At 71.0% G+C, this 44,852-nt stretch carries 35 protein-coding genes, 1 tRNA gene and 1 pseudogene; 15 read left to right on the top strand and 22 right to left on the bottom strand.

Annotated elements, in window-relative coordinates:
* Positions 1 to 120: 120 nt before the first annotated feature.
* Positions 121 to 3,033, bottom strand: coding sequence for a glycoside hydrolase family 48 protein (locus ACZ4W9_RS03700; RefSeq protein WP_467932919.1), 2,913 nt, complete (start codon positions 3,031 to 3,033; stop codon positions 121 to 123).
* 625 nt (positions 3,034 to 3,658) lie between these two features.
* On the opposite strand from ACZ4W9_RS03700, the gene ACZ4W9_RS03695 reads away from it, so the two are divergent.
* The 3 genes and pseudogenes from ACZ4W9_RS03695 to ACZ4W9_RS03685 form a co-directional block, all read left to right on the top strand.
* Positions 3,659 to 5,404, top strand: coding sequence for a glycoside hydrolase family 6 protein (locus ACZ4W9_RS03695; RefSeq protein WP_467932917.1), 1,746 nt, complete (start codon positions 3,659 to 3,661; stop codon positions 5,402 to 5,404).
* 144 nt (positions 5,405 to 5,548) lie between these two features.
* On the top strand, positions 5,549 to 6,460 hold the full coding sequence (locus tag ACZ4W9_RS03690) for a class I SAM-dependent methyltransferase (protein WP_467932916.1): 912 nt from the start codon (positions 5,549 to 5,551) through the stop codon (positions 6,458 to 6,460).
* A gap of 76 nt (positions 6,461 to 6,536) precedes the next feature.
* Positions 6,537 to 6,753: pseudogene (locus ACZ4W9_RS03685) on the top strand (short-chain dehydrogenase); the annotation flags it as partial.
* A 12-nt stretch (positions 6,754 to 6,765) separates the two neighbouring features.
* On the opposite strand, the gene ACZ4W9_RS03680 reads toward ACZ4W9_RS03685, so the two are convergent.
* Positions 6,766 to 7,461 (bottom strand): glycoside hydrolase family 75 protein, encoded by a 696-nt coding sequence (locus ACZ4W9_RS03680; RefSeq protein WP_467932915.1) that lies wholly within the window; start codon positions 7,459 to 7,461, stop codon positions 6,766 to 6,768.
* 202 nt (positions 7,462 to 7,663) lie between these two features.
* Here ACZ4W9_RS03680 and ACZ4W9_RS03675 point away from each other — a divergent pair, with 202 nt between their 5' ends.
* The gene (locus tag ACZ4W9_RS03675) at positions 7,664 to 8,275 is read left to right on the top strand and encodes a hypothetical protein (protein WP_467932913.1); all 612 of its coding nucleotides are present in this window, start codon (positions 7,664 to 7,666) and stop codon (positions 8,273 to 8,275) included.
* A gap of 26 nt (positions 8,276 to 8,301) precedes the next feature.
* On the opposite strand, the gene ACZ4W9_RS03670 is transcribed toward ACZ4W9_RS03675, so the two are convergent.
* The 3 genes from ACZ4W9_RS03670 to ACZ4W9_RS03660 form a co-directional block, all read right to left on the bottom strand.
* A complete protein-coding gene (locus ACZ4W9_RS03670; RefSeq protein ID WP_467932912.1) occupies positions 8,302 to 9,138 on the bottom strand; it encodes an aldo/keto reductase in 837 nt (278 codons plus the stop codon).
* Between the two features lie 127 nt (positions 9,139 to 9,265).
* A complete protein-coding gene (locus ACZ4W9_RS03665; protein WP_467932911.1) occupies positions 9,266 to 11,092 on the bottom strand; it encodes an AMP-dependent synthetase/ligase in 1,827 nt (608 codons plus the stop codon).
* Positions 11,093 to 11,761: 669 nt separating this feature from the next.
* Positions 11,762 to 12,631, bottom strand: coding sequence for a LysR substrate-binding domain-containing protein (locus tag ACZ4W9_RS03660; RefSeq protein WP_467932909.1), 870 nt, complete (start codon positions 12,629 to 12,631; stop codon positions 11,762 to 11,764).
* Between the two features lie 191 nt (positions 12,632 to 12,822).
* Between ACZ4W9_RS03660 and ACZ4W9_RS03655 the strand changes: the two genes are divergently transcribed.
* Entirely contained in the window at positions 12,823 to 13,887 is a 1,065-nt protein-coding gene (locus ACZ4W9_RS03655) for a bile acid:sodium symporter family protein (protein WP_467932908.1), read from the top strand.
* On the opposite strand, the gene ACZ4W9_RS03650 is transcribed toward ACZ4W9_RS03655, so the two are convergent.
* Both ACZ4W9_RS03650 and ACZ4W9_RS03645 read right to left on the bottom strand, forming a co-directional pair.
* Positions 13,837 to 15,714 (bottom strand): exo-alpha-sialidase, encoded by a 1,878-nt coding sequence (locus ACZ4W9_RS03650; protein WP_467933118.1) that lies wholly within the window; start codon positions 15,712 to 15,714, stop codon positions 13,837 to 13,839. The two genes, ACZ4W9_RS03655 and ACZ4W9_RS03650, sit on opposite strands and share 51 nt — an antisense overlap.
* A gap of 112 nt (positions 15,715 to 15,826) precedes the next feature.
* Positions 15,827 to 16,744, bottom strand: a complete 918-nt coding sequence (locus ACZ4W9_RS03645) for a quinone oxidoreductase family protein (protein ID WP_467932907.1) — start codon at positions 16,742 to 16,744, stop codon at positions 15,827 to 15,829.
* 137 nt (positions 16,745 to 16,881) lie between these two features.
* Between ACZ4W9_RS03645 and ACZ4W9_RS03640 the strand changes: the two genes are divergently transcribed.
* The gene (locus ACZ4W9_RS03640) at positions 16,882 to 17,319 is read left to right on the top strand and encodes a MarR family winged helix-turn-helix transcriptional regulator (RefSeq protein ID WP_467932905.1); all 438 of its coding nucleotides are present in this window, start codon (positions 16,882 to 16,884) and stop codon (positions 17,317 to 17,319) included.
* Positions 17,320 to 17,340: 21 nt separating this feature from the next.
* Here ACZ4W9_RS03640 and fdhD read toward each other — a convergent pair whose 3' ends face one another.
* Complete coding sequence (gene fdhD / locus ACZ4W9_RS03635) at positions 17,341 to 18,189, bottom strand: formate dehydrogenase accessory sulfurtransferase FdhD (protein ID WP_467932904.1); 849 nt, start codon at positions 18,187 to 18,189, stop codon at positions 17,341 to 17,343.
* A gap of 204 nt (positions 18,190 to 18,393) precedes the next feature.
* On the opposite strand from fdhD, the gene ACZ4W9_RS03630 reads away from it, so the two are divergent.
* The gene (locus ACZ4W9_RS03630) at positions 18,394 to 19,341 is read left to right on the top strand and encodes a beta-ketoacyl-ACP synthase III (RefSeq protein ID WP_467932903.1); all 948 of its coding nucleotides are present in this window, start codon (positions 18,394 to 18,396) and stop codon (positions 19,339 to 19,341) included.
* A 130-nt stretch (positions 19,342 to 19,471) separates the two neighbouring features.
* The gene (locus ACZ4W9_RS03625; protein WP_467932901.1) at positions 19,472 to 20,149 is read left to right on the top strand and encodes a GntR family transcriptional regulator; all 678 of its coding nucleotides are present in this window, start codon (positions 19,472 to 19,474) and stop codon (positions 20,147 to 20,149) included.
* 73 nt (positions 20,150 to 20,222) lie between these two features.
* On the opposite strand, the gene ACZ4W9_RS03620 is transcribed toward ACZ4W9_RS03625, so the two are convergent.
* The 4 genes from ACZ4W9_RS03620 to ACZ4W9_RS03605 all read right to left on the bottom strand — a co-directional run bounded on the left by ACZ4W9_RS03620 (position 20,223) and on the right by ACZ4W9_RS03605 (position 26,853).
* Positions 20,223 to 21,632: an OFA family MFS transporter gene (locus tag ACZ4W9_RS03620; RefSeq protein ID WP_467932900.1), complete on the bottom strand. Its 1,410-nt coding sequence runs from the start codon at positions 21,630 to 21,632 to the stop codon at positions 20,223 to 20,225.
* Positions 21,633 to 21,783: 151 nt separating this feature from the next.
* Positions 21,784 to 23,931, bottom strand: coding sequence for an acetate--CoA ligase family protein (locus ACZ4W9_RS03615; RefSeq protein WP_467932899.1), 2,148 nt, complete (start codon positions 23,929 to 23,931; stop codon positions 21,784 to 21,786).
* Position 23,932: 1 nt separating this feature from the next.
* Positions 23,933 to 25,165 (bottom strand): formyl-CoA transferase, encoded by a 1,233-nt coding sequence (gene frc, locus ACZ4W9_RS03610; protein WP_467932897.1) that lies wholly within the window; start codon positions 25,163 to 25,165, stop codon positions 23,933 to 23,935.
* A gap of 11 nt (positions 25,166 to 25,176) precedes the next feature.
* Positions 25,177 to 26,853 carry a thiamine pyrophosphate-binding protein gene (locus tag ACZ4W9_RS03605; RefSeq protein ID WP_467933117.1) on the bottom strand — a complete coding sequence of 559 codons (1,677 nt, stop codon included), beginning with the start codon at positions 26,851 to 26,853 and terminating at the stop codon, positions 25,177 to 25,179.
* Between the two features lie 326 nt (positions 26,854 to 27,179).
* Here ACZ4W9_RS03605 and ACZ4W9_RS03600 point away from each other — a divergent pair.
* Positions 27,180 to 27,267: transfer RNA gene (locus ACZ4W9_RS03600), tRNA-Leu, on the top strand.
* A 664-nt stretch (positions 27,268 to 27,931) separates the two neighbouring features.
* On the opposite strand, the gene ACZ4W9_RS03595 is transcribed toward ACZ4W9_RS03600, so the two are convergent.
* From ACZ4W9_RS03595 to ACZ4W9_RS03560, 8 genes are all read right to left on the bottom strand, one after another.
* Positions 27,932 to 28,510: a hypothetical protein gene (locus ACZ4W9_RS03595; RefSeq protein ID WP_467932896.1), complete on the bottom strand. Its 579-nt coding sequence runs from the start codon at positions 28,508 to 28,510 to the stop codon at positions 27,932 to 27,934.
* Between the two features lie 1,091 nt (positions 28,511 to 29,601).
* Complete coding sequence (locus ACZ4W9_RS03590; protein WP_467932895.1) at positions 29,602 to 30,456, bottom strand: hypothetical protein; 855 nt, start codon at positions 30,454 to 30,456, stop codon at positions 29,602 to 29,604.
* The gene (locus tag ACZ4W9_RS03585) at positions 30,437 to 31,342 is read right to left on the bottom strand and encodes an aldo/keto reductase (RefSeq protein ID WP_467932894.1); all 906 of its coding nucleotides are present in this window, start codon (positions 31,340 to 31,342) and stop codon (positions 30,437 to 30,439) included. The genes ACZ4W9_RS03590 and ACZ4W9_RS03585 overlap by 20 nt, the downstream gene beginning before the upstream one ends.
* Positions 31,339 to 32,526 (bottom strand): JmjC domain-containing protein, encoded by a 1,188-nt coding sequence (locus tag ACZ4W9_RS03580; protein WP_467932892.1) that lies wholly within the window; start codon positions 32,524 to 32,526, stop codon positions 31,339 to 31,341. The genes ACZ4W9_RS03585 and ACZ4W9_RS03580 overlap by 4 nt, the downstream gene beginning before the upstream one ends.
* A gap of 14 nt (positions 32,527 to 32,540) precedes the next feature.
* Positions 32,541 to 32,678, bottom strand: a complete 138-nt coding sequence (locus ACZ4W9_RS03575; protein WP_249457127.1) for a hypothetical protein — start codon at positions 32,676 to 32,678, stop codon at positions 32,541 to 32,543.
* 412 nt (positions 32,679 to 33,090) lie between these two features.
* Positions 33,091 to 33,924, bottom strand: coding sequence for a helix-turn-helix domain-containing protein (locus tag ACZ4W9_RS03570; protein ID WP_467932891.1), 834 nt, complete (start codon positions 33,922 to 33,924; stop codon positions 33,091 to 33,093).
* Positions 33,921 to 34,433: a DUF6879 family protein gene (locus tag ACZ4W9_RS03565; RefSeq protein ID WP_467932890.1), complete on the bottom strand. Its 513-nt coding sequence runs from the start codon at positions 34,431 to 34,433 to the stop codon at positions 33,921 to 33,923. Before ACZ4W9_RS03565 ends, ACZ4W9_RS03570 begins: the two co-directional genes overlap by 4 nt.
* On the bottom strand, positions 34,417 to 34,626 hold the full coding sequence (locus ACZ4W9_RS03560) for a hypothetical protein (RefSeq protein ID WP_189418471.1): 210 nt from the start codon (positions 34,624 to 34,626) through the stop codon (positions 34,417 to 34,419). The genes ACZ4W9_RS03565 and ACZ4W9_RS03560 overlap by 17 nt, the downstream gene beginning before the upstream one ends.
* A 541-nt stretch (positions 34,627 to 35,167) precedes the next feature.
* Here ACZ4W9_RS03560 and ACZ4W9_RS03555 point away from each other — a divergent pair.
* Positions 35,168 to 35,908 (top strand): class I SAM-dependent methyltransferase, encoded by a 741-nt coding sequence (locus ACZ4W9_RS03555; protein ID WP_467932888.1) that lies wholly within the window; start codon positions 35,168 to 35,170, stop codon positions 35,906 to 35,908.
* 31 nt (positions 35,909 to 35,939) lie between these two features.
* Here the strand turns inward: ACZ4W9_RS03555 and ACZ4W9_RS03550 are convergent, their stop codons facing one another.
* A complete protein-coding gene (locus ACZ4W9_RS03550; protein WP_467932887.1) occupies positions 35,940 to 37,115 on the bottom strand; it encodes an MFS transporter in 1,176 nt (391 codons plus the stop codon).
* Between the two features lie 179 nt (positions 37,116 to 37,294).
* Complete coding sequence (locus tag ACZ4W9_RS03545) at positions 37,295 to 37,891, bottom strand: TetR/AcrR family transcriptional regulator (protein ID WP_467932886.1); 597 nt, start codon at positions 37,889 to 37,891, stop codon at positions 37,295 to 37,297.
* Between the two features lie 199 nt (positions 37,892 to 38,090).
* Between ACZ4W9_RS03545 and ACZ4W9_RS03540 the strand changes: the two genes are divergently transcribed.
* From ACZ4W9_RS03540 to ACZ4W9_RS03520, 5 genes are all read left to right on the top strand, one after another.
* The gene (locus ACZ4W9_RS03540; RefSeq protein ID WP_467932885.1) at positions 38,091 to 39,407 is read left to right on the top strand and encodes an ABC transporter substrate-binding protein; all 1,317 of its coding nucleotides are present in this window, start codon (positions 38,091 to 38,093) and stop codon (positions 39,405 to 39,407) included.
* Between the two features lie 8 nt (positions 39,408 to 39,415).
* Complete coding sequence (locus ACZ4W9_RS03535; protein WP_467933116.1) at positions 39,416 to 40,402, top strand: carbohydrate ABC transporter permease; 987 nt, start codon at positions 39,416 to 39,418, stop codon at positions 40,400 to 40,402.
* A 55-nt stretch (positions 40,403 to 40,457) separates the two neighbouring features.
* Positions 40,458 to 41,297 carry a carbohydrate ABC transporter permease gene (locus ACZ4W9_RS03530; RefSeq protein WP_467933114.1) on the top strand — a complete coding sequence of 280 codons (840 nt, stop codon included), beginning with the start codon at positions 40,458 to 40,460 and terminating at the stop codon, positions 41,295 to 41,297.
* 29 nt (positions 41,298 to 41,326) lie between these two features.
* The gene (locus ACZ4W9_RS03525) at positions 41,327 to 42,691 is read left to right on the top strand and encodes a GH1 family beta-glucosidase (RefSeq protein WP_467932883.1); all 1,365 of its coding nucleotides are present in this window, start codon (positions 41,327 to 41,329) and stop codon (positions 42,689 to 42,691) included.
* Between the two features lie 126 nt (positions 42,692 to 42,817).
* Positions 42,818 to 44,683 (top strand): discoidin domain-containing protein, encoded by a 1,866-nt coding sequence (locus ACZ4W9_RS03520; protein ID WP_467932882.1) that lies wholly within the window; start codon positions 42,818 to 42,820, stop codon positions 44,681 to 44,683.
* The last annotated feature ends 169 nt before the right edge of the window (positions 44,684 to 44,852 follow it).

The raw sequence follows: 44,852 nt of genomic DNA, 5'->3' as shown, positions 1-44,852 counted from the left end.
GAGGGGGGGGGGGTGGGTGGGGGCGGGTGTGCCTTCCTTCGGGTTTGTTTCCCCCCCCCCCCGGCCCGGGTGGCCCCGCCGTCCTGTGGCGGGGCCGGGTACGCGGAGCGCCGGCGGGGACTATTCGAGCAGCTCCGCGTACGAGCCCATGGCCAGGGCGATGTCCGCCTGGGCCCAGAACCGGTGGTACGTGAACACGGGCGCCGCGCCGCCCTTGAGGTAGGCCTCGATCTTCGACCAGTTCGGGTCGCTCTTGTAGAAGGACCGGAGCGAGGAGAACGTGGACGAGGAGTTGATCGCGTCGCCGTTGGGCATCGTGCCGGTCCAGCCGCTCGGCACGTACACGCTGTCGTTGAACCGGCTGTAGTCGGTCCGGGTCTCCGGCACGGCGATGCCGAGGCTGTCCTGGTAGTTGCTCCACATGCCGTCCAGCAGCGCCTTCGCCGTGGACTTGGCCGTCGCGTCACCGGACTTGGCGGCGTAGTACGTCAGCGTCTTGGCGTAGGCGGCGGCCACCCCGACGTCGTCGGTGTAGTCGGCGACCGTGACGTGCAGCCCGTTGTTGGAGCCGGGGCTGGAGGCGTTCCAGGTGTCGGGCTGGCCCGACCACTGGAGGGTGGAGGGGATGCGGTAGGTGCCGTCCGGGTTGATCGTGGTCTTGGACAGCGCCCACTTCACCCACTTGTCGAGGACCGCCTTGGCCTGGGCGTTCCCGGTCTGCTGGTAGTACTCGGCGACCCGCTCCATCGACCACGCCTGGAAGCCGAACCACTGGTTGGACGGCGGGTCGTGGTAGACGGGCGCCGGGTCGTAGTACATGCCGTAGAAGCTGGAGGTGCCGGCGGGCGGGCTGCTGTAGCGGCCGGCCCAGCTGTTGGTGGCACCGCCCGCGATGCCGCCCTCGGACGACTGGAGCCACTGGTAGAACTCCAGCTGCCGCTGGAGCGACTTGCTCCAGTCGGTGACGCCGGTGGCCGACTTGGGCTTCAGGTCGGCGACGGAGCTGAGCGCGTAGGCGGCCAGGGGGTTCTGGTAGCCGCCGTGCACATGGCTGGAGCCGATCCGCCAGGCCCAGCCGGCGGAGGTGTCCGTGGCGCCGCCCCAGGCGTAGTACCAGGACAGCAGGTAGTGCGAGGCGTCCTTGCCGGTGCCGGCCGGGCAGGACGGGCTCGTGCAGTTGCCGATCTTCTTGAAGTACTTGTCGTACATCGCGTACCGCAGGTAGTCGCCCATCTTGGCGGCCTTGGCGACCGTCGCGGACACGTCACCGCTCTTGCCCTGCTGCTTGGCCCACAGGTCCGCCCAGTAGGCGGCCTGCACCGCGCGGGAGTCCGCGTCCGGGGCGTTGGTGTACTTCCACTGCTTGGCGTAGGAGCTGTCGCCGGTGAACAGGTCCAGGTAGCCGTTCTTGCCGCCGTACTTGAAGGCGTCGCAGGTCGGCTGCGGGACCGTCTCCCAGACGGACTCCTGCGAGCCGCGCTGGAAGGTGTTGATGTAGGACGGTCCGGTGGCGGTCGGGCCGGCCTCGCACTTGCCGGGCTCGTTGCCGTAGCCGTAGACGTTGTCCACGTCCTGGATCCAGTGCATGCCGTAGACGTCGTCCGTGCCGTACGCGCTCTTCAGCTCACCGGCGATCGGGTCCGGGCCCACCGACACCGAGGTGTCCAGCTTGGCCGGGTACTCGTTCGGGGTGTCCAGCTCGGGCGCGTAGGTGGCCGGCTTGGAGGCGTTGTAGAACGAGTTCGTCGGCTGGTCGGCGTGCGTGGGGATCATGTACTTCTCCATGATCTCCCAGGCGCCGTTGAACTTCGACCAGTCGCCGGTGACCTTGCCGTACATCGCCTGGAGCCACAGCAGGTAGCTGTACGCCTCGGAGGTGGTCTCGTGACCGTGGTCCGGGGCCTCGACGATCAGCGTCTCCACCGAGTGGTACGGGATGCCCTCGGGGGAGAAGTAGCCGTTCGCCGGGTTGGTGATCTTCCCGTACAGGTCCAGGAAGCGGGCGTCGTACGCCTTCGCCGCGGGCAGCTCGGTGACCGTGACCGTCGCCTTGGCGTGGCCGGTGGCCGACGCGGTGAAGGTCGCGCTGCCGGTGCCGGAGGAGTCGGCCGTGATGGTCACGGTCTGCGCGGTGTTCCAGTTCGCCGGGGTGAAGGTCAGCGAGGAACCGCCGGTCACGGACAGACCGGTGTTGCCGTCCGTGCGGGCCGTGCTCACCGTCACGTTCGCGCTCGGCTGCGTGGACAGCTTCACCGAAAACGTGCCCGACTTGCCCTGCTGCACGCCCAGTTGGGTCGGCGAGGCGACCACGGCGGGACCGGAGGCCACCGTGATGCCCACCGGGGTGGAGGTGCCGGACGCGCCTAGGCTGTCGTACGCCTTCGCCACCAGGGAATGACTGCCCACGGTCAAACTTGAGGCCGAGAGCGAGTAGGGCGCGCTGGTGTCCGTGCCCAGCAGCGTGGTGTCGTCGTAGAACTCCACCTTGCTGATGGTCGCGTTGTCGGCCGCCGCCGCGGTCGCCGCGAGGGGCACGGCGTCCCCCTGGCTGTAGACCGCGCCCGGCTTCGGGCTGGTCAGCACGGTCACCGGCGGCTGGTGGGCGCCGGCGCAGGTGGTGCCGTTGACGGCGAAGGACGTGGGAGCGGTGTTGGCGCCGCTGTAGGTGAACTGCGCGCCGGTGGAGACGGCGGCGCCCGCGGCGATGGCACCGTTGTACGAGGCGTTCTTCACGGTGACCGACTGGCCGGACTGGGACCAGGTCCCGTTCCAGCCGCTGGTCAGCTTCTGGTTGCCCGCGTAGGCGTACGTCAGCGTCCATCCGTTGATGGCGTCCGTACCGCGGTTGGTGATCGTGAGGTCGGCGGTGAAACCCGAGCCCCAGTCGTTGGTCTTGTAGTCGACGCTGCACTGGACGGAGGCCGCGTGGGCGGTCTCCGTTCCCGTGGCGAGCATCGACAGCGGCAGGGCCGACGCGGCGACCACCGCCGTCCACAACCGACGCACGGTTCTGCGTCTGCGTCCAGGATCCATGTGCTGGTTCCTCCTTGCGGCTGCGGCTCGGGGAGAAGTCAAGGCTTGAACCAGTGGGAGCGCTCCCATAGTGAAGACGAGGTAACGGACGGTCAAGACCTAGACGATGCGAAAAGATTCGACCGGCCCGATCGCGAAAAAGTAAAGCGACCCCCCTGGGCTTTCCGGCCAGTTGGCGCTACCTTCCTTCGCAACCAGTGGGAGCGCTTCCATTCAGTCGACGCGTCCGTCAGGGCGCGCCACACTGCGAGGACTCGCTCATGCGTCACCCCCCGCGTTCAGTACTTTTAGCCGTCGCCGGCCAGTGGGCGAAGGACTTCCAGGGTCCGTCGAGGACCCGGTCCGACCGCGCCCCGGGCCGGCCGGGCCCCGGCCCGTCGGCGCCGGCCGCCCGCCCGGCACGAACCGCTCCGACGGGGCGGCGTACCGCGACGACCTCCGCCAGTGGAACACCCGCGAACTCACCGACCCGGCGGGCGGACTTTCCGCCGCCTGTCCCACCCCCGCCTGTGACGGCACACCCGCCGCGCATGGCGCCGGGCCGCGCGACCACCTCCGCGCCGTCCCACCGCAGTTCCCGACACGGCACCACACACCCACAGCACACCGAAGGACACCCGCACTCATGAGTCGTACCAGGACATCACTGCTCGCAGCCCTGGCGCTGGTCGCCGGGGCCTCGGGGACGGCGATCGGCATGCAATCGGCCTCCGCCGCTGCCTCCGCCGTCCCCTGCACCGTGGACTACAAGGTGCAGAACCAGTGGAGCACCGGCTTCACCGCCGCGGTGACCATCACCAACAACGCGGCCGCGAAGTCGAGTTGGTCGCTGAAGTGGTCGTACGCCGGCGACCAGAAGGTCACCAGCGGCTGGAACGCCAAGCTCAGCCAGAGCGGTACCGCGGTCACCGCCGCCAACGAGGGCTACAACGGCGCGCTGGCCACCGGCGGCACGGTCAGCTTCGGCTTCCAGGGCAGCTACAGCGGCACCAACGCCGTGCCCGCCACGTTCACCCTCGACGGCGTCACCTGCAACGTCGACAACGGCGGCGGGGGCGACAACGGCGGGGGCGGGGACAACGGCGGCGGGGGCGACAACGGCGGCGGAGGCACCTCCGGCCGCGTCGACAACCCGTACACCGGCGCCAAGGTGTACGTGGACCCGGAGTGGTCCAAGCTGGCCGCCGCCGAGCCGGGCGGCAGCCGCGTCTCCAGTCAGCCGACCTTCGTCTGGCTGGACCGCATCGCGGCGATCAACGGCGTCAACGGCGGCATGGGCCTGCGCGCCCACCTGGACGAGGCCCTGAAGCAGAAGGGCTCCGGCGAACTGGTCGTCCAGCTGGTCATCTACGACCTCCCCGGCCGTGACTGCGCCGCCCTCGCCTCCAACGGCGAACTCGGCCCGACGGACATCGACAAGTACAAGAAGCAGTACATCGACGCCATCGCCTCGATCCTGGCCGACTCCAAGTACGCGGGCCTGCGCATCTCCGCGCTCATCGAGCCGGACTCGCTGCCCAACCTGGTCACCAACGCCGGCGGCACCAACACCACCACCGACGCCTGCGTGACCATGAAGTCCAACGGCAACTACGAGAAGGGCGTGAGCTACGCCCTGGACAAGCTGGGCAACCTCTCGAACGTCTACAACTACATCGACGCCGGCCACCACGGCTGGCTCGGCTGGGACACCAACCTCGGCCCGGTCGCCCAGGAGTTCTACAAGGTCGCCACGACCAACGGCGCCAGCCCGAGCGACGTGGCCGGCTTCATCGTCAACACGGCCAACTACAGCCCGACCAAGGAGCCTTACTTCAAGGTCTCCGACACGGTGAACGGCCAGACCGTCCGCCAGTCGAAGTGGGTCGACTGGAACCAGTACGTGGACGAGCAGTCGTACGCGCAGGGCCTGCGGGACAAGCTGATCTCGACCGGGTTCAACTCCGGTATCGGCATGCTGATCGACACCTCCCGCAACGGCTGGGGCGGGACCGCCCGGCCCACTGGCCCCGGCCCGCTGACCTCGGTCGACAACTACGTCAACGGCGGCCGCATCGACCGGCGTGTCCACGTCGGCAACTGGTGCAACCAGAGCGGTGCCGGACTCGGTGAACGGCCGACCGCCGCTCCCGCCGCCGGGATAGACGCCTACGTGTGGGCCAAGCCGCCGGGGCAGTCCGACGGTGCCAGCGCCCCCATCGACAACGACGAGGGCAAGGGCTTCGACCAGATGTGCGACCCCACCTACGGTGGCAACGCGCGCAACGGCAACAACCCCTCGGGCGCGCTGCCGAACTCGCCGCTGGCCGGGCACTGGTTCTCCGCCCAGTTCCAGCAGCTGATGCAGAACGCCTACCCGCCGCTGTCCTGACGCGGTGACTCCGCCGGGGCCCGCCCGACCCCCGGGCCCCGGCGGCCCGAACCGGCATGCGCGTTTGCCGGAGCGGCAACGGAAGTGGCCCCCGGCCGGTGCGCCGTCGCACGCTGACGGCAACCGGACGAGAGGCTGACCACCATGGCACACGCGCACCACGAGCAGCGCCACCAGCACCACACCGGGCACGGTCACGGACACGGGCACGGCACGGACATCGACTGGAACGAACTGGCCCTCCTGCTGGAAGCGCAGGCGGAACTGTTCGCCCCCGTCTACCGGCGGGCCCTGGCCTGGCTCGGGCAGGAGGTGGCCGAGCCGGGCCTCGTCGTGGACGCGGGCAGCGGCCCCGGCGTCGTCTCCTGCCTGTTCGCACAGGCGTTCCCTGGCGCCCGGGTCGTCGCCGTCGACGGCACCGCGCCGCTGCTGGAGCGTGCCCGCGACCGGGCCGCCCGGCACGGTGTGGCCGACCGCTTCGACACCGTCGCCGGCGAGCTGCCCGAGGTGCTCGGCCGGCTGGACCGCCCGGCCGACCTGCTGTGGGCCAGCCGCAGCCTGCACCACCTCGGCGACCAGCGGGCCGCGCTCGCCGCGTTCGCCGGGCACCTGGCCCCCGGCGGCACCCTGGCCCTGCTGGAGGGCGGACTGCCCTGGCGCTTCCTGCCCCGGGACTTCGGCATCGGCCGCCCCGGCCTCCAGGCCCGGCTCGACGCCCTGGAGGAGGAGTGGTTCGCCCGGATGCGGGCCGGGCTGCCGGGCTCCGTCGCCGAGACCGAGGACTGGCCCGCCCTGCTCGCCGCGGCCGGCCTGGAGCACACCGGCACCCGCACCTTCCTGCTCGACCTGCCCGCCCCGGCCGACGACCGGGCCCGCGCCTATGTCGCCGCACACCTGTCCCGGGTGCGCGAGGGCGTCGGCGAGGCGCTGGACGCCGACGACCGCGCCACCCTCGACCGGCTCCTGGACCCGTCCGACCCGGCGAGCGTGCACGTGCGGCCGGACGTGTTCGTGCTCGGCGCGCACACCGTGCACACCGCCGTCCGCCAGGGCTGATGCCGCGCTTGACCTGAAGTGCTCTCCAAGTGATGGACTCCGGGCGTTCATCCGGCGCACAGGGGCCACACATGACAAGGAGACCCGGGGCCAGGTCACGGAGTTCGGCGTCGGGGTCACGCTGGTGGCCCTCGGCCGGGTGGAGACGCCCTTCTGGGACGGCTACGGCAGCCTGCCCCCGGGCCCCGCTGACCGCCGGCCAGGTCGCCGACTCGGTTGTCCGGGCGATCCGGCAGCCGGCCGGGGTCGATCTCCACACGGTGATCGTCCGTCAGGTGGGCCGGCCCACCTGACGGCGGCGGGCCTCAGTTGGCGGCCAGGAACTGCTTGGCCAGCTGGTCTCCGAGCGAGACGGCGGCGCTGTGGCTCTCTATGGGGGAGACCTTGGAGTTCTTGAACAGGATGTAGGTCACCCCCGAGTCCGCGCCGCCGGTCTCCGGGTCCGGGTCGATACCGAGCGCCTTGGCGGTGGCGTACGACGCCTCGCCGATGATCTTCGAGGGACCGGTGTCGCCGACGACGGCGTACTCGACCTTGTTGTTGTAGACGACGGCGACCACACCGCCGCCCTTGATGCCGGCGCCCGCGTAGTCCCAGAGGGAGCTGGTGCTGGGCACCACGACGTACGGCAGGGTCTCCGCCTTCAGCGGCTTGCCGTCGGACTGGTGGAAGGCGGTGTCGGCCTGGAACCACGGATCGCGGTCCTCGTTGCAGTTGGTGGTGCGCTGGCCGTCGCAGTCGATGTCCATGTCGGCCTTCCAGAACACCGCGCCGTTCTTGCCGCACACCGGGACCGTGGCCGAGGTCTCCTCGTCGGTCCGGTACTTGCCGGAGGAGATCTGCGAACAGGAGGTCACCTTGGCGAGCAGGTCGGCGGCGGTGACCGTGCCCTCCTGGGCGGACTTCGGGGAGGCGGCGGCGGAGGCGTGGGCGGGCAGCAGACCGGCGGCGAGCAGGGCGGTGCCGGAGGCGGCGGCGAGGGTGAGGGTTCGGAGGCGCACGGTGGGACCCTTCTGTTAGGAAAGTTTCCTTACCAGATGCGTCCACCGTGCCCCGACGGCATGCCCTCGTCAACCCCCGTGTCGCGAACGGCTGAAACGCCCGCGCATTGCGGTGCTCCGGGGAGCTGGAGAGACTGGTGGGGACCGATACGTCTCAGATGTTCGACTCGATCCGCGGTCGCCGTTTCCGGAGGCGAGTCCCATGTTCGTACGCGCGGTGTACGCGACCGGTGATCCGGCACTGCTGGACGCGGCCGTCCGGTCGCTCAACAGCGAGGGGCGGGACCTGCTGGAGGAACGCCCGGGGTACCGGGGCGCGGGCGTCTTCGTGGACCGTGACGCCGGCAAACTCCTCACGGTGAGCTGGTGGGAGAGCGAGGGGGCGCGGCACCACAGCGACGAGGTGATGCGCGAGCGGCGCGAGGCGCTGCTGGAGCCCTTCGCCGGCACGGTGTCGGTCGCCAACTACGAGGCCGCGGTGTCCCATCAGGTCGAACACCCCCGGCAGGGCGGCCGGCTGCGCGCCGTCCGGCTGGAGTTCGACCCGCGCGACGCGGACCTGGTCGTCGACACCTTCCGGGCCGCGGTGGTGCCGCGGGCCGAAGCGCTGCCGGGGCTGTGCCGGACCTCCCTGCTGCTCGACCGCGAACGCGGCCGGGCCGTGGCCGGCACCCTGTTCCGCGACCGCGCCGCGCTCGCCGCCTCCCGCGCGGCCATGGCGGGCGTGCGCCACGAGGCGGTGGCCAAGGCGCACGTCGACGTGGTCGGCCTGGAGGAGTTCGAGGTCGTGTACGCCGACGTGCGCCCCGACTGAGCCGCGCGGTCGCGCCGGGCCGGTGATCAGGCCATGTCGAAGGTGGCGGGGTCGGGGCCGATGCGCCGGTCCTCGTTGAGCGCGCTGATCGCCGCGAGGTCCTCGTCGTCCAGGCTGAAGTCGAACACCGCGATGTTCTCCTTGATCCGGGACGGCGTCACGGACTTCGGGATCACGATGTTGCCGAGCTGGAGGTGCCAGCGCAGCACGACCTGGGCCGGGGTGCGGTCGTGCTTGCGCGCGATGGCCACGATCGCGGGCACCTCCAGCAGGCCCTTGCCCTGGCCGAGCGGCGACCAGGCCTCGGTGGCGATGCCCAGCTCCGTGTGGACGGCGCGCGACTCGCGCTGCTGGAGGTGCGGGTGCAGCTCGATCTGGTTGACCGCCGGGACGACCGAGGTCTCCTCGGTCAGCCGCCGCAGGTGTTCGGGCAGGAAGTTGGAGACGCCGATGGCGCGCACCCGGCCGTCGGAGTGCAGCTTCTCGAACGCCTTGTAGGTGTCGACGTAGGCGTCCCGGGACGGCAGCGGCCAGTGGATCAGGTACAGGTCGACGTAGTCGAGCCCCAGCTTCGCCAGCGAGGTGTCGAAGGCGCGCAGCGTGGCGTCGTAGCCCTGGTCGCTGTTCCAGAGCTTGGTGGTGACGAAGATCTCGTCGCGCGGCAGGCCGGAGGCGGTGATGGCCTTGCCGGTGCCCTCTTCGTTGCCGTAGATCGCGGCGGTGTCGATGCTGCGGTAACCGGCCTCCAGCGCCGTGGCGACGGCTCGCTCGGCCTCGTCGTCCGGCACCTGCCAGACGCCGTATCCCAGCTGGGGCATCTCGACGCCGTTGTTGAGGATGATCGGGGGGACGTTGCTGCTCACGAGCCTCGTGGTCCTTCGCTTGTCGGCATGTGTTACTCCCATGGTCAACGATCACGGGCCGTTCCGCATTCCTGACCGCGCGACGCACCCCCCGCCGAGGGCCCGCCGAGGTGCCCGAGGCGGGGCCTCAGGCGCGGTAGAGAGCCTCCACCTCGTTCTCGTACGCCTTCTCGATCGCCTTGCGCTTCAGCTTCAACGACGGGGTCAGCAGCCCGTGTTCCTCGGTGAACGGCTGGGCCAGGATGCGGAAGGTGCGGATCGACTCCGCCTGCGAGACGAGCGTGTTGGCGGCCACCACCGCGCGCCGCACCTCGGCCTCCAGATCCGGGTCGCGCACCAGCTCGGCCGAGGTCATCCCCGGCTTGCAGCGCATCTGGAGCCAGTGCTCGACCGCCTCCCGGTCCAGGGTGACCAGGGCGGCGACGTAGGGGCGGTCGTTGCCGACCACGACGCACTGGTGGACCAGCGGATGCTCGCGGACCCGCTCCTCCAGCACGGCCGGGGAGACGCTCTTGCCGCCGGAGGTCACCAGGATCTCCTTCTTGCGGCCGGTGATCGTCAGATAGCCGTCCCCGTCCAGCGCGCCCAGGTCGCCGGTGGCCAGCCAGCCGTCGTGCAGCGTCTCGTCGGTGGCCTTCCGGTTGTTGAGATAGCCCTGGAAGACGGTGCCGCCGCGCAGCCAGACCTCCCCGTCGTCGGCGATGTGCACGGTCACGCCCGGGATCGGCGGGCCCACGGTGCCGTAGCGGGTGCGCCCGGGCGGGTTGGCGGTCGCGGCGGCCGTGGACTCGGTCAGGCCGTAGCCCTCGTAGATCTGCACGCCCGCACCCGCGAAGAACAGGCCCAGCCGGCGGTCCATCGCCGAGCCGCCGGACATCGCGTTGCGGATCCGGCCGCCCATCGCGGCGCGGACCTTGGCGTACACCAGCTTGTCGAACAACTGGTGCCGCATCCGCAGCGCCGCCGACGGGCCCGGCCCGGTGCCCCACGCCTTGGCCTCCACCGCCTCGGCGTACCTCACGGCGATGTCGACGGCCTTCTCGAACGGCCCCGACCTGTCCTCGCGCTCGGCCTTGCGGCGGGCCGCGTCGAACACCTTCTCGAAGATGTACGGCACCGCGAGGACGAACGTCGGCCTGAACGCGGCCAGGTCGGGCAGCAGGGCCGCGGCGTGCAGGTGCGGCTGGTGCCCGAAGCGGACCCGGCCGCGGATCGCGGCGACCTGGACCATCCGCCCGAAGACGTGCGCCAGCGGCAGGAACAGCAGCGTGGACGCCTCGTCGCCCTTCCTGGAGTGGAACACCGGCTCCCACCGCCGCAGCACGGTGTCCGCCTCGCACATGAAGTTGCCGTGGGACAGCAGGCAGCCCTTGGGCCGGCCGGTGGTGCCGGAGGTGTAGACGACGGTGGCGACCGAGTCCGGGGTGACCGCCTGCCGGTGCCGGTGCACCACCTCGTCGTCCAGGTGCGCCCCGGCGTCGTACAGCTCCTGCACACAGCCGGCGTCCAGCTGCCACAGCCGGCGCAGCCGCGGCAGCCGGTCGATGACGGTGGCGACGGTCATCGCGTGGTCCTCGTGCTCCACGACCGCCGCGGACACCTCGGCGTCGTGCAGCATCCAGAGGCACTGCTCGGCCGAGGAGGTGGGGTAGACGGGCACCACCTGGGCGCCGATGGCCCACAGGGCGAAGTCGAAGAGGGTCCACTCGTAGCGGGTGCGGCACATGATCGCGACGCGGTCGCCGAAGTGGACGCCGTCGGCCAGCAGGCCCTTGGCGAGGGCCATGACCTCGTCGCGGAACTCGGCGGCCGTCACGTCCCGCCAGTGCCCGGCGGCGTCCTTGCGGCCGAGCGCCGTGCGCAGCGGATCGGTCACGGCGTGCTCGAAGACGATGTCGGCCAGGCCGCCCGCGGGCGGCGGCGACACCAGCGCAGGGTTGGTGAACTCGCGCAACCTCGCTCCCCGTCTCTCGCGCCCCGGTGTCTACGGTCCCCGCACCGCGGCAGCGCGGTGAAAGCTACCTCACACGCTCGGTGCGCGGGAGGGATACGGAAGCCGGGCAAACCGCGCGTTCCACCCGGACGACCACGGGGAAATGCCCGCACAAGGGGAAGGGCCGGACACCTTACCGACGGGCCCGTAGGTTTCGGTACCGTAATCTCCACCGAATCTGTACGCCCCGATTACGGGGACCCGCCCGCACCGGGCGGTCCCGGAGCCCCGTCCCCGCCCGCGCGGGCGCCCGCCGCCCCGCCGCACCGGCACCTGGGCGCCCGTCGGCAGCCCCGACCGGCTCGTACCCCGGGACGAGCGCCGTCCGGTCCGGGAGCGAGCCCGGCACCGCCCGGCCCGGCGGGCCCGCGCCGGTCGGCAGCGGCCCGCCGCCGACCGCTACCCCGAGGCGGCCGTCCTGTGGCTCACCACCGCCCCGGGCGCCCCGGACTTTGTCGGCCGGACCCTGGTCACCGTCGCCGTCCGCGACACCGCCGCCCGGTTCACCCGTCTCAGCGGACTCCCGGGCCGCCTGGGGTGCGGCACGGGGAGGCGACGCCCGTCCCGGGCCGGGTCGAGAAGCCGGCCTACCACCCGGCACGGTGACGTCCCGCCGCCCGGCCGCGCCGGTCAGCCGGTGCTGCGGCGCAGGTGTTCGCCGCCCGCCAGCACCGCCGCCGCCAGCGCGTTCGCGGCGTCCTCGGCCGGGCCCCGGCGGCGGCCGTGCACCAGGACGAAGTCGACCTTGACCAGCTCGGGCAGGCCCGCCCGGTCCGGCAGCCGGAACAGGCCCGGCGGAATCAGCCGCCGGGAGTGCGCCATCACCCCGAGTCCGGCCCGGGCCGCCGCGATCAGCCCGTTGAGGCTGCCGCTCGTGCACACGATCCGCCAGGGACGGCCCTGCCGCTCCAGCACCTGAAGGGCCCGGGCCCGGGTGATGCCCGGCGGCGGGTAGACGATCAGCGGGACGGGCCGGTCCGCCTCCAGCCGCAGCCGCTCGGCGCCGATCCACACCAGGTCGTCGCGCCACACCAGCTCACCGCGCGGGTCCTCCGGGCGCCGCTTGGCCAGCACCAGGTCGAGCTTCCCGGCCGCCAGCCGTTCGTACAGGGTGCCGGACAGCTCCACGGTCAGCTCCAGGTCGACCTCCGGGTGGTCGTAGCGGAAGCCCTCCAGGATCTCCGGCAGCCGGGTCAGCACGAAGTCCTCCGAGGCGCCGAAGCGCAGCCGGCCCCGCACCCGCGTGCCGGAGAAGAACGCCGTCGCCTGCTCGTGCACCTCCAGGATCCGGCGGGCGAAGCCGAGCATCGCCTCGCCGTCCTCGGTCAGCTCCACCGAGTGGGTGTCCCGGGAGAACAGCTGCCGCCCGGCCGCCTCCTCCAGCCGCCGCACATGCTGGCTGACCGTGGACTGGCGCAGCCCCAGCCGCCGGGCGGCCTGGGTGAAGCTCAGCGTCTGGGCGACCGCCAGGAAGGTGCGCAGGTGCGTCGGCTCGTACACCCCCCGAGCCTAGCGCGGCCATCACGGAACGCGATGACAGTCAGAGCGGTATACCGGATTCCCGATCGGCGGCGGCAGGAGGACGATGGAGAGGGGCCCTGCGGGCCCGGGACCGTGCGACACAGAGCGACCGGGCCCAGAACAGCGACCGGACACAGAACAGCAACCGGACACAGAACAGACGGAGCGCCGTGACACGCCTGCGCCGGCCCAGTTGGCTGCCGATCGACCCGTACATCGTGCTGTTGCTCGGGACGGTGGGGCTCGCCGCCCTCCTCCCGGCCCGGGGCACCGCCGCCGACGTCACCTCGGGTGCCTCCACGGCCGCCATCGCCTTCCTCTTCCTCCTCTACGGCGCGCGGCTTTCCACCCGCGAGGCGCTGGACGGGCTGCGCCACTGGCGGCTGCACCTGACCGTGCTGATCTGCACCTTCGTCGTCTTCCCGGTGTTCGGGCTGGCCGCCCGGGGCCTGGTGCCGGTCCTGCTGACCCAGCCGCTGTACCAGGGCCTGCTGTTCCTGACGCTGGTGCCGTCCACCATCCAGTCGTCCATCGCGTTCACCTCCATCGCCCGCGGCAACGTGCCCGCGGCGATCTGCGCCGGGTCCTTCTCCTCCCTCGCCGGCATCGTCCTGACCCCGCTGCTCGCGGCGGGGCTGCTCGGCGGTGACGCGGTCGGGTTCTCCACGGACTCGCTGCTGCGGATCGTGCTCCAGCTGCTGGTGCCGTTCGTCGCCGGGCAACTGCTGCGGCGCTGGATCGGTGAGTTCGTCACCCGGCACAAGAAGGTCCTCGGCCTGGTCGACCGCGGCTCCATCCTGCTGGTCGTCTACACCGCGTTCAGCGAGGGCATGAACCAGGGCATCTGGCACCAGGTCAGCCCGCTGCGGCTGGCCGGGCTGCTCGGCGTCGAAGCCGTCCTGCTGGCGGTGATGCTGGCCCTGACCTGGTACGGCGCCAAGGCGCTCGGCTTCGGCCGGGCGGACCGGATCGCCGTGCAGTTCGCCGGGTCGAAGAAGTCCCTCGCCTCCGGGCTGCCCATGGCGAGCGTCCTGTTCGGCAGCCACGCCTCCCTGGCCGTGCTGCCGCTGATGCTCTTCCACCAGATGCAGCTGATGGTGTGCGCCGTCATCGCCAAGCGCCGGTCCCACGACCCGGAGGCGGCCGAGGACGCGTCCCCCGGGCCGGGGGACGCGCCCGAGGGGTCAGCCGCGGACCCGGTCCAGGGGCAGCCAGAGAACCGTGTCCTGCGCTGACCGCAGCACGTCCGGGTCCGTCAGCTCCCCGTCGGTCAGCGCCCGGTCCCAGACCCGCACCTCGTCCAGCGCGCCGGTGAGGAAGGCGCGGCCGTCCACGCGCTGGCCGAGGTGCACGCCGAAGGGCGAGTTACGGCTGACCGAGCCCGGCCTGTCCGCCGTGGTGACGGCCGTGCCGTCGACCGACAGCGACAGCAGCCCGCCGCCCCGGCGGAGCACGGCGTGGTGCCACCGGCCGTCGTTGTAGGCGGCCGAGGTGCGCACGGACGCGGACTGCGGCGCGGCGGCCCCGTTCCGTACCGTGATCAGCGCCTGCACCCGGTCGCTCGCCGGTTCCCCGCGCAGCCACACCTGCGGCTGGCTCGTGCCGATCCCGCCCATCCACAGCAGCGGCTGCTCCCCGGCGGTCGCCATGTACCGGAACCACAGCGACACCGTGAAGTCCGACGCGCCGAGGGGGAGGGCGGCGCGGTACGACAGCCGGACCGCGTCGTCGGTCCCGTCGAACCGCAGCGCGTCCCCGGACACCCCGTCGGTGTCCTCCGGGTCGCCGAGCACCGCCGCCGGCCGGGCGTGCCGGGCGAGGTCGGGGGTGACCGGGTCGGGTCCGCGCCGCGGGCCGAGCCGGTCCTCGGTGAAGCGGGCGAAGCGGATCTCGTCGCGGGCGTCCACCGCCCCGCCCTCGTACAGCAGGCCGATCCCGGCGGAGCCGACGCGGACCAGGTCCGAGTAGCCGGACCAGTCCGTGGTGACGACCGTGCCCCGGTCCACGCCGTCCCAGGTCCGCCCGCCGTCCCAGGAGGAGCGGATCATCATGGTGCGGCGCCGGTCGGGGTCGCCGGGGCAGGCGAGCAGCAGCCGGTCGCCGACGCGCAGCAGCGAGCCCTGCACCTGCGGGGTGTACAGGTCCGGCAGGGCGCGGAAGGGCCCGGTGAAGGCGGTGCCGCCGTCGCGGCCGACCGCCTGGGTGCGGTGGCCGAGGTCGGTGCCGTCCTGCTCGCGCCCGCTGACCAGGACCGAGCCGTCGCCGCGCTCGGCGAGGGTCAGTTCGGAGGGCTTCTGCCGGAAGGTGCCGTCGGCGGCGACGGGCCAGGTGTCGGTGGCGCCGATCCGCCAGTGCCGGCCGTGGTCGTCGCTGACGATCAACGCCGCGTGGTTGGCGGTGACCCTGGTCCCGTCCCAGGTCTCGGTGTTGACGCCGAAGACCAGACGGCCCGCGTACCGGCCGCGGGTCAGCTGGATGCCGTGCACGGGCCCGGTGGCGTACCAGGAGTTCCAGTCGGCGGGCAGGATCTCGGGGCTCAGATCGCGCGGCGCGGACCAGGTCTCGCCGTCGTCGTCGCTGTACTGCAGGTGCGGGGAGCGGTCGCAGGGGACCGGGCAGTTGGCGCTGTCCGTACGGCCCGTGTTGTACGTCTCCGCGAGCCAGATCCGCCCGGTGTCGCGGTCCACGACCGGTGCCGGGTTGCCGTGGGTGTCGCCCGCCCCCTCGGTGACGACCCGCAGCGGGCCCCACGTGCGCCCGCCGTCGGTGGAGCGCTTGAGCACGATGTCGATGTCGGCGGCGTCCCCGCAGTTGAGGACGCGGCCCTCGGCGAAGGCCAGCAGCGTGCCGTCGGTCGTCCGGACGATCGCCGGGATGCGGAAGCAGGCGTAACCGGGGTCCTGCGCGGCCTTGAACAGCACCTGCTGCTCGAAGTCCGGTGCCGCGGCGGCCGGCTGGGCGCGGGCCTGGGGAGCGGGCAGGAACGGCAGGAGCAGCCCGGCGGCGGTGAGGGCGGCGGTGGCGAGTACGGATCCGAGACGGGCGCGGAGAGGTGACGGCACGGGTGCGACCTGCCCTTCGTCGGCCGGACGTGTGGACATCCGGACATCCCACGTCCAACGTGGGTCCCACCGAAGGTAGTTGGGGGGTGCTCGGCTCACAAGAAGCGTGCACTCACGGGCGCAGCACGACTTTGCCGAGGTTGGCCCGGGTGGTGATCGCCCGGTGCGCGGCCGCCGCCTCCTCCAGGGCGAACTCCCCGTGCACGGCGGGCTTGAGGGCGCCCTCGGCGTGCAGCCGCCACAGCTCCCGCCGCCACCGCTCGTACACCTCCGGCTGCTCGCGCGCGATCAGCGCCAGCTGGAAGCCGGTCACCGACTTCGCGCCCACCAGCAGGTCGTACGCCCGGATCGTGCCGCCGCCCGAGCTGTAGGCGACCAGGCGGCCGTGGGGGGCGAGCGCGGCCAGCGCCGGGGTGAGCAGCTCGCCGCCGACGGCGTCCAGGACGTGGTCGACGGGTTCGCCCCAGCCGTCGTCGTCGTACCGGACGCAGTCGTCCGCGCCGAGGGAGCGGACGAAGTCCGCCTTCGCGGCGCCGGAGACGGCCCCCACCACCCGGCCCGCGCCCCGCGCCCGGGCGAGCTGCACCGCGAGGTGCCCGACGCCGCTGGCCGCCGCGGTGACGAGGACCGACTCGCCCGGCGCGAACCGTGCCGCCTCCAGCGCGCCGTACGCCACCAGGCCGCTGCGCACCAGCGCGACCGCGGTGACGAAGCCGGCGTCGTCCGGCACCGGCGAGGCCATGGCCTCGTGGATCACGGCGAAGTCGGCGTACCCGTGACCGAAGCACAGCCCGGTCACCCGGTCGCCCGTGCGGAAGCGGGTCGTGCCGGGGCCGGCCGCCACCACCTCGCCCGCGACCTCCCCGCCCAGCGGCACCGGCTCGGCGGCCTCGGTCACCTTGCGGACCACCGGCAGGGTGACGCCGACGGCGGCGCAGCGCACCAGCAGCTCGCCGGGACCGGGTTCGGGGACGGGCGCCTCCTGGAGGACCAGGGGGCCGCCGGCGGACTCGTACCGGACGCGACGCATCGCGCACCTCCTCGGACCGGGCGCACCGGCCCACTCGGCCGTGGGGCCGTTCGCAGGGACCCATGAAATCGTTGGGGGTCCCCACGGTAGAGAAGGTTCGTTGGGAAGTCCAATGACTCTTCGGTTAGGCTGCGGTCATGGCCGAAGCACCCCTGCCCGCGATCCGATCGCTGCCGAGCTGGCTCCTGGGGCGGGCCGCCGCCCGGGGCCGCGCCCTGGTCGCCGACGCCCTGGCGGCCGAGGGACTGAAGATGTGGCACCACGTCGTGCTCTCCGCCGTCCGCGACCTCGCCCCGGTCGCCCAGGCCGACCTGGGCCGCAGCGTGCGCCTGGACCCCAAGGACGTGGTCGGCATCCTGAACGACCTCCAGTCCCGGGGCCTGGTCGAGCGCGCACCCGACCCCCGCGACCGGCGCAAGAACGCCGTCTCCCTCACCGGCGACGGCGCCCGGCTCCTCGTGCGCTGCGAGAAGGCCGCGCGCGAGGCCAACGACGAACTGCTCGCCCCCCTGTCGGCCGCCGAACGGGAGCGGTTCATGGGGCTGCTGGCCCGTATCTCCGGCACGGAGGGCTGACGCGCCGCCCCGGCGTCCCGGTCAGCTGCGGGCGGCCGGCTCCCGCAGGGCGATCCGGTGCTCGCCCGCGTACACGTTCATCGAGGTGCCGCGCAGGAAGCCCACCAGGGTCAGGCCGGTCTCCGCGGCCAGGTCCACCGCCAGCGAGGACGGCGCCGAGACGGCCGCGAGCACCGGGATGCCCGCCATGACCGCCTTCTGCGCCAGCTCGAAGGAGGCCCGGCCGGAGACCATGAGGAGCGTCCGGGACAACGGCAGCGCGTCGTTCCGCAGCGCCCGCCCCACGAGCTTGTCGACCGCGTTGTGCCGGCCCACGTCCTCGCGGGTGTCCAGCAGCTCCCCGTCCTCGTCGAACAGGGCCGCCGCGTGCAGGCCCCCGGTCCGGTCGAACACCCGCTGGGCCGCCCGCAGCCGGCCGGGCAGGTCCGCCAGCAGCTCGGGGGTGACCCGCAGCGGGGGAGTGTCGGCGATGGGCCAGCGCGCGGTCGTCCGCACGGCGTCCAGGCTGGCCTTGCCGCACAGGCCGCAGGAGGAGGTGGTGTAGACGTTCCGCTCCAGGGTGAAGTCCGGGAGGACGACACCGGGGGCGGTGCGCACGTCGACCACGTTGTAGGTGTTCGAGCCGTCCGCCGTGGCGCCCGCGCAGTAGACGATGTTCCGCAGGTCCGCCGCCGAGGCCAGGACGCCCTCGCTGACCAGGAAGCCGGCGGCCAGCGCGAAGTCGTCGCCCGGGGTCCGCATGGTGATCGCGAGCGGCTTGCCGTTCAGCCGGATCTCCAGGGGTTCCTCCGCGACGAGCGTGTCCGGCCGGGTGGAGACCGCCCCGTCCCGGATCCGCAGGACCTTGCGTCGTTCCGTGACTCGTCCCATGTGCCTCATTGTCCTGCACCCGGGGGGCGGGGGACCGGGCGGGGTGCGGGCCGTGTGGTGGGCCCGTTTCATAGGGACGTCCGACGTTCTGACCGGAGCCGACAATCCCGACGCCGGTTTCCTGTGGCCTCACCTGCCGTCGTACCCGCCGGTCACTGACCACACTGGTGGATCCCGCCACACGGCCACGAGGGGATTCCCGCCATGAACGGCTCGCGCATCGTCGCCATCGGCCACTACCAGCCCGCCCGGGTGCTCACCAACGACGACCTGGCGGCCATGGTCGACACCAGCGACGAGTGGATCCGCAGCCGGGTGGGCATCCGGACCCGGCGCATCGCCGGCCCCGACGAGCCGGTGGACGAGCTGGCCGCGTACGCCGCCGCCAAGGCCCTCGCCGCGGCCGGCCTGACCCCCGGCGACATCGACCTGGTCCTCGTCGCCACCTCCACCGCCGTGGACCGCTCCCCGAACACCGCCGCCCGGGTCGCCGCCCGGCTCGGCATCCCGGAGCCCGCCGCCCTGGACGTGAACGTGGTCTGTGCCGGCTTCACGCACGCGCTCGCCACCGCCGACCACGCCCTGCGGGCCGGCGCCGCCACCCGCGCCCTGGTCATCGGCGCCGACAAGATGTCGGACGTCACCGACTGGACCGACCGCAGCACCTGCGTCCTGGTCGGCGACGGGGCCGGGGCCGCCGTGCTGACCGCGTGCCCGCCGGGGACGGAACCCGGTATCGGGCCGGTGCTGTGGGGATCGGTGCCGGAGATGGGGAACGCCGTCCGCATCGAGGGCACCCCGCCCCGGTTCGCGCAGGAGGGGCAGAGCGTCTACCGCTGGGCCACCACCCGGCTGCCGGCCATCGCCCGCCAGGCCTGCGAGAAGGCCGGAACGGCCCCCGAGGACCTCGCCGGGGTCGTGCTGCACCAGGCCAATCTGCGGATCATCGAGCCGCTGGCCCACAAGCTCGGCGCCGTGAACGCGGTGATCGCCCGGGATGTCACCGAGTCCGGCAACACCTCGGCCGCCAGCATCCCGCTCGCCTTCTCCAAGCTGCTCGAACAGGGCGCCCTGCGGAGCGGCGACCCGGTGCTGCTGTTCGGATTCGGCGGGAACCTCTCGTACGCCGGGCAGGTCGTGCGCTGCCCCTGAGGTGCGTACGGGCTTCCGTGTGCCCCGTCCGGGACCTCGTACAGGATCCTGTGCACCGTAGACTGTAGACGAAAGACAATCGATACTGAGCGTCCATCGCCCACGCGTCAGACCCGCCAGGAGGACCGCGATGTTGTCGACCGGACTGCCGCAGGGGGCGGTGCCCAGGCTGGAGAGGCCCGGCCCGCTGCGCGAGCGCGTGTACGAGGCGCTGCTCGAACTCATCACCACCCGCGCCCTGCGCCCCGGCCAGCACCTGGTGGAGAGCGAACTCGCCGGGCACCTCGGCGTTTCCCGCCAGCCCGTGCGCGAGGCGCTGCAACGGCTGAACACCGAGGGCTGGGTCGATCTGCGGCCCGCCCAGGGCGCGTTCGTGCACGAGCCGACCGAGGAGGAGGCCGACCAGCTGCTCACGGTCCGCACCCTGCTGGAGGCGGAGGCGGCCCGGCTGGCCGCCGCGCACGCGGACAGCGCCGGCATCGCCGTCCTCCACGAACTGTGCGGCGAGGGCGAACAGGCCGTGGCGGCCGAGGACGTGGACCGCGCGGTCGCCCTCAACGCGGCCTTCCACAGCAAGGTCATGGAACTGGCCGGCAACACCGTCCTCGCCGGGCTCGCCGCCCAGGTGGACCGGCGGGTCCGCTGGTACTACACCCCGGTGGCCCGGCAGCGCGGCCGTCAGTCGTGGATCGAGCACCGGGAGCTGATCGCCGCCGTCGAGGCCCGGGACGAACGGCGCGCCACGGAGCTGATGCGCGCGCACACCGAGCACACGCGGCGCTCGTACCACGAGCGCGAGACCGCCTGAGCGGCATGCGCCGGGCGATCCCCCGTTCGCCGGTGGACGGGGGAACGCCTCGGAAGACGCGGCGGGCCGGGGGTCAGGCGGCGGGGCGCGGCCTCGGTGCCGGGACCCGGCCCGTGCCGCCCCGGCCCGGCTGCCGCAGCAGCAGGGCGAGCGCCGCCGCGGCCATCGAGACACCGCCGGCCAGCGCGTAGGCCCCGTCGTAGCCCCACGCGCCGACCACCAGCGAGCCGAGACCGCCGCCGAACAGGCCGCTGACCAGCTTGCCGCTGTACACCAGGCCGTAGTTGGTGGCGTTGTAGTTCTCGCCGAAGTAGTCCGGGGTCAGCGCCGCGAACAGCGGGTAGAACGCGCCGCCGCCGAAGCCGGAGAGGAAGGCGAAGAACAGGAACAGCCACTGGTCGCGCGATTCGCCGGCCCAGATGACACCGAACTGCGCGAGCCCCAGCACCACGATGACGAACACCAGTGTCGTCCTGCGGCCCCACAGGTCCGACAGCCAGCCGACCACCGCGCGGCCGACGCCGTTGACGACCGCCATGACACCCATCGAGGAGGCGGCGACCAGGGGGCCGAAGCCGACCTCCTTGGCGAAGTCGACCTGGAAGGAGATCCCGAAGATCGACACTCCCGCCGTCATCACGATCATGACCCACATCAGCGGGAGCATCCCGGTCCGGATGGCCTCACCGGGCGTGTACTGGCGCACCGCCGGCGGGTTCTTCGCCAGGCTCGCGGTAACGGCGCCGCTCCCGGCACGGGCCGGCGGGTCCACGTCGGCCGGCCACCAGTTCTTCGGCGGGTCCTGGAAGAAGAACGCGCAGACCGCGACCACGACCAGGACGTAACCGCCGATCAGATCGAGCACCCGCTCGTAGTCGCCCGTGTCGAAGGCGTAGTTGAAGATGAAGATGAAGGGCAGCGAGCCGTAGGCGAAGCCCCCGTTGACGAAGCCGGTCTTCGCCCCGCGCCGCTCCGGGAACCACTTGCCGACCATGTTGATGCACGTGGCGTAGATCAGCCCGGAGCCGACACCGCCCACGACACCGAAGCCGAGGATGGCCGGCAGGACCTCGTGGAAGTGGGACAGGGCCAGGAAGCCGAGCAGACACATCACGGCGCCGGTGTACATCGCCCGGCGGGCCGTCAGCAGGCCCCGCTCGCGCAGCCAGCCCGCCGGGAACGCGATGCCCGCCTGGAAGAAGATCCAGACGCTCAGGATCCAGAACGTGTCGCTCTGGGTCCAGCCGTGGGCGGAGGACAAGGTGTCCTCCGCGGAGCCGTAGGCGTACTCCGAGACACTGATGGCCATCATGGAGAGCCAGGGGAGGTACACCATGAGCTTGCGCGAGTGACCGAGGATGTCCCGGTCCGTCTCGCCGACGCGGTAGACGCGGCCGCGGGCGTCGGTCACCTCGCGGTACGCGCGGTACGGCGCCTCCGGTCCGGCCGGGGTCTTCCGGGTCTCCATGGGATCTGACGTCATGTGGGGCCGGCTCCTCGCCGATGGGGGGACGGGTGGGGGGTGTGGGGTACGGGCGGTGCGCCGGGCACGGGGTGGGGCCCGGCGCCGCGCACAGGAGGCCGCGCCGACGGAGGGGCGGGTGATGCCGTTCGGGGCCGGAGCCCCCGTCACCTCACGAACCGCCCCGCAGCCGGCCGGCCGCGCGCGCCCACCGGTACTTCGCGGCGAGCACGGACACCGGCTTCTCGGTCGTGTACGGGTACGCCACGACCCCCCGCTCGAACAGGTACCGGCAGGCCTCCTCGACCTCCACGTCACCGGCGAGGGAGGCCACCACCGGCTTCTCGACACCGCGTTCGCGGAACTCGGCCACCACGCGCGCGGTCAGCTCGGCGAACACCATCGGCGGGGTGACGATGGTGTGCCAGTAGCCGAGCACCAGGGCGTGCACGCGCGGGTCCGCGAGGGCCAGCCGGATCGTCGCCTCGTACGTCGACGGCGGCTCGCCCCCGGTGATGTCGACCGGGTTGCCGGCCGCGCCGAACGGCGGGATGAACCGGCGGAACGCCTCGTCCAGGTCGGGCGGGATCTCCATCAGCGTGAGCCCGTTGTCCGTCACGGCGTCCGACAGCAGCACCCCGCTGCCGCCGGCGCCGGTGATGATGACGACGTTGTCGCCCTTCGGGGCGGGCAGGACCGGCAACGCGCGCGCGTACTCCAGCAGGTCGTTCAGGCCGGGAGCCCGGATCACCCCGGCCTGCCGGAGGATGTCGTCGTAGACCGCGTCGTCGCCCGCCAGCGCCCCGGTGTGCGAACCGGCCGCCTTCGCGCCCGCCGCCGTCCGGCCCGCCTTCAGCACCACCACCGGCTTCTTCGGCACGACCTCCCGGGCCGCCGCCACGAACGCCCGCCCGTCCTTGAGGTCTTCCAGGTGCATGGCGACGCATTCGGTGTGCGGATCCTCGCCGAACCAGGTCAGCAGGTCGTCCTCGTCCAGGTCCGCCTTGTTGCCGAGGCCGACGATCGCCGACACGCCCGTTCTGGTGGCGCGCGCGAAGCCGAGGACGGCCATGCCGATGCCACCCGACTGCGAGGTCAGCGCCACCGGGCCCTTGACGTCGTACGGCGTGCAGAACGTGGCGCACAGGTCCTGCCAGGTGGAGTAGTAGCCGTAGATGTTCGGGCCGAGCAGGCGGACGCCGTACCGCTCGGCGATCTCCACCAGTTCCGCCTGGAGCGCGTGCTCGCCGGTCTCCGCGAACCCGGACGGGATGAGGACCGCGTTGGGAACGCCCTTGCGTCCCACCTCCTCCAGGGCCGCCGCCACCCGCCGCGCCGGGATGGCGAAGACGGCCACGTCCACCTCGCCCGGCACGTCGGTCACGCTCCGGTACGCCTTGCGGCCCAGGATGTCGTCGGCCCGGGGGTTGACCGGGTGGATGTCGCCCGCGAAGCCGCCGTCGACCAGATTGCGCATCACCGAATTGCCGATCTTGCCCGGCTCGTTCGACGCGCCGATCACGGCGACCGCGCGCGGCCGCATCAGCCGGCGCATCGAAGCGAGGATCTCCTCGCGGGTGTACGTCCTGCGCGCCGGCCGGCGCTGCTCGGCGAGGATCACCCGGATGTCGGCGGCGACCGCGCCCCGGTCCGTGGCGATCACCGGATTGAGATCCACCTCCGCGATCTCGGGGAAGTCCGCGACGAGTTCGGACACCCGCCGGATCTGCCCGGCCACCGCCGGCCGGTCCACCCCGGCCCGTCCGCGGACCCCGCGCAGGACCTCCGCGGCCCGGAGGGAGTCGAGCATCGACAGCGCCTCGTCGGCACCGACCGGCGCGAGGCGGAACGTCACGTCCTTCAGCACCTCCACCAGCACCCCGCCCAGCCCGAACGCCACCACCTTCCCGAACGCGGGATCGGTGACCGCGCCGACGATGACCTCCTGGCCCGCCGGCAGCAACTCCTGCACCAGCACGCCCTCGGTGCGGGCCCCGGCGTCGTAGGCACGCGCGCCCGCGACGATCCGGTGGAACGCGGCCCGCACCCGCTCCGCGCCCTCCACCCCCACGACGACCCCGCCGGCCTCGGTCTTGTGCAGGATGTCCGGCGAGACGATCTTCAGCACCACCGGTCCGCCCAGCCGCTCCGCCGCGGCCACCGCCTCCTCCACGTCCCTGGCCACTTCCTCGGCCGGTACGGCGATCCCGTACGCCTCGGCCACCACCCTGCCCTCGGGCGCGGTCAGCGCGGTACGGCCCTCGGCCCGCACCGACTCCAGCACCGCCCGCACCCGTGCCCTCCGGTCCCCGGTCGTCACCTCAGATCACCCCGTCCGACTTCAGCAGGCGCAATGCGTCGTCCGCGAGGCCCAGTTCGGCCGCGTAGACCTCCTCGTTGTGCTCGCCGAGCAGGGGCGAGGCCGTCACCTCCACGGGGGAGTCGGAGAGCTTGATCGGGCTGCCGACGGTGACGAACTCGCCGCGCTCGGGGTGCGGGACGCGGACCACCATGCCGTCGGCGGCCAGCGAGGCGTCCTCGATGATCTCCTTGGTGGACAGGATCGGGCCGCACGGGACGTCCTGCGCGGTCAGCCGCTCCAGCACCTCCCACTTGGGCAGCGTGGCCGACCACTCCTCGATCAGCTGGAACATCTTGTTCAGCTTCGGCAGCCGCGCCTCGGGCGTGGCCCACTCGGGGTCGTCGGCGAGTTCCGGCCGGCCGATGAGTTCGGTGATCGGCCGCCAGCCGACGGGCTGGACGATGACGTACACGTAGTCGTTCGGCCCGCCCGGCGCGCACTTGACCGCCCAGCCCGGCTGGCCGCCGCCGGACGCGTTCCCCGAGCGGGGGACCTCCTCGCCGAAGTCCTCGTTGGGGTATTCGGCGAGCGGCCCGTGGGCCAGGCGCTGCTGGTCGCGCAGCTTCACCCGGCACAGGTTGAGCACGGCGTGCTGCATGGCCACGCCGACCCGCTGTCCGCGCCCGGTCCGCTCGCGCTGGAACAGGGCCGCGAGGATCCCCGCGACGGCGTGCACCCCCGTCCCCGAGTCCCCGATCTGGGCCCCCGTCGCCAGCGGCGGCCCGTCCTCGAAACCGGTGGTCGCCATCGACCCGCCCATGGCCTGCGCGACGACCTCGTACGCCTTGAACCGGGTGTACGGGCCGTCCCCGAAGCCCTTGATCGAGGCGTAGACGATCCGCGGATTGATCTCCCGGACGCGTTCCCAGCCGAAGCCCATCCGGTCGACGGCACCCGGCCCGAAGTTCTCGACCAGGACGTCCGAGCGCCGGATCAGCTCGGTGAGGATCTCCTTGCCGCGCGCGGTCTTGGTGTTCAGCGTGATGCTGCGCTTGTTGCAGTTGAGCATCGTGAAGTACAGAGAGTCGACGTTAGGCAGGTCCCGCAGCTGCCTGCGGGTGATGTCCCCGGTCGGCGCCTCCAGCTTGACGACGTCCGCGCCGAGCCAGGCGAGCAGCTGGGTGGCGGACGGCCCGGACTGGACATGCGTCATGTCGAGGACGCGGATGCCCTCGAGTGCCTTGGCGGTCATGGGCGTTCACCTCACTTGTACATCGTCTGGTTCATGGTTCCGGGGGCGTACGCGTCCGGGTCGACCCAGACGTTGATCAGGGACGGCTTGCCGGACTCGCGGGCCCGGCGCAGGGCGGGGCCGATGTCGGCGGGGTCGCGGACCTCCTCGCCGTGACCGCCGAGGATGCGCGCGAACTCGTCGTACGGCACGTCGCCGAGGGTGTTGCCGATCCGCTCGCGGTCCTTGCCGTACTTGGCGGCCTGGCCGTAGCGGATCTGGTTCATGGAGGAGTTGTTGCCGACGATGCCGACGAAGGGGAGGTCGTAGCGGACGAGGGTCTCGAAGTCCCAGCCGGTGAGCGAGAAGGCGCCGTCGCCGAAGAGGGCGACCACCTCCTTGTCCGGGCGGGCCTGCTTGGCGGCGAGCACGAAGGGGATGCCGACGCCGAGGGTGCCGAGCGGGCCGGGATCCATCCAGTGGCCGGGTGACTTCGGCTGGACGACCTGCCCGGAGAAGGTGACGATGTCGCCGCCGTCGCCGATGTACACCGAGTCCTCGGTGAGGAAGTCGTTGATCTCGCCGACCAGCCGGTACGGATGGATGGGCGAGGCGTCCGACCTGAGCTGCGGCAGCCGCCTCTCGACGGCGGCCTGCTCGGCCGCGCGCAGCTCGTCCAGCCACTCCTTGCGCCGCACGGCACCGCCGTCGGTCCGTCCGGACGCGGCCTGGGTGACGGCGGCCAGGACCAGTCCGGCGTCGCCGACGATCCCGAGGCCGACGTCGCGGTTCTTGCCGACGGTCCGGTAGTCGAGATCGATCTGCACGACCGTCGCGTCGGGGGACAGGCGCTTGCCGTAGCCCATGCGGAAGTCGAACGGGGTGCCGACGATCACGATGACGTCGGCGTGCGAGAAGGCGTACCGCCGGGAGAGCTGGAAGTGGTGCGGGTCGCCGGGCGGGAGGGTGCCGCGTCCGGCGCCGTTCATGTACGCCGGGATGTTCAGGGCGCGCACCAGCGCGACGGCGGCCTCGGTGCCGCGGGTCGACCACACCTGGCTGCCGAGCAGGATCGCGGGCTTGCGGGCGTGCACCAGCAGGTCGGCGAGCCGCTCGACCGCCTCCGGGTCGCCGGCCGAGCGGGTCGAGGCCCGGTAGGCGCCGGCGCGGGGCACCCGGGCCGTCTCGCGCGGCACCTTGGCGTCGAGGACGTCCCGGGGGATCTCCAGGAAGGAGGGGCCGGGGGCTCCGTGGTAGCACTCGCGGAAGGCCATCGACACCATGTCCGCGGCGCGGGCGGTGTCGGGCACGGTCGCCGCGAACTTGGTGATCGGCGTCATCATGTCGACGTGCGGCAGGTCCTGGAGGGACCCCATCTTGTGCTGGGTGAGGGCGCCCTGGCCGCCGATGAGCAGCATCGGGGACTCCGCGCGCAACGCGTTGGCGACCCCGGTGACGGCGTCGGTCGTACCGGGCCCGGCGGTGACGACCGCGCAGCCCGGTGTGCCGGTGATCCGGGCGTAGCCGTCGGCGGCGTGCGCGGCGACCTGCTCGTGACGTACGTCGACGACCTCGATCCCCTCGTCCACGCAGCCGTCGTAGATGTCGATGATGTGGCCGCCGCAGAGGGTGTAGACCCGGTCGACGCCTTCGGCCTTCAGCGCCTTGGCGACGAGGTGGCCGCCGGAGATCAGGTCCTGGTCGGGCATGACGAGGCCCCTTTCGTAGATGTGCATACCGCACATTGCATACAGTCGACGAATACTGTATGGACTGGTTATCCCTCATCCGGTGAGTGGTGTCCAGAGGGTGCGCTCACATCCGGCCACGCGGCCCGGCGGGCCGTCTCCCTCACGGTGCGTACGGCCGCCCTCGCCGACCGTGTGCGACGGTGCCCGCGCCGGCGCCCGCGCTGGTGGGAGCCCCTCCCGCCTGCCCCCCGGGGGCGGATACGCAGGTGAAACGCACTCCGAAACCTTGGTATTGTTGTCCATGTCGCCGCGGGGAACACGCCCCGCAAGGCGGCAGACACCTGGTCCGGGTGGCGGAATGGCAGACGCGCTAGCTTGAGGTGCTAGTGCCCTTTATCGGGCGTGGGGGTTCAAGTCCCCCCTCGGACACCAGCAGAGACCCCAGTTCATCTGGGGTTTTTCTGTTTTTCCGGTTGGGGCGTGACCAACCGTGACCAACAGCCGAGCGAACTTCCTGTCAGGCCAGGGATGACAGGCCGATACGGGCAGCGCTGGAAGCGGCCAGCTTCTTCGCCCCTTCGGCGCGGCGCCTGCCGTAGCGCGCCATGGTGTAGCCCGGCGAGGGCGCCGGGCGTTGGCCGAGACCTCTACCGGGTTCTCGTGGTTGTCGAGATCGTTCTGATCTTCGACGCCCGCCAGTCGTGCAGCCGGAAGTTCTCCGGCAGGTGCGGATGGTTACGTGCCGTCCGCCAGCGGGCCGACACCTTCTCGGGTCCTGCGGTCCGCCTGCCTCGCCCCGGTACAGCTTGAAGCCGTCGCGGGCGAACACGAGGTCATGGTCCACCCAGAGATCCCCGAGGCATTCCCGCTCCCCGTCCTGGCGTTCCTTCTGCCACTTGAGGACGTTCATCAGGGCTTGGTCTACGTAGATGATCGCGTTGTCGTCTCCGTCCTTGGTCAGCTTCCGCAGCCGGTAGGTGTTGCCTTCCTCGAGCGCGACCCAGGCCAGTTCGATGGCGCACTCATCCCAGTGGATGAGCGACCACTTCCACCCCAGGACTTCGCTGCGTCGGCACGAGGTGGCCGCGTAGGCGGTTCACAGCGGGGCGTCCCGAAGGCAGTGGTGGGTCAGTCCGCCGTCGCACGCCCTGTTGCCGCACGGCGTCCATATGTCCTTGAGGAAGTGCGCCGTCTCGTGATCGTTGAGCGTGGGGAAGTCCGGCTGCGCCGCCTTGATCTGCCCCTCCGCGGGCGGGTTGGCAGTGTGGGCAGGGTTGACCGTGAGGAGCTTCCTCGGTCCGGTCACCGAGACCAGCGCCGCCGAGATGATGTTGTGGATGTGGCGGACGCTCTTGGGGCCGAGCGGCTTGTTCCCGTTCGCCTCGATGGGCGTGCTCTCCAGCAGCCGGTACAGCTCGTCAAGCCGCTCGTCCGTCACCTCCACCACCTTGACCTTGCCGACGTGCGGCTTGATGTGCAGCCGGATCTTCGGCTCACCCCATCCCCAAGTCTCACGAAAGGAGCACATGCCCCCGCTCGGCGGGAAGCCGTGCGCGTGTCCGCGCAGCGCGGAAGCGGAGAAGGAAGGACGGCCCACCCCCTTGGGAGCCATCAAGGAGAAGGGGCGCAAGCTCCACCAGATCGAGCGTGTGTCGTACGAGGAGTCGTTCCTCATCGGCGACCTGCTCACTAGCCGCATCACGGTTCTCGGCGGAGAACCGAAGGCAGGTAAGACGTTGCTGTCCGCTGGCATGATCAGCACACTCGTGAACCTCGACACCGTGCCCGACGACACGGTGACCATCTTTCCCGTGGAGCACACCGGAGAGCCCGGCTACTGGGCCGGAGTCCTCGAAAACCTCTGTCCATCGGCGCCGACCTGTTCGTCCTGGACAACGTCGTCGGCTCCCTCGCCTCCGGTGAGGACATCTCCTCATCCGTCGTCGCACAACGAGTCATCGACGATCTCAAGCCCATCAGCCGGGCCGGCGTCCCCGTACTCGTCATCACCCACACCGCCAAGGCGGCAGGCGAAGGAGCGACCACCGCGTCGGCCCCGATCGGGGGGCGAGCCATGGCCGGCGGGGCTCGCGGAGTGATCACGCTGCGCAAGTCCACGCGGCACGGACTCCGTATCGGGCGCTGGGGCGTCCGGCCGCTTCGGGCCGTCTGAGCGTTGGTGGTGGTCCTGCCCCCTTATAGAAAGAACCACCACCACCAGCTACCTCGCTCCGCCCTCCTCATATGGAAGTACGTCAGTCCTCTGGCACTGGCGGCCTTCGGCCGACCAGCACGCAGGCCACTGGAGAACTGGGAAGCCCGAAGCCTGCCAGCTCAAGGCGCGGCCCCCGAAGGGGCCGCCATGGAACGAAGCCACTTACGTACGTACGGGCAGCGGCGAAGAGGTGAGCGCCATGCTCTACGAGGAGTGGGCGGCGTTCGCCGCCACAGAGTGAAGACACTTACTGCAAGCCTCAAAACCCCTCACTCTTGTGCAGCCCTTCGCCGCCGCCCCCGGACTGGCAAGCGCTCCCACCTGCTACTTCTCCGCCGCTGCACCAGTCCCGCGGATTCACGTTGGAGGGGCTGGACACTGCGGCCCGCAAGGGCAACCACGGTGGACGCCCCTCCGTCGTAGACGACGACAAGCTGGCCATAGCCCGCGCCCGGCATGCCAAGGGAGAGAGCGTCACAGCCATCACCAAGGCCCTGGGGATCTACCGGCACATCGGTGAAAGCGCCTGAGACAGGCGCACAGGGGCGCAGTCAGGCGCTCACCTCGGAGCGCACCGGGACGGGTGGTCGAACACCGGTGAGCGCCTCTGCGCGGGCGACGAGCCGGGGTGCAAGGTCGGGGTACCAGCCACGGGCTACGGCTTGCAGCATCTCCGCCAGCGCGGCGAGTTCCCCGATTCGGCCGGCCGGGGTGCCGAGGGTCGGCGCGAACTCCTTGCGGATGCGGGCGGCTACGCCGGGAACGAGCAGGCTGTTGGCGTGGAGGAGACCCGCGTCATAGCCGAAGGGCACCAAACCCCACCGCTCCCAGTCCAACAGGCAGAGGGGCGCACCCGTGAGGTTCCCCCAGTGCAGGTCACCGTGGCCGGTCATCCGCTCCACCTTGGCGGGAGCCGGGATGCCGAGGAACTGGGGGAAGGCCCGTTCGATCCAGCCGTCCCGGACGGTGACCTTCACCCCCTCCACTTCAGCGAGCAGGGCAAGGGCTCGGCGCAGCTCACCCCACCACTCGTCAGGCAACTCCGGGTCGTGGTCGATGTCGGCTCGTTTCGGGGACACGATGGGTTGCGCGACGTAGTCGAGGACTTCCGCCTCGAAAGCCCACTCCCTGTCACTCCAGTCGTGCACCTCATACAGGCGCGGGCGCGGGACGGCATCGGGCACGAGCAGGGAGGCCCCTGCAATGCCCTCCCCCTCCTTCCTGCCCGCGTTCCTCTTCGCCGTCCGGCTCACTCGTAGCCACCGGTCCCCAGCTCGGCGCCCGAGGGTGACACCAAGGAAGCCCCACGCCAGTGGCCCCGTGCAGGTGAGCCCCAGCGCCTTGGCCGCCCGGTCATGGGCGGCCTCCATCAGGGCCTGTACCTCCTCATTCACCGGCGAGTTCATCCGTCACCCTCCTGATTTCCTGGGTCGTCAGAGGCGCAGCCAGAGCCTTGGCCGCATCGTCCCAGTGTTCACGGGTGCTCGCCGAAGTCAGGACGACATCGAGGCCAGGGCACGAGCCAGCGGCCAGCAGGGCAGCGGCTGCGGCCGACAGGCCGGGGCGGATGAGGTTCACCAGCTCGGGTGTCATGGCATCGAGGAGTTCACCCCCGTGCAGGGGGGCGGAGCCGAATGTGATCAGCCCCGCGTCCTTCGCCTGCACCAGCGGTCCGCCGCCGTTCAGCGCCTGTGTGATCGGGGCATCCATGATCAGGCTGACAGGCATCTGCAAGCCCATGCAGTGATGCTCGGCGGAACCAGCCGCCTGCCGGGCAAGGGAGAGCAACTCGGGAACGCTGAAGGCTCCGGAGGTCAGGCCCGACCAGGTGGCGACCCCGTACCCTTCGATCCTGCCCGCATGGGCGAACTCTTCCAGCGCCGTGAAGGCTTCCCTCACACGCCAGTGCAGAGCAGCGCGGTCAAGGCCGTGCCCGTCATGCTCCGGGTTGTGCACGAACACCAGGTCCACACGCCCGAGCGCGGCCAACGAGCGCTCCGTCTGCCAGCGGACAAAGCCCCGTTCGAGGCTGTGCCTGTTGGTCGTCTCGTACCCGGTGAGCACGTCTTCGGCCAGGGCGGTGCGGCCTTCCTCCGCCGTGAAGAACCCCGTCTTCGTGGCCACTCGCACGGTCGGGTACTCCCCGAGAACCGGGCGCAACTCCTCATGCGCCCACCCGTGGGCGTAGTTGGGTGCCGTGTCCACCCACGGGCTACCGGCAGCCAGGGCGGTGCGTGCCGCCTGACTGACGGCACGCACGCGGTATGTCCCCAGGGAGAGCGCGGCGGTCACAGCGCGGTCCCCACGACTGCGACGGCATGGCCGTCGATGAGGGCGGAGACCAGTTCGACCACGTCCTTGACTTCCAGTCCGGCGGAGTCGGCAAGCTCCCCGAGCGTGGTCGGCTGGTTGGTCAGCAGCGTGCCCAGCGCGGGCGCTGCGGACTCGGCGAAGTCCCACGTGGTACCGGCCGCCGAGAAGGTGACCGTGCCCTGTTCGCGGTTCGCCGTCAGGCGACCCCTCGGAGCGGTCAGCTTGACCGTGATCTCTGCCCGTGTGGGGAGCCCGTCCACGTACGGCAGGGACGGAATCGCGTGACCCAGGTCCGTCGTGTCGATCGACTCCGCCCACCGCTCCACGAGGCGAGGGTCCGCCATCATGTCCACCACCTCACGGCGCACGGCGTCGATGAGGACCGCCTGTTCCTCCAGCGAGCCGAAGCGCGGAATGTCCTTGCGGAAAGCGAGGGACGCCCGAAGCTGATCGATGACCCACAGCATCAGGTCAGCGCCCGTGTGCGTGACCATGCCGAACGTCAGGTGCAGGGATTCCGTCCCCTGGTCAGCGGTGACCGCGTGCCACCAGCCGCGCGGCAGGTAGAGCACGTCACCCGGGGACAGAACGAGGTCCGCCACCGGGTCACCCTCCGGCTCCTCCGGCGACTCCACGTCCCGGAAGGTGGGCGCTTCACGGGTCATCCCCCACAGGCGCCACCGCTTCGAGCCGTGCACCTGGACCACGACGACATCATGGTCGTCCCAGTGCCGGCCGAAGCCCTCCCGCTCGGTCCACGAGGCGTACACGTTGGCCTGCACGGAAGTCCCGAGGAAGCGTTCCAGTCCCTCAGCAGCCGCCCCCACGGCGGGGTGAATCTTCTCCACCGCGTCGAGGACTAGCGACGCCCCGTCTCTGAGCTGGGCGTGGAAGTCGGACGGTTGGATGCGGGACCAGGTGACCGCTCGGCGGTTCGTGGTGGGGATGGCGTAGCGGTGGAGCGGGACCATCTCGCCGTCAGCCGACAGGCGCAACCGGGGCGGCTCCAGCCTCTGCGTAGCGATGATCCGGTTCAGGTCGTCCCAGGAGAACAGGCCCGCCGTGTCAGCGGCCCCGGGGAAGTGCGCGTAGGAGCGGTGGTACGTCTGGGCGAGAAACGTGTCCCCGCCCAGACGCCCCGCCCACGAGGCTGCATCAAGCACCGTGGGCGCTCCCGTCAGTCGTTGCCGTCAGAACGGCCACCACTGACGTCCGACTCCTGCTCGGCACGGGTGCGCGCGGCCACGATCTTCCGCTTCGCGACGAGCAGGCCACCCCCCTCGGGGGTCACCGAACCGGTGTTTTCTTCCACCATCGGACTTACCTCTCTCTTCTCGGGGACTCCCGCCGGGATTCCGGCAGGAAGCAAAGGGACAGCGACGAGCGCGGCGGACGCCGACCTCGGTGACGACGGGCGTCCCGTGCACCGAGGGCACCCGCACGGCGGGTACTTGGTCGGTGAACCCAAGATCAGCGCGTTGCGCGGGTCCACCTGCACCGTGCGCACCGGGCCGTATGTCCGGCCCCCGTCGTATGACACCCGGAGAGTCATGCGCCCGGTCGTCATGAGCGCACACCAGCGTCAGGACCGAACCTCCGCCGGTACGCCAGCCGCCACCCCGCGCCGTAGCGGACCCACTTTTCGTTTCGCTCGGTCGCTGCCATGGAGAGAAACATTGACCTAGAAAGCGACGGCCGTGTAGTTCTTCCCCGTCATGGACTAAAGATCACGAACGGCAGGCGGTAGACCACTCCGCCAACAGAGCTCGCGCTTCGTCCCCGAACAGCGCATACCTCTCCAGCGTGCAGAACAGCTCCAAATGCATTTCGATGTCTCTTGGATCTCTCAGGATCACGACACCGGTGGTGTTCTCCACAGTGGCCAGGGTGTTGTCGTAGACAGTGAAGGTGTCCATCGGAGCAATGGGCTTGTACCCCGCGATTGGGATGACACCGAGCTTCACATTCGTTAGATGGGTCAGTGAAGCCAGCCGGTCAATCTGCATCGCCATCGCAGCCGGGGGCAGGAGTGGCCACCTCACAGCCTGCTCGGTGAGGATGAAGGTAAACCGCTTCTTCGTGTCGTAAAGAACCTCCTGCCGCTCCAGCTTCCTCGCGATCGTCTTAGTGACATCGGCCGGAGAATGGGCAAGACTGGCTCGGATGTACTCAGGGGTGGACAGCAGTCCTGTAATCATCGAGAGCAGGAAGAAGCGGAACTCCGTGGACGAGGATTCAAGGGAAGCAAGTTCAGTCTGCTTCTTCTCCAGGCCCCTACGTCGCAGCGAGCGCAGGTCTTGCCATTCGGTGTTGGCCAGCCTCGAAAGGGCGATGACCTCCTCGATGACCTCGGGCGGAGCCACGACGGCCCGGAGGATTCTTTCCAGGTCCAGCAGACTCGGTTGGGCTTTCCCATTCTCGATCCGGCTGATCTTCGATTGGGACATGTTGCAACGCCGAGCGAGCCGGTCCCCAGTGAGGCCGGCTCGCTTGCGTAGTTCTTTCAGCAGGGCGGCCAGTTCTTGCTTCGGCTGCCCCAACTGTTCAGGCTCGAACGTCACCTGCTCACGTACTCCAGGAATGGAACCGACTCGGCAACCGCAATCCGCTTCCACTGCCGGTACGGCTCGGGATCACCCTCGTACAGTTCCCGGTTTATCTGCGTCCCGTCCGTCCGGTAGTTCATCAGGACCACCTTGGACTCATCGAACATCCAGAAATCCTGGTCCGGGAGTCCCGGGTTCTCCCGGTCGGTGAGGTCGAGGATTCGGATATCCTCGCCCGCCTTCACGTGATGCCGGTAGTAATACTCGAACTCGAACCGAAGGTAGTCCGAGAGCGGGCGGGTCACGACGTGCACCCTGCCGACATTCTTTCCTTGCGAGGTCCATTGCCGAACCTCGTCCATCCAACCCGAGGTGTAGTCGTCCGGCGACTTCACCCCGGCGAGGAAGCGCTTCAGCTTCTCCGCTTCCTGGGGCATGGTGTAGACGGGCAGCGTTTCCAGCCGCCACGCCTCACGCTCCATGGAATCGAAGCAGTCATTCCAAGCGTCACCATCCAAGTGCACGGAATGCCTCCCTGAGAACCGCCTCCGGGATTTCCACGAGCCCTTCCCCGGAGGGCGGGGTGAAGGCGTCGGACACGTCGCCCTGCACCACGAACGACCCGGTAGCCGTGCGGTACACGTTCGGGCAGTCCTTCTCTCCGCACTCCCCGTTGCCGTTGCCCGTGAGCCGGGTGAGTGCCGAACGTTCGGACATGCCAAACCCCCTTGCTCTGACCCCGTTTGGGCCGCCTGCCCACCGACAGTAGAGGGGGTGGCGCTACGCGTCTATGCGGGAACGCGACTATGCGTGTCCTTGCATAAACAGGTCCCCGGCCGCCTCAGCCACCCCCGGTACGTGGTCGCGTACGCGCCCGTGCAGACTGGGCGCAGCCCCGTGGCGCGGTCCGAGAAGCCTGACCAGGGACGGACGCCCCGGAGGAGGGTTGGTCACGTGACCAACGCATGACCAACAGGGGCCTGAAAGGGCCTGAAACAGCAGGAAAGAACAGGAGAAACGCCCGCCGAAATCCAGCCTGTCAGCGGGCGTTTTCCCAGGTCAGAGCAGTTGTGGGCTGGTGCCCGAGAGGAGAGTCCAAGTCCCCCCTCGAACACCAGCGAAGACCCCAGTCGATCTGGGGTCTTTCTGTTTCTCCGGCCTGGAGACTTCCCGGGCCGGACAAGAACTGCCCGGGCGGGGGCCGGCCGGTGACCTAATCGAGTTGACCGTTCCCGGCGGGCGGTGCTGGAGTCGGCACGTGGACAGCATCCCCGCCAACCGGCGGTTCTGGAACCGGATCAGCAGCTCCTACCAGCACGAGCACGACCCGCGGATCGGCGCGACGCCCCGGCTGTGGGGCATGTACTCCCTCCCCGACGCGGACCTGCACGCCCTGGGCGACGTCACCGGCAAGCGCGTCCTCGAACTCGGCTGCGGCGCCGGCCAGTGGTCCAGGGCGCTCGCCGCCGAGGGTGTCGCCGTGGTCGGGCTCGACCTGTCCGAGGCCCAGCTCGCCGAGGCGGCCCGCGCGATGGGAACGGCCCGCTATCCGCTGGTGCAAGGCGCCGCCGAACGACTCCCCTTCGCCGCCGACAGCTTCGACCTGGTGTTCTGCGACTTCGGTGGGCTCAGCTGGGCGCCCCCGCACCTGGCCGTGCCGCAGGCCGCACGCGTCCTGCGCCGGGGCGGGCGCCTGGTGTTCAACGTCGCCAGCCCATGGTTCGAGGCCTGCTACGACGAAGCCGCCGGCCGCGTGACCACGACCCTGAAGCAGGACTACTTCGGGCTGAACACCATCGCCGAAGACGACGGCGCGACCAGTTACCAGCTCACCTACGGCGACTGGGTCAGGGTCCTGCGCGGCGCGGGTCTCGTCATCGACGACCTCATCGAACCGCGCCCCGCACCCGGAACACCCAACGGCTACAACGAGACCGACCCGCCCGACTGGGCGCACCGCTGGCCGGCGGAACTGCTCTGGGTAACCCACAAACCGTGAGCCCTGAAGGCACGGCCTCGTCGTCAAGGCCCTAGTGGGGCGTGCTTTCGCGGGTCGGCTCACGACGGGGTGCGAACGGGGCGCGGCCGAGTTCGGGCAGGACGGTGAGGAGCCCCGCGGCGGCGAGGCCGGCGCCGAGCCAGAGCGGGGAGCGCAAACCCCACAGGTCGATGGCGACGCCGCCGAGGGACGAGCCGAGCATGACGCCGAAGGTGATGAAGGAGGAGTGGACGGTGTTGACCAGCGGCCCGGCATTGCCCGCGCGCTGCACCCGGGTGATCATCGCCGGGTTCATGGTGACGCCGACCAGGCCGACGCCCAGCATGCAGGCCACGGCGGGGGCGGGCGCGCCGGCGAAGACCGCGAAGCCCGTCAGGAAGAGCAGGTTGAGCAGCAGGCCGACGGCGAGGACCGGCAGGGTGTGCCGGTCGGCGAGCCGGCCGACGACCGTGTTGCCGATGACGGTGGCGGCGCCGTAGGCGATCAGGAGCAGCGGGACGGTGCCCGCGGTGAAGCCGGTGAGGCCGGTGAGGATGGGGTTCAGGTAGCTGAAGGCGGAGAAGGTGGCGCCGATGATCAGCGTGCTGGTGGCCAGCGCCAGCCACAGGCGGGGCCGGGCGAACACGCCGGCCTCGGCGCGCAGGCCGCCGCTCGGCGCGGGGGCGAGGCGCGGCACCCCGGCGGCGGTGGCCGCGGCGGCGGCCAGGGCGAGCGCCGAGACGGCCCAGAACGCGGCGCGCCAGCCGAGCCGTTCGCCGATCAGGGTGGACAGCGGCAGCCCGAGCAGGGTGCCGAGCATCAGCCCGTTCATGGCCACCGCGACGGCCCGCCCCCGGGTTTCGGGCCGGGTGAGACGGGCGCACAGCGAGAGGGCGACGCCGAAGAAGGCCTGGGAGGCGACGCCGGTGACGACGCGCGCGACGAGCATGGTGCCGTAGCCGGTCGCGGTGGCGGCGAGCACGTTGCCGGCCAGGAAGACGGCGAAGAGCACCAACAGGGCGGTGCGGGGCGGGAGTTTCATCACCGCGACGGTGAGCACCGGTCCGCCGAGGGCCATGGCGGCGGCGAACGCGGTGATGAGATAGCCGATCCGCGGAACGGTGGCGTGCAGGCCGGCGGCCATCTGCGGCATCAGGCCGGCGACCGCGAACTCGCTGGTCACCATGGCGAAGATGCCGAGCGCCAGGACGTAGACGGCTCGGGGCACGGTGGGGACTCCTTGGGGTACGGGTCCGCGCTGGGCGGCGGGTGGCCAGTTCTGGACTGAGGTGTTCAAAATCAAGGTGTGAGAAAGAGGTTTTAGATGGATCAGTTCAAAACAAGGGCAAGGGTCACGGCGCGGTCGTCCCGGCCGTCATGGCGGCCGGGACGGGCGGCCTGCCCGGATCAGGCGGTCAGCGCGTCGAGGGTGATCGCGGCGATGGCGTCCAGGGCGGCCCGGTCGGCGCCGCCCTGGGCGGAGACGCGCAGGCCCGCGATGGCGGCGTTGAGGAACCGGGCCAGGTCGCCGGCGTCCCGGGGGGAGGTGATGCTGCCGTCCCGCCGGCCGGCCTCGACGGCAGCGCGCAGGGAGTCCAGTCGAAGGGCCGTGTCACGCTCCAGCATCCCGGCCGCGACGGCGTCCCGCCCGGCGAGTTCGACGGTGGTGTTCACTCCGAGACACCCCAGGCTGCGGCCGGTGGGCCGGTTCTGCGCGTCGCCGTCGAGCACCAGGGTGAACAGGGCGCGGATCCGGTCGGCACCACTGCGCGACGGGTCCTCCAGCACGGCCAGCTGACGCGCGTTCATGGCGGTCGTGTAGCGGTGCAGGACGCGCTGGAACAGGGCACGCTTGCTCTTGAAGGTGTTGTAGACACTGCTGCGCCCCAGTCCGGTGGCGGCGCACAGGTCCTCGGTGGAAGTGGCTTCGTACCCCTTCCGCCAGAAGGTCGCCATCGCCGCGTCGAGCGCCTGCTCCTCGTCGAACGTCCTCGGTCGGGCCATACTCGGACCCTAACCGTTTTGGACTGGACATTGCAATACTATCCACCCCCGGCTCGCCGTCCGGGCCGCAGGCGGGATCCCGTTCCTCCCGAAACCCTGACGATCAGCTGTCGAATCCCTTGACGATCGCCCTTCCGGCGGATTAACTCACGTCCTAAATTAAGTCATGAGTGCAATCCCCGAAGGGACACCGGGACCCATGCGCAGCACCCGAGCCGCGGCCGTAGGCGCCGTCACCCTGTCACTCGCCCTGGCGGCCACGGCCTGCGGAGGCGGATCGGCCACCGGCGGCGGGTCCAACGACTCGCCGAAGACGCTGACGTACTGGGCGTCCAACCAGGGAGCCAGCATCGAGGCGGACAAGAAGGTGCTCCGACCCGAGCTGGACAAGTTCGAGCAGCGGACCGGCATCAAGGTCGAGCTGGAGGTCGTGCCCTGGTCGGACCTGCTCAACCGGATCCTGACCGCGACCACTTCGGGCCAGGGCCCGGACGTGCTGAACATCGGCAACACCTGGAGCGCCTCCCTCCAGGCGACCGGCGCGCTGCTGCCCTGGGACGAGAAGAACTTCGCCGCGATCGGCGGCCGGGACCGGTTCGCCGAGACCGCCCTCGGTTCGACCGGCGCCCAGGGCAAGGACCCGGTGGCGGTCCCGCTGTACTCGATGGCGTACGCCCTCTACTACAACAAGAAGATCTTCGCCGACGCCGGCATCGCCAAGCCCCCGGCCACGTGGGCCGAACTGGTCGCCGACGGCAAGAAGATCAAGGCCAAGGGCGTGTCCCCGCTCGGCGCCGAGGGCGCGAACCTGTCGGAGAACATCCACCACGTCTTCGTCTTCGCCAAGCAGCACGGCGCCGACTTCTTCACCGCCGACGGCAAGCCCGACTTCACCGACCGCAAGGTGGTCGACGCGGTCAAGAGCTACGTCGGCCTGATGGCCGAGCACGAGGTCATCCCGGCGGGCGACGCCGAGTACGCGCAGAACCAGTCCGTCAGCGACTTCGCCAAGGGCAAGCAGGCCATGCTGCTGTGGCAGACGGCCTCCGCCAACCTCGAGTCCCAGGGGATGGGCGAGGACGCCTACGGCATCGCGCCCGTCCCGGTGATCTCCGGCAAACCCGGCGCGGGCACCCAGGTCAACTCGCCGGTCATGGGCATCAACATGGCCGTCTTCAAGAACACCGACAACCTCGACGGCGCCACGAAGTTCGTGAAGTTCATGACCTCCGACGAGGAGCAGAAGATCCTCAACAAGGCCTACAGCGCCATCCCGCCGGTCACGTCCGCGCAGGCCGACCCCGCCTTCGACGCCCCGGACACCGCGGTGCTGAAGGACACGCTGGCCACCAGCGCCGCCGCGCTGCCGCAGGTCGCGTCCGAGTCGCAGTTCGAGACGGCGGTCGGTACGGCCGTCAAGGACCTGTTCGCCGACGCCGCCGCCGGGCGCCCGGTGACCACCGACTCGGTCGAGGCGAAGCTGCAGAAGGCCCAGCAGCAGATGCCGGCGGCGTGAACCCCACGATGACCACCACCGCCTTCAAGGAACCGGTGCGCCAGACTTCGTCCGGCGCCGCGGCACGCGCACCCCGCCGCCCCGGACGGCTGCGCCGGATCTCGCTGCCGTACCTGCTGCTCCTGCCCGCCCTGCTGCTCGAACTCCTCGTCCACCTGGTGCCGATGGTCATCGGCATCGTGATGAGCTTCAAGGAACTCACCCAGTTCTACATCCGTGACTGGGGCACCGCCCCCTGGTCCGGCCTCGGCAACTACCAGGTGTCGGTCGACTTCGACGCCCCCGTCGGCGAGGCCCTGCTGCACTCCTTCTTCGTCACCGTCGGCTTCACCCTGCTCTCGGTCGCCCTGTGCTGGCTGATCGGCACCGCCGCCGCGGTCTTCATGCAGGACACCTTCCGCGGGCGCGGACTGCTGCGCGCCCTGTTCCTGGTGCCGTACGCGCTGCCCGTCTACACCGCCGTCATCACCTGGGTGTTCATGTTCCAGCACGACAACGGCCTGGTGAACCACGTGCTGCACGACCAGCTGCACCTCACCGACAAGCCCTCCTTCTGGCTCATCGGGGACAACAGCTTCTACGCCCTGCTGACCGTCTCGGTGTGGAAGGGCTGGCCGTTCGCCTTCCTCATCGTGACGGCCGGGCTCCAGAACATCCCCAAGGAGCTGTACGAGGCCGCCGCGCTGGACGGCGCCGGGACGTGGCAGCGCGTCCGCCGCATCACCCTGCCCTCGCTGCGCCCGGTCAACCAGGTCCTCGTCCTGGTGCTGTTCCTGTGGACGTTCAACGACTTCAACACGCCGTACGTGCTGTTCGGCAAGTCCGCGCCCGAGGCCGCCGACCTCGTCTCCGTCCACATCTACCAGGCGTCCTTCGTCACCTGGAACTTCGGCACCGGCTCCGCCATGTCCGTGCTGCTGCTGCTCTTCCTGCTCGTCGTCACGGGCGGCTACCTGCTGTTCACCTCGCGCGGACGGAGGGCCGCCGATGTCTAGCACCCCCACGCCGGCGGCACGTACCCGCACCCCGGCGGCGAGCACCCGCTCGCCCATGGCGCCGGCGCGTTCGTTCCTGTGGTTCCGGCGGATCTTCCTCACCCTGCTCGCCGGATTCGTGCTGGTCCCGGTGTACGTGATGGTCTCCAGCTCGCTGAAGCCGCTCGCGGACGTCAGCGGCGAGTTCCACTGGCTGCCCAGCGAACTGACCATCCGCCCGTACATCGACATCTGGTCGACGGTCCCGCTCGCGCGGTACTTCGTGAACTCGCTCATCGTGGCGGGCGCGGCCACGGTCTGCTCGGTCGTCATCGCCGTGTTCGCGGCCTACGCCGTCAGCCGCCACGACTTCCGCGGCAAGCGCGTCTTCACGGTGACCGTGCTGTCGACGCAGATGTTCCCCGGCATCCTCTTCCTGCTGCCGCTGTTCCTGCTCTACGTCAACATCGGCAACACCACCGGCATCGCCCTGTTCGGCTCGCGCGGCGGGCTGATCCTGACGTACCTCACCTTCTCGCTGCCGTTCTCCATCTGGATGCTGATCGGGTACTTCGACTCGGTGCCGCGCGACCTGGACGAGGCGGCGCTGGTGGACGGCTGCGGGCCGCTGAGGGCGCTGCTGCGGATCGTCGTGCCGGCCGCGACGCCCGGCATCGTCGCGGTCGCCGTCTACGCCTTCATGACCGCCTGGGGCGAGGTGCTCTTCGCGTCGGTCATGACCAACGACACCACCCGCACCCTCGCCGTCGGCCTCCAGGCCTACTCCACCCTCAACGACGTCTACTGGAACCAGATCATGGCCGCCTCGCTGGTCGTCAGCGTGCCCGTGGTGGCCGGGTTCCTGCTGCTCCAGCGCTATCTCGTCGCGGGTCTGACGGCGGGCGCCGTCAAGTGACCCCCATCCCCGCTCCCGAAGGGACTCCCGTGTCCGAACCCATCGACCTCGCCGCCTTCCCGCCCGACTTCCTGTGGGGCACGGCCACCGCGGCGTACCAGATCGAGGGAGCCGTGGCCGAGGACGGCCGTACGCCCTCGATCTGGGACACCTTCTCGCACACCCCCGGGAAGATCGCGAACGACGACAACGGCGACGTCGCCTGCGACCACTACCACCGCTGGCGCGAGGACATCGGCCTGATGCGGCAGCTGGGCGTCAACGCCTACCGGCTCTCCGTGGCCTGGCCCCGGGTGCTCCCCGGCGGCACCGGCCCGGTGAACCCCAGGGGCCTCGCGTTCTACGACGAGCTGGTGGACGCGCTGCTGGAGGCGGGCATCACGCCGTCCGTCACCCTCTATCACTGGGACCTGCCCCAGGTGCTCCAGGACCGCGGCGGCTGGCCGGAACGGGACACCGCGCAGGCGTTCGCCGAGTACGCCTCCGTCGTCGCCGGCCGCCTCGGCGACCGCGTCACCCTGTGGACCACCCTCAACGAACCCCTGTGCTCGGCCTGGATCGGTCATCTGGAAGGCACGATGGCACCCGGCTGGAAGGACCTCACCGCCGCCGTCCGGGCCTCCTGCCACCTGCTCCTCGGGCACGGCCTGGCCACCGAGGCGATCCGCGCCGCCGCCCCCGGCGCCCGCGTCGGCATCGTCAACAACCTCTCCACCGTGCACCCGGCCACCGACCGCCCCGAGGACGTGGCGGCGGCCCGCCGGCAGGACGGCCACGTCAACCGCTGGTGGCTCGACCCCGTGCACGGCCGTGGCTTCCCCGCCGACATGGTGGACACCTACGGCGTCGAACTCCCGCTGAAGGACGCCGACCTGGCGGCCATCGCGGCCCCGCTCGACTGGCTCGGCCTGAACTACTACTTCCCGGCGCACATCGTCGACGACCCGCAGGGACCGGCGCCGTACGCCCGTTCCGTCCGGCGCGAGGGCGTCCCGCGCACCGGCATGGACTGGGAGATCGACGCCTCCGGCATCGAGACGCTGCTGCTCCGGCTCACCGAGGAGTACGGCGCCCGCACGCTGTACGTCACCGAGAACGGCTCCGCCTTCCCGGACGTCGTGCGCCCCGACGGCAGCGTGGCCGACCCCGAGCGCCAGGACTACCTGGAGCGCCACCTCGCGGCCTGCGCCTCCGCCGTCCGCAAGGGCGCCCCGCTGGCCGGCTACTTCGCCTGGTCCCTGCTGGACAACTTCGAGTGGGCCTACGGCTACGACAAGCGGTTCGGGCTGGTCCACGTCGACTACCGCACCCAGGTCCGCACCATCAAGGGCAGCGGCCGGCGGTACGCGGACCTGATCCGCGCCCACCGCGGCCGGACACGCCGGGCCGCCTGAGCCCCGGCCCGGACGGCCGGTGGACACGGCTGGGGAGTCCGTGTCCACCGGCCCACCCTCACTCCATTCATGTCATGCGCACGACAAGTAAGCAGTAGTGCACCTCCACCCCACAAGGAGCGCCGCATGCCGTCCCGCACCCTGCTCGCCGCCCTGGCCGCCACCGCCCTGCTGTGCTCGGGCCCACTGCTGACCGCCCCCGCCGCCGCGGCCCCCGCCGCCGTCGGCTGGGACACCGACCGGGCGGCCGCCGCCTACGCGCTGAACCCGGCCGCCGTCACCGCCTCCGGCAGCGAGAACGCCGGCACCGGCCCCGGCCTGGCCTTCGACAGCCAGGCGGCCACCCGCTGGTCGAGCGATTTCGCCGACGACGCCTGGATCCGCGTCGACCTCGGCTCCGTGCTCCGGGTCGACCGCGTCACCCTCGACTGGGAGGCCGCCTACGGCAAGCGCTACGTCCTGGAGGTCTCGAGGAACGGCACCGACTGGACGCCCTTCTTCACCGAGACCGCCGGCACCGGCGGCTCGGTCACCGCGCACACCCACCCCCAGGAGGTCACCGGCCGCTACGTCCGGCTGCGCGGCCTGGAACGCGCCACGCCCTACGGCTACTCGCTGTGGAGCTTCAGAATCTACGGCGGCGAACCCGCCCCGGCCTCGGCCACCCGCACCAACCTCGCCCTCCACCACCCGGCCTACGCGAACTACTACCAGGACGCGGGCCATTCACCGGCGTTCCTCACCGACGGCGGCCGGCCCGCCGACCTCAGGGGCGACGTCAGCCGCTGGTCCAGCGACTGGAACACGGACCGCTGGGTGTCGGTGGACCTCGGCGCGCCCTCCACCATCGACACGGTGGACCTCTACTGGGAGTCGGCCTACGCCGTCGACTACCTCCTCCAGGTGTCCGACGACAACCGCACCTGGCGCACGGTGCACGAGCCGTCGGCCGCCGAGGTCGCCGCCCGTCGCGCCGACGTCAAGGCGCCGTCCGACGCGGCCGGTGTGCACGACTCGGTCCGGCTGCCCGCCCCCGTGACGGGCCGCTACGTCCGCATGCTCGGCAAGGAGCGCCGCTCCTTCTACAACCCGGCCCCCGCCACCGCCCAGTTCGGCTACTCGCTCTACGAGTTCGAGGTCTGGGGCACGGGCGGCAGCGCCGCGGCCGCGTACCCGGCGCTCCCCGCCGACCCCCCGGGCGGCTACCGCACCACCTTCTTCGACGACTTCACCGGCGCCGCGCTGGACCGCTCCAAGTGGCGGGTGGTGCGCACCGGCACCGAGATGGGCCCGGTCAACGGAGAGTCCCAGGCGTACGTCGACTCGCCGGACAACATCAGCACCCGCGACGGCAGCCTGGTCCTGAAGGCCGGGTACTGCAAGGGCTGCACCCGGGCGGGCGGCGGCACCTACGACTTCACCTCCGGGCGCGTCGACACCCACACCCACCTCGACTTCACCTACGGCAAGGTCAGCGCCCGGATGAGGCTGCCGGTCGGCGACGGGTTCTGGCCCGCCTTCTGGCTGCTCGGCAGCAACGTCGACGACCCCTCGGTGTCCTGGCCGGCGTCCGGCGAGACCGACATCATGGAGAACATCGGCTACCCGGACTGGACCAGCAGCGCCCTGCACGGCCCCGGCTACTCGGCGGACGGCAACATCGGCGCCCGCCAGACCTACCCGAACGGCGGCACGGCCGGCCAGTGGCACACGTACGCGGTCGAATGGACCCCGACGGCGCTGCGCTTCTCCGTGGACGACCGCCTGGTGCAGGAGACGACCCGGAACAAGCTGGAGTCCACCCGGGGCCAGTGGGTCTACGACCACCACCAGTACGTCATCCTGAACCTCGCCCTCGGCGGTGCCTACCCGGCCGGCTGGAACAAGGTCACCAGTCCCTACTGGGGCCTGCCCCAGTCCAGTGTCGACAAGGTCGCGTCCGGGGGAGTGCAGGCCGAGATCGACTGGGTGCGGGTCGAGCAGAAGGGCTGAACCGGTCCTCCGCCCGGGGAGGGCGGAAGGGCCGAACCGGCCTCCGCGCCGGGGAGAGGGGGGGGGGGGGGGGGCCCCCCCCCCCCCCCCCCCTCCTGTGGCGCCGCTTCCCCTTTTCCAGCCATAAAGCCGACAAGAGGGAGGACATCCATGCGGTGGTCCAGAAGAC

This window comes from Streptomyces sp. NPDC029296 (assembly GCF_055569255.1).
This window is presented reverse-complemented; position numbering and strand designations above follow the sequence as displayed.

What these genes read in the sequence shown, in the direction of transcription:
- ACZ4W9_RS03695 (WP_467932917.1), top strand. Translation starts at nt 3,659, where the DNA reads ATGAGTCGTACCAGGACATCACTGCTCGCAGCCCTGGCGCTGGTCGCC.
- ACZ4W9_RS03625 (WP_467932901.1), top strand. Translation starts at nt 19,472, where the DNA reads ATGTTGTCGACCGGACTGCCGCAGGGGGCGGTGCCCAGGCTGGAGAGG.
- ACZ4W9_RS03640 (WP_467932905.1), top strand. Translation starts at nt 16,882, where the DNA reads ATGGCCGAAGCACCCCTGCCCGCGATCCGATCGCTGCCGAGCTGGCTC.
- ACZ4W9_RS03630 (WP_467932903.1), top strand. Translation starts at nt 18,394, where the DNA reads ATGAACGGCTCGCGCATCGTCGCCATCGGCCACTACCAGCCCGCCCGG.
- fdhD (WP_467932904.1), bottom strand. Translation starts at nt 18,189, where the DNA reads ATGGGACGAGTCACGGAACGACGCAAGGTCCTGCGGATCCGGGACGGG.
- ACZ4W9_RS03535 (WP_467933116.1), top strand. Translation starts at nt 39,416, where the DNA reads ATGACCACCACCGCCTTCAAGGAACCGGTGCGCCAGACTTCGTCCGGC.
- ACZ4W9_RS03690 (WP_467932916.1), top strand. Translation starts at nt 5,549, where the DNA reads ATGGCACACGCGCACCACGAGCAGCGCCACCAGCACCACACCGGGCAC.
- frc (WP_467932897.1), bottom strand. Translation starts at nt 25,165, where the DNA reads ATGACCGCCAAGGCACTCGAGGGCATCCGCGTCCTCGACATGACGCAT.
- ACZ4W9_RS03645 (WP_467932907.1), bottom strand. Translation starts at nt 16,744, where the DNA reads ATGCGTCGCGTCCGGTACGAGTCCGCCGGCGGCCCCCTGGTCCTCCAG.
- ACZ4W9_RS03560 (WP_189418471.1), bottom strand. Translation starts at nt 34,626, where the DNA reads ATGTCCGAACGTTCGGCACTCACCCGGCTCACGGGCAACGGCAACGGG.
- ACZ4W9_RS03530 (WP_467933114.1), top strand. Translation starts at nt 40,458, where the DNA reads ATGGCGCCGGCGCGTTCGTTCCTGTGGTTCCGGCGGATCTTCCTCACC.
- ACZ4W9_RS03545 (WP_467932886.1), bottom strand. Translation starts at nt 37,891, where the DNA reads ATGGCCCGACCGAGGACGTTCGACGAGGAGCAGGCGCTCGACGCGGCG.
- ACZ4W9_RS03520 (WP_467932882.1), top strand. Translation starts at nt 42,818, where the DNA reads ATGCCGTCCCGCACCCTGCTCGCCGCCCTGGCCGCCACCGCCCTGCTG.
- ACZ4W9_RS03675 (WP_467932913.1), top strand. Translation starts at nt 7,664, where the DNA reads ATGTTCGTACGCGCGGTGTACGCGACCGGTGATCCGGCACTGCTGGAC.
- ACZ4W9_RS03595 (WP_467932896.1), bottom strand. Translation starts at nt 28,510, where the DNA reads ATGAGGAACGACTCCTCGTACGACACACGCTCGATCTGGTGGAGCTTG.
- ACZ4W9_RS03700 (WP_467932919.1), bottom strand. Translation starts at nt 3,033, where the DNA reads ATGGATCCTGGACGCAGACGCAGAACCGTGCGTCGGTTGTGGACGGCG.
- ACZ4W9_RS03620 (WP_467932900.1), bottom strand. Translation starts at nt 21,632, where the DNA reads ATGACGTCAGATCCCATGGAGACCCGGAAGACCCCGGCCGGACCGGAG.
- ACZ4W9_RS03540 (WP_467932885.1), top strand. Translation starts at nt 38,091, where the DNA reads ATGCGCAGCACCCGAGCCGCGGCCGTAGGCGCCGTCACCCTGTCACTC.
- ACZ4W9_RS03575 (WP_249457127.1), bottom strand. Translation starts at nt 32,678, where the DNA reads ATGGTGGAAGAAAACACCGGTTCGGTGACCCCCGAGGGGGGTGGCCTG.
- ACZ4W9_RS03590 (WP_467932895.1), bottom strand. Translation starts at nt 30,456, where the DNA reads ATGAACTCGCCGGTGAATGAGGAGGTACAGGCCCTGATGGAGGCCGCC.
- ACZ4W9_RS03605 (WP_467933117.1), bottom strand. Translation starts at nt 26,853, where the DNA reads ATGCCCGACCAGGACCTGATCTCCGGCGGCCACCTCGTCGCCAAGGCG.